This window comes from Anaeromassilibacillus sp. D41t1_190614_C2, from assembly GCF_015558525.1.
GTDB lineage: Bacteria > Bacillota > Clostridia > Oscillospirales > Acutalibacteraceae > Anaeromassilibacillus > Anaeromassilibacillus stercoravium.
In genome coordinates, this window is sequence record NZ_JADMOD010000001.1 from 436,203 (window position 1) to 493,873 (window position 57,671).

General features: G+C 49.5%; 42 protein-coding genes, 4 tRNA genes and 2 rRNA genes. 28 read left to right on the forward strand and 20 right to left on the reverse strand.

All coding sequences use genetic code 11. From position 1 onward, the window contains the following. The first annotated feature begins 11 nt into the window (after window positions 1-11). The 6 genes from I2G69_RS01875 to I2G69_RS01900 all read left to right on the forward strand — a co-directional run bounded on the left by I2G69_RS01875 (window position 12) and on the right by I2G69_RS01900 (window position 3,713). Window positions 12-88 (forward strand) — tRNA-Ile (locus I2G69_RS01875). Between the two features lie 212 nt (window positions 89-300). Next, window positions 301-3,133 (forward strand): 23S ribosomal RNA (locus I2G69_RS01880). A gap of 122 nt (window positions 3,134-3,255) precedes the next feature. Then, window positions 3,256-3,331 (forward strand) — tRNA-Lys (locus tag I2G69_RS01885). A gap of 50 nt (window positions 3,332-3,381) precedes the next feature. Continuing rightward, a tRNA-Glu gene (locus tag I2G69_RS01890) sits at window positions 3,382-3,456 on the forward strand. A 57-nt stretch (window positions 3,457-3,513) separates the two neighbouring features. Beyond that, window positions 3,514-3,630 (forward strand): 5S ribosomal RNA (gene rrf, locus I2G69_RS01895). Window positions 3,631-3,637: 7 nt separating this feature from the next. Next, window positions 3,638-3,713, forward strand: a tRNA-Asn gene (locus tag I2G69_RS01900). A 161-nt stretch (window positions 3,714-3,874) separates the two neighbouring features. On the opposite strand, the gene I2G69_RS01905 is transcribed toward I2G69_RS01900, so the two are convergent. Then, on the reverse strand, window positions 3,875-4,747 hold the full coding sequence (locus I2G69_RS01905) for a LysR family transcriptional regulator (RefSeq protein WP_195560103.1): 873 nt from the start codon (window positions 4,745-4,747) through the stop codon (window positions 3,875-3,877). A gap of 1,194 nt (window positions 4,748-5,941) precedes the next feature. Here I2G69_RS01905 and I2G69_RS01910 point away from each other — a divergent pair. Then, window positions 5,942-14,575 carry a discoidin domain-containing protein gene (locus tag I2G69_RS01910; protein WP_195560104.1) on the forward strand — a complete coding sequence of 2,878 codons (8,634 nt, stop codon included), beginning with the start codon at window positions 5,942-5,944 and terminating at the stop codon, window positions 14,573-14,575. A gap of 841 nt (window positions 14,576-15,416) precedes the next feature. On the opposite strand, the gene I2G69_RS01915 is transcribed toward I2G69_RS01910, so the two are convergent. After that, window positions 15,417-16,460: an N-acetylmuramoyl-L-alanine amidase gene (locus I2G69_RS01915; RefSeq protein ID WP_087234019.1), complete on the reverse strand. Its 1,044-nt coding sequence runs from the start codon at window positions 16,458-16,460 to the stop codon at window positions 15,417-15,419. A gap of 208 nt (window positions 16,461-16,668) precedes the next feature. Between I2G69_RS01915 and I2G69_RS01920 the strand changes: the two genes are divergently transcribed. Further along, on the forward strand, window positions 16,669-17,373 hold the full coding sequence (locus I2G69_RS01920; protein WP_243254745.1) for a 5'-methylthioadenosine/adenosylhomocysteine nucleosidase: 705 nt from the start codon (window positions 16,669-16,671) through the stop codon (window positions 17,371-17,373). A 110-nt stretch (window positions 17,374-17,483) separates the two neighbouring features. Then, window positions 17,484-18,077 (forward strand): cyclase family protein, encoded by a 594-nt coding sequence (locus tag I2G69_RS01925; protein ID WP_191441312.1) that lies wholly within the window; start codon window positions 17,484-17,486, stop codon window positions 18,075-18,077. A 71-nt stretch (window positions 18,078-18,148) separates the two neighbouring features. On the opposite strand, the gene lexA is transcribed toward I2G69_RS01925, so the two are convergent. Further along, entirely contained in the window at window positions 18,149-18,733 is a 585-nt protein-coding gene (lexA, locus tag I2G69_RS01930; RefSeq protein ID WP_087234025.1) for a transcriptional repressor LexA, read from the reverse strand. Between the two features lie 541 nt (window positions 18,734-19,274). Between lexA and I2G69_RS01935 the strand changes: the two genes are divergently transcribed. From I2G69_RS01935 to I2G69_RS01955, 5 genes are all read left to right on the forward strand, one after another. Continuing rightward, window positions 19,275-20,018: a M23 family metallopeptidase gene (locus I2G69_RS01935; protein ID WP_195560105.1), complete on the forward strand. Its 744-nt coding sequence runs from the start codon at window positions 19,275-19,277 to the stop codon at window positions 20,016-20,018. A gap of 408 nt (window positions 20,019-20,426) precedes the next feature. Further along, complete coding sequence (locus tag I2G69_RS01940; RefSeq protein WP_087234029.1) at window positions 20,427-20,861, forward strand: hypothetical protein; 435 nt, start codon at window positions 20,427-20,429, stop codon at window positions 20,859-20,861. A gap of 182 nt (window positions 20,862-21,043) precedes the next feature. Then, entirely contained in the window at window positions 21,044-22,438 is a 1,395-nt protein-coding gene (locus I2G69_RS01945; protein ID WP_191363145.1) for an undecaprenyl-phosphate glucose phosphotransferase, read from the forward strand. Window positions 22,439-22,588: 150 nt separating this feature from the next. Further along, a complete protein-coding gene (locus I2G69_RS01950) occupies window positions 22,589-23,767 on the forward strand; it encodes an EpsG family protein (RefSeq protein WP_195560106.1) in 1,179 nt (392 codons plus the stop codon). A gap of 56 nt (window positions 23,768-23,823) precedes the next feature. Beyond that, window positions 23,824-25,032, forward strand: a complete 1,209-nt coding sequence (locus I2G69_RS01955) for an EpsG family protein (RefSeq protein ID WP_195560107.1) — start codon at window positions 23,824-23,826, stop codon at window positions 25,030-25,032. Between the two features lie 53 nt (window positions 25,033-25,085). Here I2G69_RS01955 and I2G69_RS01960 read toward each other — a convergent pair whose 3' ends face one another. Continuing rightward, window positions 25,086-25,883 carry a ZIP family metal transporter gene (locus tag I2G69_RS01960; RefSeq protein WP_087234037.1) on the reverse strand — a complete coding sequence of 266 codons (798 nt, stop codon included), beginning with the start codon at window positions 25,881-25,883 and terminating at the stop codon, window positions 25,086-25,088. A gap of 143 nt (window positions 25,884-26,026) precedes the next feature. Continuing rightward, window positions 26,027-26,305, reverse strand: coding sequence for a sporulation transcriptional regulator SpoIIID (gene spoIIID / locus I2G69_RS01965; RefSeq protein WP_087234039.1), 279 nt, complete (start codon window positions 26,303-26,305; stop codon window positions 26,027-26,029). A 209-nt stretch (window positions 26,306-26,514) separates the two neighbouring features. Between spoIIID and I2G69_RS01970 the strand changes: the two genes are divergently transcribed. From I2G69_RS01970 to I2G69_RS02025, 12 genes are all read left to right on the forward strand, one after another. Beyond that, window positions 26,515-27,582 carry a glycosyltransferase family 2 protein gene (locus tag I2G69_RS01970; protein WP_191363047.1) on the forward strand — a complete coding sequence of 356 codons (1,068 nt, stop codon included), beginning with the start codon at window positions 26,515-26,517 and terminating at the stop codon, window positions 27,580-27,582. Window positions 27,583-27,703: 121 nt separating this feature from the next. Continuing rightward, a complete protein-coding gene (locus I2G69_RS01975; RefSeq protein WP_195560108.1) occupies window positions 27,704-29,089 on the forward strand; it encodes a glycosyltransferase in 1,386 nt (461 codons plus the stop codon). A 15-nt stretch (window positions 29,090-29,104) separates the two neighbouring features. Further along, complete coding sequence (locus tag I2G69_RS01980) at window positions 29,105-30,067, forward strand: hypothetical protein (protein WP_191448561.1); 963 nt, start codon at window positions 29,105-29,107, stop codon at window positions 30,065-30,067. A gap of 31 nt (window positions 30,068-30,098) precedes the next feature. Beyond that, window positions 30,099-32,174 (forward strand): glycosyltransferase, encoded by a 2,076-nt coding sequence (locus I2G69_RS01985; RefSeq protein WP_195560109.1) that lies wholly within the window; start codon window positions 30,099-30,101, stop codon window positions 32,172-32,174. 13 nt (window positions 32,175-32,187) lie between these two features. Then, window positions 32,188-33,321: a glycosyltransferase family 2 protein gene (locus I2G69_RS01990; RefSeq protein WP_087234045.1), complete on the forward strand. Its 1,134-nt coding sequence runs from the start codon at window positions 32,188-32,190 to the stop codon at window positions 33,319-33,321. Between the two features lie 6 nt (window positions 33,322-33,327). Then, complete coding sequence (locus I2G69_RS01995; protein ID WP_087234047.1) at window positions 33,328-34,095, forward strand: ABC transporter permease; 768 nt, start codon at window positions 33,328-33,330, stop codon at window positions 34,093-34,095. 12 nt (window positions 34,096-34,107) lie between these two features. After that, window positions 34,108-34,845, forward strand: a complete 738-nt coding sequence (locus I2G69_RS02000; protein WP_087234048.1) for an ABC transporter ATP-binding protein — start codon at window positions 34,108-34,110, stop codon at window positions 34,843-34,845. A gap of 169 nt (window positions 34,846-35,014) precedes the next feature. Beyond that, a complete protein-coding gene (locus I2G69_RS02005) occupies window positions 35,015-35,914 on the forward strand; it encodes an amino acid ABC transporter substrate-binding protein (protein ID WP_237966203.1) in 900 nt (299 codons plus the stop codon). A 44-nt stretch (window positions 35,915-35,958) separates the two neighbouring features. Beyond that, window positions 35,959-36,600 carry an amino acid ABC transporter permease gene (locus I2G69_RS02010; protein WP_087234050.1) on the forward strand — a complete coding sequence of 214 codons (642 nt, stop codon included), beginning with the start codon at window positions 35,959-35,961 and terminating at the stop codon, window positions 36,598-36,600. Between the two features lie 13 nt (window positions 36,601-36,613). After that, on the forward strand, window positions 36,614-37,378 hold the full coding sequence (locus I2G69_RS02015) for an amino acid ABC transporter ATP-binding protein (RefSeq protein ID WP_330610101.1): 765 nt from the start codon (window positions 36,614-36,616) through the stop codon (window positions 37,376-37,378). Window positions 37,379-37,796: 418 nt separating this feature from the next. Beyond that, window positions 37,797-38,300, forward strand: coding sequence for a C39 family peptidase (locus I2G69_RS02020; RefSeq protein WP_195560110.1), 504 nt, complete (start codon window positions 37,797-37,799; stop codon window positions 38,298-38,300). 159 nt (window positions 38,301-38,459) lie between these two features. Continuing rightward, window positions 38,460-39,026 (forward strand): hypothetical protein, encoded by a 567-nt coding sequence (locus I2G69_RS02025; RefSeq protein ID WP_140400364.1) that lies wholly within the window; start codon window positions 38,460-38,462, stop codon window positions 39,024-39,026. Between the two features lie 143 nt (window positions 39,027-39,169). Here the strand turns inward: I2G69_RS02025 and I2G69_RS02030 are convergent, their stop codons facing one another. The 13 genes from I2G69_RS02030 to I2G69_RS02090 all read right to left on the reverse strand — a co-directional run bounded on the left by I2G69_RS02030 (window position 39,170) and on the right by I2G69_RS02090 (window position 50,713). Further along, window positions 39,170-39,835: an HAD family hydrolase gene (locus tag I2G69_RS02030; RefSeq protein ID WP_195560111.1), complete on the reverse strand. Its 666-nt coding sequence runs from the start codon at window positions 39,833-39,835 to the stop codon at window positions 39,170-39,172. Between the two features lie 276 nt (window positions 39,836-40,111). Next, window positions 40,112-40,696: a thiamine phosphate synthase gene (locus I2G69_RS02035; RefSeq protein ID WP_195560112.1), complete on the reverse strand. Its 585-nt coding sequence runs from the start codon at window positions 40,694-40,696 to the stop codon at window positions 40,112-40,114. Then, window positions 40,683-41,843, reverse strand: a complete 1,161-nt coding sequence (gene thiH / locus I2G69_RS02040) for a 2-iminoacetate synthase ThiH (RefSeq protein WP_442858879.1) — start codon at window positions 41,841-41,843, stop codon at window positions 40,683-40,685. The genes I2G69_RS02035 and thiH overlap by 14 nt, the downstream gene beginning before the upstream one ends. Window positions 41,844-41,915: 72 nt before the next feature. After that, window positions 41,916-42,692: a thiazole synthase gene (locus I2G69_RS02045; protein WP_191448556.1), complete on the reverse strand. Its 777-nt coding sequence runs from the start codon at window positions 42,690-42,692 to the stop codon at window positions 41,916-41,918. After that, entirely contained in the window at window positions 42,689-43,342 is a 654-nt protein-coding gene (gene thiF, locus I2G69_RS02050) for a sulfur carrier protein ThiS adenylyltransferase ThiF (protein ID WP_191405655.1), read from the reverse strand. The genes I2G69_RS02045 and thiF overlap by 4 nt, the downstream gene beginning before the upstream one ends. Window position 43,343: 1 nt before the next feature. Continuing rightward, complete coding sequence (gene thiS, locus I2G69_RS02055; RefSeq protein WP_191363050.1) at window positions 43,344-43,541, reverse strand: sulfur carrier protein ThiS; 198 nt, start codon at window positions 43,539-43,541, stop codon at window positions 43,344-43,346. Window positions 43,542-43,999: 458 nt separating this feature from the next. Then, window positions 44,000-44,935, reverse strand: a complete 936-nt coding sequence (locus I2G69_RS02060; RefSeq protein WP_195560114.1) for a DUF1848 domain-containing protein — start codon at window positions 44,933-44,935, stop codon at window positions 44,000-44,002. A gap of 299 nt (window positions 44,936-45,234) precedes the next feature. Further along, window positions 45,235-46,926, reverse strand: coding sequence for a recombinase family protein (locus I2G69_RS02065; RefSeq protein ID WP_195560115.1), 1,692 nt, complete (start codon window positions 46,924-46,926; stop codon window positions 45,235-45,237). A 105-nt stretch (window positions 46,927-47,031) separates the two neighbouring features. Further along, on the reverse strand, window positions 47,032-47,208 hold the full coding sequence (locus I2G69_RS02070; RefSeq protein WP_178863241.1) for a hypothetical protein: 177 nt from the start codon (window positions 47,206-47,208) through the stop codon (window positions 47,032-47,034). Further along, the gene (gene mobV / locus I2G69_RS02075) at window positions 47,198-48,178 is read right to left on the reverse strand and encodes a MobV family relaxase (protein WP_195560116.1); all 981 of its coding nucleotides are present in this window, start codon (window positions 48,176-48,178) and stop codon (window positions 47,198-47,200) included. Before mobV ends, I2G69_RS02070 begins: the two co-directional genes overlap by 11 nt. Beyond that, on the reverse strand, window positions 48,175-48,393 hold the full coding sequence (locus I2G69_RS02080) for an LLM class flavin-dependent oxidoreductase (protein WP_195560117.1): 219 nt from the start codon (window positions 48,391-48,393) through the stop codon (window positions 48,175-48,177). Before I2G69_RS02080 ends, mobV begins: the two co-directional genes overlap by 4 nt. Window positions 48,394-48,756: 363 nt before the next feature. Further along, a complete protein-coding gene (locus I2G69_RS02085) occupies window positions 48,757-50,115 on the reverse strand; it encodes a DNA primase family protein (protein WP_195560118.1) in 1,359 nt (452 codons plus the stop codon). Then, on the reverse strand, window positions 50,093-50,713 hold the full coding sequence (locus tag I2G69_RS02090) for a CHC2 zinc finger domain-containing protein (RefSeq protein ID WP_195560119.1): 621 nt from the start codon (window positions 50,711-50,713) through the stop codon (window positions 50,093-50,095). Before I2G69_RS02090 ends, I2G69_RS02085 begins: the two co-directional genes overlap by 23 nt. A 218-nt stretch (window positions 50,714-50,931) precedes the next feature. Between I2G69_RS02090 and I2G69_RS02095 the strand changes: the two genes are divergently transcribed. Both I2G69_RS02095 and I2G69_RS02100 read left to right on the forward strand, forming a co-directional pair. Continuing rightward, on the forward strand, window positions 50,932-51,783 hold the full coding sequence (locus I2G69_RS02095) for a sigma-70 family RNA polymerase sigma factor (RefSeq protein WP_195560120.1): 852 nt from the start codon (window positions 50,932-50,934) through the stop codon (window positions 51,781-51,783). Window positions 51,784-51,814: 31 nt separating this feature from the next. Continuing rightward, window positions 51,815-52,726 (forward strand): hypothetical protein, encoded by a 912-nt coding sequence (locus I2G69_RS02100; RefSeq protein ID WP_195560121.1) that lies wholly within the window; start codon window positions 51,815-51,817, stop codon window positions 52,724-52,726. Window positions 52,727-53,243: 517 nt separating this feature from the next. Here I2G69_RS02100 and I2G69_RS02105 read toward each other — a convergent pair. Continuing rightward, on the reverse strand, window positions 53,244-56,621 hold the full coding sequence (locus I2G69_RS02105; RefSeq protein WP_195560122.1) for a DEAD/DEAH box helicase family protein: 3,378 nt from the start codon (window positions 56,619-56,621) through the stop codon (window positions 53,244-53,246). Window positions 56,622-56,625: 4 nt separating this feature from the next. Beyond that, window positions 56,626-57,612, reverse strand: a complete 987-nt coding sequence (locus I2G69_RS02110) for a DUF4238 domain-containing protein (protein WP_195560123.1) — start codon at window positions 57,610-57,612, stop codon at window positions 56,626-56,628. Between the last annotated feature and the right edge of the window lie 59 nt (window positions 57,613-57,671).

Consider the following 57,671-nt stretch of genomic DNA (forward strand, 5'->3'; position numbering starts at 1 on the left):
GCCGGAAATATGGGCTTATAGCTCAGCCGGTTAGAGCGCACGCCTGATAAGCGTGAGGTCGGTGGTTCGAGTCCACTTAAGCCCACCAGCAGGGAAACCTGCGAAAAGAAAATAGGAAGTTTCGCGAAGGGCTTGGAAACGAGCTGAGCAAGATTTCGAGAGAAATCGCAGCGAGCGAAACGGACTATGTCCGTACATTGAAAACTGAATAAAGAAGCAGATAGAACGAGAAAAAGAACTTTGTAAAGTTTCGATTTTAAGTGAAATCTACAATTTCAAGAAGAACCAAGAGAAACACATGGTCAAGCTACAAAGAGCGCAAGGGGAATGCCTTGGCACTGAGAGCCGAAGAAGGACGCGACTAACTGCGATAAGCCACGGGGAGCCGTAAGTGGGCGCTATATCCGTGGATTTCCGAATGGAGCAATCCGGCTGGAGTCATGTCCAGTCATCGTGCACTGAATCCATAGGTGTACGAGGGGAACCGCCTGAACTGAAACATCTAAGTAGGGCGAGGAAGAGAAATCAACCGAGATTCCGCTAGTAGTGGCGAGCGAACGCGGAAGAGGCCAAACCAGAGGTAGCAATACCTCTGGGGTTCGGACAGTAATATGTACGCAGCGATCTAGCAGAATGGTTTGGGAAAGCCAACGAAACAGTGTGAGAGTCACGTATGCGAAAGGTCAAAGCGGCTAGCTGTATCCAGAGTACCGCCGGACACGTGAAACCCGGTGGGAAGACGGGGGGACCACCCTCCAAGCCTAAATACTACTCAGTGACCGATAGTGTAGAGTACTGTGAAGGAAAGGTGAAAAGGACCCCGGAAGGGGAGTGAAAAAGAACCTGAAACCTTGTGCTTACAAGCACCGAGAGCTCGTCAAAGAGTGATCGGGTACCTTTTGTAGAATGGTCCGGCGAGTGTGTGTAACTGGCAAGGTTAAGGACTTCAGGTCCGGAGCCGCAGCGAGAGCGAGTCTGAATAGGGCGTATGAAGTCAGTTGTACACGACCCGAAACCGGGTGACCTACCCATGTCCAGGTTGAAGTGGAGGTAAAACTCCATGGAGGACCGAACCGACTCCCGTTGAAATGGTAGCGGATGAGGTGTGGGTAGCGGAGAAATTCCAATCGAACCCGGAGATAGCTGGTTCTCTCCGAAATAGCTTTAGGGCTAGCCTCGTATTAGATTACCGGAGGTAAAGCACTGAATGGTCTAGGGGCCGAGAGGCTACCGAAACCTATCAAACTCAGAATGCCGGATAATTGATGTACGGGAGTCAGACAGTGTGAGATAAGTTTCATTGTCAAAAGGGAAACAGCCCAGACCCACAGCTAAGGTCCCAAAATATTGTTAAGTGGAAAAGGATGTGGGGTTGCCCAGACAACCAGGATGTTGGCTTAGAAGCAGCCACTCATTAAAAGAGTGCGTAATAGCTCACTGGTCGAGTGACCCTGCGCCGAAAATTTAACGGGGCTAAACAGTATACCGAAGCTTGGGATTCCGTAAGGGATGGTAGGAGAGCGTCGAATGAGGGGTGAAGTCATAGCGGAAGCGGTGGTGGACTTCATTCGAGTGAGAATGCCGGAATGAGTAGCGCGAAATGTGTGAGAATCATATTGGCCGAAAGTCTAAGGTTTTTGGAGGAAGGTTCGTCCGCTCCAAGTAAGCCGGGAGCTAAGGCGAGGCCGAAAGGCGTAGTCGATGCACATACGGTGGACATTCCGTAGCCGCCGAAAGATTTAAGATAAGTGACACCCTGGAAAGGCATGACCCGGGCGATGGTTGCCCCGGGCGTAAGGGACCGAAATTAGAGTAGGGAAGCATGTTGGACCGGGGGCGAGAAAAGCTTATTGTATATTTTAGGCGCCCGTACCGCAAACCGACACAGGTAGATGGGAAGAGAATTCTAAGGCCAACGGGAGAAGGGTAGTTAAGGAACTCGGCAAATTGGTCCCGTAACTTAGGGAAAAGGGACGCCACGGAGACGTGGCCGCAGTGAATAGGCCCAGGCGACTGTTTAGCAAAAACACAGGTCTCTGCTAAATCGAAAGATGAAGTATAGGGGCTGACACCTGCCCGGTGCTGGAAGGTTAAGAGGAGATGTGCAAGCATTGAATTGAAGCCCCAGTAAACGGCGGCCGTAACTATAACGGTCCTAAGGTAGCGAAATTCCTTGTCGGGTAAGTTCCGACCCGCACGAATGGTGTAACGATCTGGGCACTGTCTCAATTACCCGCCCGGCGAAATTGTAGTACCGGTGAAGATGCCGGTTACCCGCGACAAGACGGAAAGACCCCATGGAGCTTTACTGCAGTTTAATATTGGGTTTCGGTAATTTATGTACAGGATAGGTGGGAGACTTGGAAACTAGCACGCCAGTGTTAGCGGAGTCACCCTTGGGATACCACCCTTAAGTTGCTGGAATTCTAACCTGCGGCCGTGAATCCGGCCGGGGGACATTGTTAGACGGGCAGTTTGACTGGGGCGGTCGCCTCCAAAAAGGTAACGGAGGCGCTCAAAGGTTGGCTCAGCACGGACGGAAACCGTGCCTTAGAGTGTAAACGCGTAAGCCAGCCTAACTGCGAGGGTGACGGCCCGAGCAGTAACGAAAGTTGGAGTTAGTGATCCGGCGGTATGAGAGTGGAATTGCCGTCGCTCAACGGATAAAAGCTACCCTGGGGATAACAGGCTGATCTCCCCCAAGAGTCCACATCGACGGGGAGGTTTGGCACCTCGATGTCGGCTCATCACATCCTGGGGCTGTATTCGGTCCCAAGGGTTCGGCTGTTCGCCGATTAAAGTGGTACGCGAGCTGGGTTCAGAACGTCGTGAGACAGTTCGGTCCCTATCTGTCGTGGGCGTAGGATATTTGAGGAGAGCTGTCCTTAGTACGAGAGGACCGGGATGGACGCACCTCTGGCGCACCAGTTGTTCCGCCAGGAGCACAGCTGGGCAACTATGTGCGGATCGGATAAACGCTGAAAGCATCTAAGCGTGAAGCCGACTCCAAGATAAGATATCCCATAGCATAAGCTAGTAAGGCCCCTTGAAGACTACAAGGTTGATAGGCTGCGTGTGTAAGCATGGTAACATGTTCAGCTTGGCAGTACTAATAGGCCGAGGGCTTGACCATAGTTCCTTGGTTCAAAGCTTTTTCCAATAGCTTCTATCTCAATTCTTTATTCAGTTTTCAGTGTACTGGCAAAAGGTATACTGGCGAATGGTAAGTCGCGGAAGCGGCGAGGCCACAGGTCTGCACCATTAGCTCAGTTGGTAGAGCACCTGACTCTTAATCAGGGTGTCCCGGGTTCGAGTCCCTGATGGTGCACCAAAGAAGGTCAGAGAGGGGCCGGAACCCTCCGGCTCCTGAGCTGACGATATGGCCCGTTGGTCAAGCGGTTAAGACAGCGGCCTCTCACGCCGTTAACGTGGGTTCGATTCCCGCACGGGTCACCAAAAGCAAACAAGGAAAAATGAATATAGAGCTATTTACACAGGAATGTGATAAATAGAGTTGGTGTTGATGACGATGAGGGTCCACCCGTTCCCATCCCGAACACGGAAGTTAAGCTCATTAGTGCCGAAGATACTTGGCTGGTGACGGCCCGGGACAATAGGAAGACGCCAACACAAACATTCCTCCTTAGCTCAGCCGGTAGAGCATGCGGCTGTTAACCGCAGGGTCGTTGGTTCGAGTCCAACAGGGGGAGCCATTTGATGAAGGAACTACTTTTTGTAGTTCCTTTTTCGTTTATTTAGTAATACGAAAACTTAGATGCGATAAAAAAGAAGCGTTCGATGAGAAAACTCTCGGACGCTTCTTTTTTATACGATTGAGGAAGATGAAGCGGCCATTCGCTCCAATTATCCGGCCTTATTCCTCTTTGTTAACACAATCATATAGATGTTGATAGAGCTGATCAGACACCAGGCCCTTGATGTTGTTTGACCTAGCGACAAAAAAGAATTCTAAAGACATCTCTGGATCGTGGGGATACAGTACATTTGTATTCGGAAAATGCAGCAACGAAAGTGCATGTTCCCCCAAAAAGCAGACACCGATATCCTGTGCGCATTGGTGCATTGCCGTGAAGGGAGAAAAGGTTCGGATTACTTTTGAGAAGGGCAATCCCTTTTTTGCCATACGTTTCAAAAATTTATCATATGTATTGAATAGGCGTTCGCTTATTATAATAGTTTGCCCTTTTAGGAGTGTCAGGTCAGGAGGGTTACTTTTGGTAATCGGGTGTTGTGCGCTGACGATCAATGCAAGATATTCCCTATAAAAAGGACGAACATACCATTTCCCAGAATTGACCAAATCGCTCACGATCGCGGCGTCGTAACTCCCTTTTTCCAAACCAGAAATCCATTCCTCTTCATCAACTTCTGTGTAGGAAATCGGCCGTCCGGCAAATTGATTCGGCAACCGGTTTGTGAAGATCGCACTTGCGCCATTTGGAACAGAGATTTGAATATCTTGAGATTCGGAATACTGTTTCAAATGATTTTGAGTTGTATCGATCAAATCAAGAATCTGATGTCCCTGTTGCAGAAGATATGTCCCCGCATCCGTCAATGTAACGCCTGAGTGTGAGCGTATAAATAATGTACACTGCAATTCATTTTCCAGGCTATTTATGGCTTTGCTAAGTCCCTGCTGAGAGATAAATAGCCTAGAGGCCGTTTTTGACATATTCATATCTTTACAGATTTCAAGAAAATAATAAAGCCATTTAAGTGTCAAAATTAGATCCTCCCCCATAAAGATATATATAAGTTTACAGTATTTGTATCGTATCACAAAATAATTGCCTGTGTCAAATGCAAGCCGCTATGACCATTGGCAATAATAGACAAAATGACACTGCTATTTTTCTGTATAAAACAAGACTTTGCATGGATCAAGGTATAGAATGAAGGATATGTAAAGATTTATCAACATGCATCCCATTGAAGGCCAGCCGGGGGATTTTTCAGGAAATTTGGAAACCGGAAATGGAATTTTAGGTGTATCAAAGAGTATATGTATTATTTAAAAGCGCGACAATATTATCAGAGTGAAATTACTTTTCAAATATTGGGGATAAATTATTTTTAAGAAAAAATATTCGCGAGATAGTGAGAGAAGCATGTGGCTCTCAGAAAGGAAGAAAAAATACATAGAAAGACTTAGCGAAAATGTCCTATTCCCAATACATTCCATATTTTTATTAGTCCAATTGAAAAACATAACATTATAGAAGAAATTGTACAAATCTTTACGATAGCGGAATAGGAGCATGAAAAGGCAAGGAATCGTTTGAAAGATTCATAATGAAGAAAGAACTTCGATGGAACAAGGGGGATTTTTTTGACTTCCAAGTTGTTAGAGAATATAAAGATAAGATTTATACAATTTATACAATATCATTGTTTGAATAATCTTGTCATTTTTGTTACCAAGTGGAAGTTGTAATTAAAATTCCTATTTGCAATAAATTCAGAAACAAGTTCAAGAGCTTTTAAAAGAAAATTCCTAGTTGAAATAAACCATAAGGATATGATTGCTATAAAACAGATGAAATTGTACTATAGAAATCACATGTTTTATATAATATAGATAAAAAGAAACTGCTTGTTTTATATTCCACAATTTTATGTCCAGAAGCAACAAATAACAATTGTTTTACAAATTTTTGGAATACTTCTATAATGAAAGAAACTTTGTAACGACAAACACCGAGGCCGCTCAGTTGTGTGAATTTTTAACTGCGGTTTGTTGAGATCAAAACAAGAATCAGTCATTAGGCAGGCTTTATGATGCTGTTTAGGTGTCAAAAGCTTTTGTCTAGTGATGTTTTGTTTTGATCTAATTTCACACATCGGGTGAGATGGGAAAGGAGGAAATGGATTCAGAGAGTATGCGTTTGTTCCAAAGTGACATAAGGAGGTAAATTTTTTGAAAAGAGAAGGAATGTTTTGGAAGCGCATCATGGGCGGCGTATTGAGCCTGACCATGACGCTTTCCATGGTAACAAGTACCATGGGGACAGCATTCGCGGCTGAAAAGAGTGAAGAAGACGGCTACCAAATCTATCCGCAGGTGCATTACGCGGGTTACGGTACGGATACCCTGTCGCTCTTGGATGGCGTCAATGTGGTCTTGGAGGATGACTTGGATCCTTATACGGTGTCCAAGGCGGAAACCGTATTGGAGGAGCACGGCATAGATGCAACCTTCTCCGATGTGGCTTCCGAGGATCAGGTAAATCTCTTCGTGGGCGTACATAACGACGAAGGTGAAGACGATGCCTATCTGGATGGAAAATACGATGCCAGCAATTCGGTTGACCAGATTGACGGCTATGTATTGTCTGTCAATAGTGCAGACCAGACCATCGCCATCACGGGTGCGACGAGCGACGCCGCATTCTATGGCCTGGTAACGTTGGGCCAAATTTTGGATCAGGCGGACGGCGAAGTCCGCGATCTGTTGATTGAAGACTACGCAAGCATTGAATTCCGCGGCTTCATTGAAGGTTTTTATGGCACATGGAGCCATGAAAACCGCAAGAGCATCATGGAGTACTGCGGGCAGTTCAAAATGAACTCCTATCTCTACGGCCCGAAGAATGATCCGTATCACAATGGGCAGTGGAGAGATCCCTATCCAGATGACAAACTGGCGGAGATCAAAGAACTGGTCGAGCTGGGCCGTGAGACCAAGGTGCAGTTCGTCTGGGCAGCCCATCCGGGCGGGAGCATTGACCTGGGATCGGAAGAAGACCTTCAGGCGTTGCTTGACAAATTTGACCAGCTGTATAGCATCGGCGTTCGTCAGTTCGGCTTGTTCTTCGACGATGCTTCCACTGATTTCACGCATTTGGACACATTTGCAGCTGGAATCCAGGATTATATTGAATCGAAGGGCGATGTGCGGCCTTTGATCTTCTGCCCGCAGGTCTACCGGAAAGACGACGGGACGACCGGCACGCAGAATCATCTGAAGATGCTGGACGAAGCGCTTCCTGAGGATGTACAGATTATGTGGACGGGCGACTGGGTCGTTTCGCAGGTTGACCAGGGTATGATCGACTGGTTCTGTGAATATGCCAACCGCCCGGTGTATGTCTGGTGGAACTATCCCGTCAACGATTTGGGCCGCGCTGGCTATGCGCACATGGGGCCGTCCAATGGCCTGTATCCGGATGTGGAAAACATCTCCGGTTTGGTTTCTAACCCGATGAACCAGGCGCAAATTTCCAAGGTTTCCCTGTTTAGCGTAGCGGACTATACCTGGAATACCCATGATTACGATTCCGACGCCAGCTGGCAGGCATCCTTTGATTGGGTGATCCCGGATGATCCGGAAGCGGCAGAGGCGCTGCGGATCTTCTCCCAGAATTCCACTTACGGCTGGAATCCGTTTAATGCACCGGAATCGGCCTATATCCTGGAGGATATGGAAGCATTTGAGCAGGCGTATGCGAACGGCGAGGATTGCACGGAATCCGGTGGAATCCTTGTGGATCGCTTCCAGGAGCTTGCCGATGCTGTTGAGACACTCAAGGCTTACGAGGGGACAAACGGGATTTCGGAAGAACTCAGCCCCTGGCTGGACAAGATGGGCAATATCGCAGTAGCTGCACGGGATACCGTACAGGGCCTGATGGATCTAGACCTGGTTTCTCTGGACGACCCGGAATCCCTTGCGATGGCGCAGCAGGCATTGACGGATCTGCGCGCACAATACCAAAGCGCAACCGGAACAAACGATAAGGTTGTTGCATCAAAAGAAGTACAACCGTTTATCGAGAACATCCAGTATCTGCTGGAATGCAGAATTCAGTTGGCCCAGGGTGAGGAACCTGTGCCGCGCGGATTCGGCAGTTTCTCCATCAATTATGCGCCCATGCTCGACGGCAGCCTTTCTACGGCAACGGGCACGGATAAATTCAGCCCAGCGGCAAAGGGCTCGTATTTTGGCGTCAACTTGGGGCAGATGACGGACATTACGGACGTCGTCATTACGATGGATGGCACGCATTATTTCAAGAAGGGCCTGTTGGAATGGTCTACCGATGGCAAAACTTGGAATGAAATTGGCGAATACGACACGAATATTGTCTCGGTTGAAGGATTGGAGATCCAGGCGCAGTATCTGCGCTATACCGCTACGGACGAGTTTGTGGACGAATTTACCGGTTCGCCCAACCGCTGGATCAATATCAAGGAATTTGCGATCAATAAGTTGAGCGAACAGCCTGACACCAGTAAAAACCTTGCGCTGCATAAGCCGGTGACCGTTTCAACCGAGAAACCGGACACGACTCCGGCCGCAGCGATGACCGACGGCGACATGAGCACCCGTTGGGGCGCCTCCACAGGCGACTACAACCATGTGGAATACGCCATCGTCGACCTGGGTGAAGTACACGATATCGCAAGATTTACGTCCTATTTCTATGGCGAAACCACCCGCGCGTATCTGTATAAGATCTACACAAGCATCGATGGCCAATCCTATGAGCTTTGTGTGGATCGGAGCAATAACACTACGCGCGGAAAGGTGGACGATGAAGCGCCCGAAGGGACGCAGGCGCGCTATGTCAAGATCGAAGTCAGCCAGTCGAACCCGCCGCAGTACAATGCTTCCCTCTATGAGTTTGAGGTGTATGCGCCGGAGGATAAGACGGTCAACTTGGCTCTGAACTGCAACGCGTCTGCTTCGGCCGACAACTATGGCAACACGCCGGAGAAGGCGTTCGATGGGAGAGTCGCCAAGGATTCCCGCTGGGCGCATGAAAATGGCGGCGTCGGCGATTGGCTCCAGGCGGATCTCGGAAAGGTCTGCAAGATCGATTCGGTAAAGATCTTCTGGGAAGGCATCAACAACTATCAGGTGGGCTATAAGGTGCAGTTGTCAAATGACGCCAGCGAATGGACCGACGTAGCGACTGTCCCGATCGCTGAGCACGAAGAGACAAAGGAACTGGTATTCGACCAGCAGCAGGAAGCACGCTATGTGCGTGTGCTGTGCACCGAGCACACCGGTTATCCCTCCGTCTCGATCTATGAACTGGAAGTTTATGGACCGGACCCGGATGAGGAGCCGGTAGATGAGGACGTCAACCTGGCGCTCGGACGTTTTGCAACAGCTTCTAACGACAACTATGGCAATACGCCGGATAAGGCGGTCGACGGAAAGGTTGGCAAGAGTAACCGCTGGGCCGTTGAAGGCGGCGGCGTTGGCGATTGGCTCCAGGTGGATCTCCGGCAGGTCTGCAAGATTAATTCCGTGAAGATCTTCTGGGAGGGCTTTGGCTCGATTAAGATTGGTTATAAGGTACAGTTGTCAAACGACGGTAAACAATGGACCGACGCGGCAACGGTCCCGATCGCCGAGCACGAGGAGACCAAGACAATCACATTTGAGGAACAGCAGGAAGCGCGCTATGTGCGCGTGCTATGCACCGAGCACAGCGGATATCCCTCGATTTCGATTTATGAGCTTGAGGTTTATGGACCGAAACCAGAACCGTTGCCCGGCGATCTCGATCTGGACCCGGCCAACTATGCGCTTGGCAAGACGGTGGAAGTATCCAGCGAAGAAAGCAACAAAGGCAACGTAGCAACGTACATCACGGATGGCAATCTGGAAACGCGTTGGGCAGCAAATGGCGGAAGCTTCCCGCAGACGGTTACGATTGACCTCGGAAAAGAAGAGGAAATCTCCCAGATTGATACGCTGTTCTACGGCGTAGAGCCGAGAGCGTATCAGTACACGATTTCTACCAGCACGGACGGCGTCACCTTTACCCCGTGCATCGACCGCAGCAACAACACCGAAAGCCAGTGGGTAAAAGATGTGGTTCCGGAAGGGACAACAGCCCGGTATCTCCGGTATGACTTCTCCGGCCTGACGGGCGTCAGCAGTGGCAACGCATCCATCTACGAAGTCCGCATTTGGGCGAAGGATGTCTCCAACATCAATAAGGCGGAGAATCGTTTTGCCGAGGCATCCCAGACCACGCCGGAAAGCAGTGCCGACTATGCGTTGGACGGCGACCTCTCCACCTATTGGGCGAGCGGAAACATTGAGAATACCGCTTCCCTGGAGGTTACGCTTCCCGCAGCAGTTCCGTTCAACCGTCTGAAGCTTCAGTGGAACAACACGGACGCACGTGTGGATTTCCATATCGAGCTTTCCGACAATGGCACGGATTGGAAGTCGATCTATTCTGTAGGCGAACGTGAGATGCAAGCGGAAGAGGAGTTCATCCTGGACGAACAGTATACGTCCAAGTATGTCAAATTGGTGATTGACGCTGTAGAAGGCGGAAATGGCGTAGAACTCTGCGAGTTTGGGCTGTATCAGGATCTGGATTTCGTCGGCAAGATTGACCAGGCGAAGAACCTTCTGAGCTCCATCAAATTGACGGACGAGGATACCAAGCTGGAGATCCCGGAGATGCCGGAAGGCGTTGAAGTGACCTATGGCGGTACCGATTATGAGCAAGTTATCGATGCGAACCGCAACATCCTCAAGCCGTTGGTGGATACCGACGTGATGGTTGAGTACAAACTCGTCAGCGCAACCAACCCGGATGAAACCATTCTGTATGAAGTACCTATGACGGTCCCCGGCCAGTACGACGCGGCCCTTTCGCAGAATGCAAAGCCGAAGGTGCTGCCGGAGCTGCAGCAGTGGTTTGGCCATACGGGGAACTTTGAAATCACCGAAAACAGCCGCATCCTGCTCGATCCTGCATTGGATGAATCGTACAAGGATATGGCGGACCGCTTTGCGGAGGACTATCTGGATATCACCGGCAACCCCATCCAGGTGGAAATCGGCCAAGATTCAGCCGCCGGTGATTTCTACTTCAAGCCGAGCGATATCGAGCTGGAAAAAGAGACCTATGACATGGAGATCGGCGATGCCGTCACCATCCGTATGAGCACGGAGACAGCGGCCTTCTGGTCGACACGTTCCATTCTTCAGATCCTCAAGCAGACTGGCACAACGATCCCGAAGGGCCTGGTGCGCGATTATCCGAAGTACAAGGTCCGTGGGTTCATGTTCGACGTGGCCCGTAAGCCTGTCTCGATGGATTACCTGGAGATGTGGGTCAAGCAGATGTCCTGGTACAAGATGAACGACCTGAACCTGCATCTGTCGGACAACTCGTTTGACTGCACGTATGCCGGATTCCGTCTGGAATCGGATGTGCCGAATCTGACCAGCAAAGACCTCTATTACAAGAAGGATGACTTCCGGAACTTCCTGTTGGATTCCAAGGCGCAGGGCGTGAATATTGTGCCGGAATTTGACACTCCCGGACATTCCCTGGCGTTTGTTTGGGCGCGCCCGGATCTGGGACGCGACGGAAACCCGAACACCAGTTACCTGGATGTCACCAATCCAGAAACCGTAGAATTTATCAAGTCCGTATGGGCGGAGTACATGCAAGAGGACGATCCGGTGTTCCTCGAGGATACTGTGGTCAACATCGGCACGGACGAGTACAAGGGTTCTAATCAGGAAGGCAAGGAAGCGTTCCGGAAATATCAGGACGACCTGTTGCGCTTCATTCGCGACGAAATGAACCATACGCCGCGGCTCTGGGGCTCTCAGACGGAGAACGACGGCGTGACGCCGATCACGGCGGAGAACGTACAGATGTACATGTGGTACGTCGGCTACGCGGATGCCCAGGAGATGTACGACAAGGGCTATCAGATGATCAACATCAACGATGGCGATGTCTATATCGTACCTGGCGCGGGCTATTATTGGGACTATCTGTCTAAGAGCCATATCCTCAATACGTACGACCCGACCAAGATCTATGGCGGCAAACTGGTCGTTCCGGCGGGCGATCCGCAGATGCTCGGCGGTTCCTATGCACTCTGGAACGACAGGACCGGCAAAGGTGAGATCAGCGAAGGCGTGCCGAGAGACAATGGTACCACGGACGTCGAACTGTTTGACCGCATGTTTGACATCCTCCCCACCTTCGGCGAGAAGCTTTGGAGCAGCTGTAAGGACTATGATGTGGCAGCAATTGACGCTTTGACGGAAGAGGTCCTGTATGCGCCAAACACCAACCCGACTTACGAAGTCGACAGCAATACGCAGACGGTCCTGCGCTATGACTTCGAAGATAGCGTAGAAACGCGCGATTCTTCTGCAAATGCAAACAACCTGCTGGGCGAAGGCGTGAACGTATCCTATACGGACGGCCGCGACGGCAAAGCACTGACGTTGGCAGGCGGCGAGAGCTATGTAGAGACGCCGGTTTCGGATGCGCGTATCAATACTACGCTGGATTTCTGGGTCAAGCGCGATGCCGATAGCGACGGCAGCGAGCAGATCTTGTTCGAGTCCTCGATCGGTGCGATCAAGGCCGTACAGAAAGAGACAGGAAAGTTTGGTTTCTCGCGCGACTTCCGTGACTATTCGTTTGACTACACATTGCCCAAGGGCGAGTGGGTACATATTACGATGGTCATGGAATTCACAAAAACCACCCTGTATGTCAATGGAGAAAAGGTTCATACCTTGGAGAATACGGCGACCGGCGGAAACCAGTGGGCGTCTTTGATCACCCCGCTGAACCGGATTGGCAGCACGACGGCAGCCTTTAAGGGCCAGATTGACGATGTGGCATTCTACACCTATGCATCAGCTGCTGATCAGCTGAATGCACTGCCGGTCGACCTGCTGGATGCAGAAACGGGTGTCACCGTCCATGGCGATAGCGGCGTTTTGCCGGCAGACAGCGAACTGTTTGTCGAAGACTTGTCCTCCGGGGCAGCCGTGGACGCACTGAAGAATTCCCTCGCAGGAACGCAGGAGCGATTCAAGGCATATACCGTGGATGTACAGTCCGGCGGCGCAACAGTAACACCCAATGGCGTCGCAACGATTTCCGCACCGGTTCCGGCCCAGCTGAATCCGGATACCCTGCGTGTTGTCGAAGTATCCAATGACGGCGTGATCCGGAATGTGGATTGCACCGTGAAGAACGGCGTTGTTGTATGGCAGAGCGACCACTTCAATGCAGACAGCGCCTTTGTAGTGGTGGGAACCGTGGCATCTAGTTCCGTGGTAATCACCTATAACAGCAAAGACGTCACACTGAAAGTGAACGGCGAGCCGCAGAAGATTGCCGACCTGCTCGGAAAATACGTCATAGAAGACATGACGGATGATATGCAGGTAGAGTTGACGTTTGAACCGCGCAGAGAGGGCGAGCAGTTCCGTGCTGTGACGGTCAACGGCAAGACCGAAAATATCACCGGAAGCTCCTACACGTACACTGTGACGGCAAAAGACGTGGGAACCGAAAGCGATTTCCTGTTTGATGTCACAAACAAGACGATTCTGGAGCAGCTTTATGCATACGCCAAGACTTATGTCGATGATGGCACAGTGGATAAGCTGATCCCGAGCGTAAAAGAAGCGTTCATGAAGGCTTACGATGCTGCTGGAAAGGTTATCGAAGACCCGGCGGCAACGCAGGCAGAGATCGACCAGGCGTGGAGCGACTTGCTGGATGTCATCCATTATTTGGACTTCCAGCCGGGCGATAAGAGCGCCTTGCAAGACCTGTACGATATTTTGAAGAACTTGTCCGAGAGCGATTATACCAGCACAAGCTGGGCGCCGTTCGCGGAAGCCCTGCAACAAGCAGCGGATGTCCTGGCGGACAACGAAGCGCTGGAAAACGACATCACCGCGGCATATGATGCCCTGCTGAATGCGGCTCAGGCCCTGGTAAAAGTTGCGGACCGCACTTCCTTGGATGCTGCGCTTGCAAAAGCAGAGACCGTGGCAAAAGATATCGAGGCTGGAAAGTACTTGCCGGATGGCCAGGAAGAATTCCAAACCGCTTATGCAGCGGCAAAAGCTTTGGATCAGAATGCCACGCAGTCTGCGATTGACGAAGCAGCCCAGGCATTGGTGAAAGCCATGCTGAACCTGCGGAAGATCCCGTCGAGAGAAGAATTGAAAGCATATATTGCAGAAATGGAACGCGTAGACCTGGACGCTTATACAGCGAGCAGTGCCGCAACGTTCCGGAGTGCGCTGGCTGCGGCAAAGGCGGTAGCAGCGGACGAAGAAGCGGATGGACAGATGCTGGCGACAGCGTTCTATCAGCTGCAAGATGCTGAACAGGGCCTGGAAAAGGCGGAGACACCCGCTCCGAATCCTGGAAACGGATCGAAGGGTAGCACTTCCCAGAATTCCTCCAACGCATACGGCGCGGCAGGCGTAGTCTCTGCAGGCCAGAGCGTTGCAGCAGCCGGCGCATATGTGCGCAGCGATACGACCGTAAACTTTACGATGAAGCGTGGGCAGGCATACTGCTTTAAGATGACAGTTTGCAACGGTGATAACACCATGGTCCCGAGCTTTACCGTGGGAGACGGCAGCGTGTTTAAGACGCAGTTCGTTGCACGGATTGGAAACGATTTCTACTATCGCATTTGGGCGGTGGGCGAGAGTGGCCAGTCCTCTGGCATCTATACCACCCTGCCGAATGGCGCACCGCAGAAGCACTGTGTGGTGACCATCGGAGCGTAAGCAATTTTCCTTAGATGCGGAATCAGGCAACAGCCTGGCCGCTACTAGGCAACTATTTGTGTTCCTTTTCTAAATCGTCGCCGTTCGGGCAACCTCACCCCGGATGGCGGACGGGAATCCATAAGCGTTTTTTCTTCTTCCTTCCAAAATATAAAAGGAGCCCGGCTTGTGCCGGGCTCCTTCCTTATATTTAAAGAAAACCACGTGATAGTCGCGTGGTTCAAAAGAAGGCTCGTGCCGATGATATAGAAAGAAAAACTCCTTCTGAATAAGTTTACGGTCTGGAAACTGTAAGAAACAACAGAAGGAGGACATTCAAAAATAAATGACAAGCCGAGTTTCGCACATACAACATGGAATTGCAACCATCACATCGGATTGTCTATCGTAATTTAAACAAATCAGGCCCATGGATTTATCAAAACGGGAAAATCATGTTTCATATGAGCTTGCCTCATGGTGAAGTGTGTGATCTGATCGCCATGGCATCCGCGTTGAAGGATAGGAGGAACGTATTCTACAAAGAAAAAAGCGAGAAGTCAGATGGACTCCCTTGGGATTAAAAGGAGGCAACCGTTCGAAAACCCTTTGCAGAACAGGGGAAGTACGGCATGGCATAAGGCCAATGAAAGGGAAAGGAATATGAACACCTTTGGAAGGGCAGCCGGTAATGGAAATCCCTCTTCAAAGGCTGCAAAAAATAACGGCAAATAAGTCCTCCCCGCCTGGACATAGCTACCGGCCAGCGCCGTAAGGCGCTGGCCGGTAGCTATGGGCTTTTAGCCCTGTGTAAACCACACATTCGACAGGTGGTTTTGATGGTCTATCATAAATATGGATTTCAAGCGGTTGGAGTGATCGGTCCTGTTTCCTCAGTGGAATCCCCTATGTACTCTCCCTCAGCGGAAGCCACCGGGCCGCCGCCAATCTGCATGGTGGGCCCTGTCACGGTGACGGTGCAGCTCACAGATTGGCCCGTTGGAGTAGTAGCCGAAATTACTGTATCGCCAGCACTCATACCCAATACGAAGCCGCCTTGGTCAACGGATGCAACCGCCGGGTTGCTGGAGCGCCAAGTCAAGGTTGGAACTGCCTGGCCGGTTGTAGAAGAGACATTTAAAATAATGGCAGTACCTGTGGAAAGGTTTGCAAAAATACGGTTCATAGAAAGGCCCGCAGCGACCGAAGTACCGGAGCTCCCCTGCGCATATGCGTTCACCGCGTCCGCTAAACTTTTAGCCATGGTGTTGATATTGCTCTTAATCCATGTGACGTCCTGCGCGTTATCGTGGAAAGCAGTTTCAATCAATGCATGGGGCATCGTAGGCAGGTACATCTCCATCAGCGCGTCGTTGTAGGCGAGCTTGATGTTGGATTTGTCTGGATAATTAAAATTCGATTGCAAAACTTTTGCAAAACGTAGGCTTTCCGAGCTCTTTGTATAATAGTAAATACGCGTGCCGCGGGTATTGCCGTTGGCGGCGTTGGAGTGGATCGCCAAATAGAGGTCGCATCCGGTATTTTTGGCTTCGTTCGCACGGTTGGTCAGGAAAGCTTTTTGGGTGGAAGAGGACCCCGTTTGCGCACCTGGCAGGACGTAGTCAATGCCGTAACTCTGCAAGTAGGGGATCATAGCGGTGGCAACCTGCCGCATATAGTATTCCTCGCTGCCGCTGCCGTCGCAATAGGGATTCCAAGGCTGGGCAGACGGGCTTAGGTAGACCTTAAAGCGGCCGTTGGGACCATCGTATTGCTGGGTTGCGATGGTACGCTCCTGTGTAGGCTCTGCTGCCGCGGCCGCAGCGCTGCACAAAGATGCGGAAAACAGGCAGACGGTCAGGCCCAGGGCAACTGCGGAAACAAGTTTTTTCAGTATTCGGTTCATCTTTCTTTCGCTCCATCCTCTCTTTAACACATCGGGTTGTTGAACAGTTCCAATTATATTACAAAAATTCTTTCAATACAACAGAAATTTTGTGATTATGTAAAGCAATTGCATTTCCAACGCCAATCAGGTATACTGTAAAAAAATGGATTTTCAGACGGTTTTTTCCGAAGAAAACCGGTCTGTATTTTTGAGAATGGTGGGATGAATGATGATCGGTATTATTGGTGCAATGGCGATTGAAGTAGAAGAAATTCTTGCAAAACTGGAACATCCACAGACGGAAACCATCAGTGGAATGGACTTTGTGCGCGGCGCCATCCAAGGGGTAGAGTGCGTTGTAGCGCGCTGTAATGTTGGGAAGGTCAATGCGGCGATCTGTGCGCAGACGATGATCCTGCGCTATGCGCCCAGCCGGATTATCAACAGCGGCGTTGCCGGCGGAATCGGCGCGGATGTCAAGATCGGGGACCTGGTCCTAGCGGACGGTGCCATTCAGCACGATGTGGATACCACCCAGATCGGCGACCAGATTGGCATGGTATCCGGAATCAACTTGGTTGTCATCCCCACCTCCTCTGAAATGAATCGGGTGCTTGCCGAGGCTACGAGACGCTGCGCGTACCAGGGAAACGTCCACATTGGGCGGATCGCCTCCGGGGACCAATTTATCAGCAGTGCAGAAAAACTTCATTGGATCGCCTCCACCTTTGGGGCGGTTGCCTGTGAGATGGAGAGCGGAAGTATTGCGCAGGTGTGCTATATCAATGGAACCAAATACACAGCGGTGCGCTGTATTTCCGACAATGCGGATAGCAACGCGGGCGTGGACTATGAGCAATTTTCCACCTTTGCCGCGCATCAGACAACCGAATTGCTTTGCACGGCGCTGCCAATGTTGGAAAATATATAGGAATCGAGCAAGCAGAAATCCCCTACCCATAAAACAAAAGAAACGGACCAGATCTTTCAAAAGATTTCAAAAGATTACAAAAAGTGACAGGGAAAAGGAGGCGGCAGGATATGAAGGTCATCGACATTTCGCGGGAGCTATTTTCTACACCGGTTTATCCGGGGGACCCAGAGCCTCGCCGTGAACTGGTGCGGCGCATGGAGCTGGGGGATTCATACAATCTCTCCGGGTTCTATACCGGGTGCCATTCTGCCACCCACGTGGATGCCCCCCGCCATTTTATCGACGACGGAAAGACGGTGGACGAGCTGGACCTGTCCCGGTTCATGGGGCGCTGCACAGTTGTGTCAGCACACGGGATTGTCACGGGGGCCGACATCGACCGTATCATGCCCTATTGCGAAAAGATCCTATTGTTCAAGGGTGGAGGGGAGGCTTACCTCTCCACAAGCGCTGCATTTGCCTTAGCTGCCGCCGGCGTGACGTTGGTTGGGACGGATGCCTGGAGCATCGGCGCGCCGCATGAGGAGGCGGGGCCGCATGTTGAACTCCTGGGTGCAGATATTCCCATTTTGGAGGGGTTGTGCCTGTCCCATGTGAAGGAGGGTACCTATACATTGGTGGCGTTCCCACTCTACTTGAAGGGGGCGGAAGCCTCCCCTCTCCGGGCAGTGTTGTTGGCGGAAGACGGCGAAGCGGATTAAATTTTGAAAATCAAACGGCGCGGCTCTGCTAAAAGCAGAGCCGCGCCGGTCTGTTTATAGGGGATGTTTGCTCATTTATAATAGCGGATGCTTGCGACGACTTTTCCGATCACGGTGACGTCGGTCGCATAGATGGGTTCATACTCCGGGTTATCGGGCTGCAAGCGGATGCGGTCCGGCTCCCGATACAGATATTTGACCGTCGCCTCATCCTCGATCAGGGCGACGACCATTTCCCCGTCCTCTGCTGTGGATACTTTGCGGGCGATCACAAGGTCCCCGTCCAGGATGCCGGCGCATTTCATGCTTTCCCCGCGCACGCGCAGTGCAAAGTAGTCGTCGGCATTTTGGTTGGGCGGGCAGAAGGGGACATAGCCCTCCACCTCTTCCACTGCGAGGATGGGCTGCCCCGCAGCCACACGGCCAACGACCGGCACCTGTACAGTGGGCTGCTCCCCCACAAGATGGATGGCGCGGTTGAGGCCGGCGTCGCGGCTGATATATCCCTCGCGTTCCAGTGTCTTCAGGTGCGCGTGGACGCTGGACGTGGATTTCAGGCCGGTCGCTTTGCAGATTTCCCGAACGGTCGGAGGAAGGCCGCCCTGTGCCCGGCTTTTTAAATAGTCGTATACTTTCTTTTGGCTTTCTGTCAACATATCGCATCCTCACTTTCCTGGTGGTGGTTTTCGATCCATTTCCGGAGCCATTCGGAAGAGCATGTTAGAAAAATAGATGGGCGCCTGCGAAGGCTTCTATCCATTGCCCCTTTATTATAGAGAAAGGCGGTACACATCTATGAGAATGGTTATTTTAATAGTTCCATTATAACACAGGCGGTCAAAAAATGTAAACGTTTGTTTGTGAAACTTTCGAGGGATTTCTTCCCAAAGCGTCCCTTTTTGGCAATTTCTACGGAAATTCGTTCAAAAAATCTACTGAAATAGTTTAAAGAATATTCATAGCATCGTAACAACTCAAATCGGTAAAGTGGGTATAATAAGAACCGTAATCAAGCAATGGAGCCGCACCAGAACTTGATACATGTTCTACCCTCCTCAATATACCCCTCAAGCTAAGAAGAAAGACCGAATCCGTAAGGGTTCGGTCTTTTTTCATTTGTTGTGTACGGTTCCTATTTTTGCAGCTGCCGCATATTCCCCGAAATAGGTGGCAAAAATAGACTCGGAGGTGCAACGAATGACTAACAACCACTATCAGAAGAACCATTCATCCGGAGGGGCTTCCAAAGGCTTTTACATTGCTCTGGGCGTCTGTTTAATTGCAATCAGTGTGGCCGCCTGGACGACGTATGATAGCGTTATCAACTATGCGACGCCGGAGGAGGAACCATCCAGCAGCCAAACAACGGCCTATCCAGCGAATGAAGCGGTGAGCGGCGTGTTGGAGGTCCCCGGAAGCAGCTCGCCGGGCACGACATCTTCCACACCATCCGCACCGCCGAGCACATCCCCCAGCAGCCAGGCGCCGCAATCCAAAGCGCCGGTTTCCTCGGAAGAGCCCGCCGTAAAGACCACGACGGTTCCATTGTCTTTTTCGTATCCGGTCGATGGAACGGTTGTGCAAAAATTTAGCATCGACAATCTAATCTATTCTAAAACGATGAAAGACTGGCGCGCGCATGCGGGGGTGGATTTCGCTGCGGAATTGGGCACGGAAGTGAAAGCGATCGCCGATGGGACCGTGAAAAACGCCTACCACGACGACCTATTTGGGAATGTCGTATATATCGAGCACGGCGAGACCGGCGGATGCTACTGTGGCCTGGAAACGATGGACGTGAAAGCCGGCGATACGGTCAAGGCCGGTCAAAAAATCGGGACGGTTGGGACAACCCCTTGTGAGAGCGCTGACGACCCACATCTACATTTTGCGGTTAAGAAGTCCGGCAAGTGGATTGACCCCCTCACAATCTTTGAATAGGCGCCCTCGGCAACGTTTAGGGGCATAAAAAGCAGAGTCAAGAGAGGAATCTTTTGACTCTGCTTTTTTGATCTCTGCCTGTAAAGTTTAGAATATATTCATAAAAATTACAAGAATGTTGCTGGAAATATTATTAATTTCGTGGTACACTATATACGAAATGAAAAGGCCCCTTCTTTTCGGTGAAGTGCGTTTCAATTGATGTAACGGGGTGGAGATTAAATTGGATGCGAGTTGTCCGTTCGGGTGAATCCTTAACAGTTTATTCATGAAATAGACACCGAACGTTACCATACCCAGCGGAAATTTTACTATACTTAAATAGACGGGGAAAGAGAACAGACAGGTTTGTATAGCCCGGTTCCCCACGGGCATACGGAATGAGACTGGTAGAAAGGAGGTACATTCGTGAACAGCAGAGGAGCGGTTCTGGTTTGTGTTACAGGCCAGCGCGATTGTGACAGATTGATTAAAGCAGGGAAGCGGATTGCAGAAGAGCGGTCGGTTCCACTGCATGTATTGTGTGTACAGCCGACTTCGGCGGGGTTCGATGCCGACTGTGAGGAGTTGGAGTATCTGCGGCAGACATCGCGCGACGTGCAGGCAGAAATGTCCGTCTATTTTCATGATGACGCAGCGTTGTTGGCAGTCGGGTTTGTAAAACAAATAGGAGCGACTCATATTGTGACGGGAATGGCGGAAGCCCCCGTTAATGGATTTGTGGAAGTCCTTCATAAGCTTTTGCCCCAAATCCCCATTTCCATGGTGGCAAAAGACGGCATCATATATAATATCTGCCCGACAAACAGAAAGGCAGTGCCCGCCAGAATGATGAATGCATAAGCTGGCGGCTGTTCCAGGGGTCCTGGCCTTGTGCCAGGACCCCTTTTTGCTCCCTCTAGATGGCAATTTACATCTCTTAAATTAGCAAGATGGAATTTTGCTTGTCTGCTTGCCATTTCATGGCCAATGCCGTACAATAGACACATCCCTGTGAAATCCGAAGAAAGGAGGGGGATACACAGATGCTCAAAGAAAACCAACGGATTTTTAATGTGACCATGGTGGTGCTGGATGCATGCATCTGCCTGATTTCTATGGTCCTGGCCTTTGTGATCCGTTTTAACGTGTTGGATGGTGGCCATGACCGCATTGGAATCGTCTACTATTTGAGGCTGATGGTCCTGGTAATCCCGTTTTATTTTTTATTGTATCAATATTTTGGCCTGCACGATTCCTTCCGAAGCAAAGCGCTTGTGTCGGAGATCGGAAAAATTGTTCAGGCGAATATGGTTGGTTCGATCTTTATCTTTGTGTTGGTCTTCTTTTTGAAGGAGGTCAACGTTTCCCGAATGGTCGTTGTGCTGTTCGCGGGGATGAATACCCTGTTCGGCTCCATCGAACGAGTGGCGATCCGGAAAATCCTGCGGCGCTTGCGCGAAAAGGGATATAACCTGAAGCAGCTCCTGATCGTCGGCTGGAACCAGGCGTCCGGAGAATTTTACGATAAGATCATGCTGAACCGCAGTCTGGGATACGACGTCTGCGGCTATCTGAGCGGGCAACCGGAAAATGTGGGGAAACGCAACCTTCCCTATCGGGGGACGTTCCAGGACCTTTCCAACCTTTTGGAAAATAAGGAGATCGACGAGGTGGTTATCTCGCTCGATTACGATGAATTCCCGGAGTTGGAGGAGATCATCGATACCTGCGAAAGGGAAGGGGTCAAATCCAGCCTGCTCCCCTTCTATACGAAATTCTTGCCCACCAGGCCGTATATCGACGTGGTGGAAGGCATGCCGCTCATCAACTTGCGCCGCGTGCCATTGGACAATTTGGTAAACGGCTTTTTAAAGCGGAGCTTTGATATTGTGGCTTCACTTTTGGGCCTGGTCCTTCTGTCCCCCGTCTTTTTGGGGGTGGCGATCGGCGTGAAATGTTCGTCCCCCGGTCCGGTGATCTACCGCCAGACACGCATCGGCCGCCGCAAGAGGGAATTTACTATGTATAAGTTCCGTTCCATGAGTACGGAGAACAATGCGGATATGACCACATGGGGAACCCGCAACGACGGACGCCGGACCGGGTTTGGGGCCTTTTTGCGCAAGTACAGCCTGGACGAGCTGCCGCAGCTCTGGAATGTGCTAAAAGGGGATATGAGCCTAGTAGGGCCGAGGCCCGAACGCCCGTATTTTGTAGAAAAGTTCCGGGAGGAGATCCCCCTGTATATGATGAAGCACCTTGTCCGCCCCGGGATTACGGGATGGGCCCAGGTCAATGGCTGGCGTGGGGATACCTCCATTGAAGAACGGATCAAATGTGACATTTATTACATTGAAAACTGGACCTTCCTTTTGGATATCAAGATCTTGTTCCTAACCATATTTAAAGGAATTGTGAACAAAAGCGAAGATCTCTGAAAAGGAAGGGATTCTGTGCTATAATGATTCCATAAATGCCTGTGAAAACGAAGATTTCCGCGTGGATAGAGCGTTGCGGCTACCCCAAAGCAGAGGGGACTGCCGTATTGCCGTTTGGCGGAAGGGTGTGGAAATAGGGAGGAGACAGCTTTGCTGCCGTATGTTTTGCTGTTGCTGTTTCTTGTTGTGTCTGGATTCCTCTTATGCGAACGGAATCCAAGCAGGAGGAAAGACGCGATTTACTTGGGGATCGCTTCCTTGGGGTTGATTCTCTTTGCTGCATTCCGCGGGGAGACGGTTGGCATTGACTATCCGATGTATCAGACATACTTTGAACAGATGCATCGGGAGGGATGGCAATTTTTGACCGGGCCACAGAATGAATACCGCATGGAGTTCGGCTTTAGCTTTCTCAACTTTGCGATTTCCCGGTTTACCGGGGATGTCCACGTCTTTATGGCGGTTGCGGCAACGATCCTGGTGCTATTGGCGGCCATTGCCATCTATCGGGATTGTTCCATTCCCTGGGTGGGGATGTTTATCTTTGTAAGTTTCCATTTTTTCGGCAATTCCATGAGTTTTATCCGGCAGTCCTTCGCCATTGGGATTTTCTTATTCGCCATTCGCTATCTCAAGGAAAAGCGTTTTGTGCCATATCTGTTGATCGTATTGCTGGCGGCGACGTTCCACAAGTCCATCCTGCTGCTGATTCCCTTCTATTTTTTGGCGCAGGTTCCCATTTGTTGGAAAACCCTTGCGGTGTATGGGACAGGGACGATTCTAATTATGGCCTTCTTCTGGCCGATTTTCGAATTTATCACCCAATTTGTTTACCAGTTCTATGCAACGGAGGAAGGGCTTTATTTCCTGCGTGGGCGCGATTGGCAGACCGCGTTTATCCCCGTATCCTTGGCGGTTGTGGCCCTTTTGTTGAAAGGCCACCTACTGCGGCAGAACCCACAGAATGGGGCGCTGGTCCATCTGGCGGTATGCACGGGTTTGCTCTTTATTTTAACTTGCCAACATTATATTTTTCAGCGGATTGGAAATATTTTCTTTGCCGGCGCGATTTTTTTGCTCCCCGAGCTCCTTAAAGGGATCCGGATCGAACCCGCTGCGGACGAGGACTTGGAGCAGCGGAGGTTCCAGATGCGGTCCGAACGGAAGCAGCAGATGCGGGAGCGCCGGAAGAGGAAGAGTGTGGAGAACTGGCACCGGCAATATTATTATTACAGCCTCGGCGTTACGCTCTTTTTTGGCACCCTATATTATATCTGGTTCCTGCTGCAGAACCGCATCAATCTGATTCCCTATGTGACCTTTTTTTAAAGAGGATATTTGTGCTTAGAGGCGCAATATAAAACGATAAGAAAGAGGGCGACTATATGTGGGCATATGCCATCATTGTATTTAGCATCTTAATTCTTGGCCTGCTTTTGGGGGAATGGAAACCGAGCCGGAAAAAGGAGATTTTATACCTTTGTATTTCCTCGGTGATCCTAATTGTTTTTTCTTCTATCCGGGCGACCAACGTGGGGATTGATTATTTCCAGTTTTATGTGCCGTTTTTTGAGAATGTCCACAGCGGCGGTTGGGGGTATTTAATCAGCGATGCGAACACCTACCGGTCTGAATTTGGGTTCAGCCTGTTGACATATCTGATTTCCTTTGTTACGGGAAACCCCTTTGTTTATGCGGCGGTGATCGCTGTTTTTATGGTCGGCCTGACCGCGCTAGTGCTCTATCGGGACTGCCCGAAACCGTGGGTTGGGATGTTCATTTTTGTCGCCTTCAACTTCTTTGGGAACACGCTGAGCTATCTCCGCCAGTCTTTGGCAATCGCTATTTTCCTATTTGCCATTCGCTATATCAAGGAAAAGCGGATCGTCCCATACATGTTGCTGGTTTTGTTGGCGGCGAGCTTTCACAATTCCCTGCTGCTGGTGATCCCCATCTATTTCCTGGCGCAGATTCCGGTCAACCGGGTTTCTATGGGCGTCTATGCGGGCGTTACGGTTCTGGTACTGATCTTTTCCTGGCAGCTCTTTGACCTGGTCACGCAGTTTGTCTATCAATATTATGCGACTGAGCAGAACCTCTACTTTATGAATGGCCGCGACTTCATGACGGGATTTGTGCCAGTTTTGGCCATGGTGATGATCATCGGCTTCAAAAAACTGTTGCTCAAACAAAATCCAAGGAATGTGGTTTTGGTCAATCTTGCCATGTATGCAGGGATCTTTTTCATCTTGACCTGGAAGCATTTCCTGTTCCAGCGGATTGGCAATATCTTCTTTACCGCTGCGATTTTGTATATCCCGGAGCTGTTGGCTGCCTTGCAATCCACCGCCACCGAAGAAGAGAAAGAAAAACGCTTTCTGGCGGGCAAAGGTAGCTGGCGCAATTATGGTTATTACTATGGTTTGGCGGCTGTCATGGCCTTTGGGTTGATCTATTACTTCTGGTTCATCGAGCAAAACCGCATCAACCTCTTGCCGTTCTATACCGTCTTCCAGGAGATCCAGGTGAGCGCTCTGCGCGTACAGGCGATTACGACGACCATCCTGAATACTTTGGTGCAAACCTTTGGATAATAAGAAGGAGACGCTCTTTTTACAGAACGTCTCCCGTTTCTTCTATGGACTTCTCAACCGAGCGCTACGTCTAAAATCATCATCACCAGGAAACCAAGCATGACGCCCGCCGTCCCTGGGTGGGAATGTTCGCCGAGGTGTGCTTCCGGAATAAGTTCCTCCACCACAACATAGATCATCGCGCCTGCGGCAAAGGAAAGGAACCAGGGCATCAATGGCGTCACCGAACCAGCGATTAAAACCGCCAATAGGCCGCCAATCGGTTCGACAATCCCGGAGAGCGCCCCGTATGCGAACGACCGGGTGGCCGACAAGCCTTCTTGCCGCAAGGGAAGGGAAATTGCTGCGCCCTCTGGAAAATTTTGAAGGCCCATTCCGAGGGCCAATGCCATTGCAGCCGCCAACGTCACCGGCGCGCCTTCCTGTGCGACAAGCGCAAAGGACAGGCCGACTGCCATGCCTTCGGGGATATTGTGCAGCGTCACGGCAAACACCAACATGGTCGTACGCTTTAGTGAGGAAGAAATCCCCTCCGGTTGGTCGCTGCCCGGGTGCAGATGGGGAAGGAGCCGGTCGAGCAGCATTAAAAACAGGCCCCCCAAGACAAAACCACCCGCTGCGGGAATCCATCCGATTTGCCCCTGCTCCTCTGCCATTTCAATCGAAGGGATCAGCAGGGACCATACGGAAGCGGCAATCATGACGCCGGCGGCAAATCCTAAGAAAATGCGCTGTAGATTTGCCTTTACCCCTTTGCGGAATAAAAAAACCATAGCTGCGCCCATAGCGGTACAGAGGAAGGTGAATCCCGTCCCGATCAAGGCCAGCCATGCGGGATGCAATCCTTGCATGGACGTCCTCCTTTTCCGACTCCCGATATATGGATTATAATCACGAGAATCGTTATTATGATTATAGAGGAGGAACGTTTGAAATGCAATGGAATTTTTCGCAGGCCCTCCCATCTGGTTCCATCGGAGGGAGGTTTCTACTTTTACCGGTTGGAATTGGGCACAGCGGCCAAGGAACCCTTTTTGTATTTCATCCTGGTGGCCATGCCGCCGCGGATATGCCGCTGCGCTTTGTTTACCTCTAGCACATTTTTTACTTCCCGATAGAGCTGTGGATCGACATATTTTAAACGCTGGGCGACATCTTTATGTACCGTGCTTTTGCTGACGCCAAACTTTTTGGCTGCTTTTCGGACTGTGGCCTTGTTTTCGATGATATATTCGCCGAGCTCGACAGCGCGCTCTTCAACGATGCCTTTCATGGTACGCCCCCCTGTTCTAGTTAGGGCATGTTCAGATTGCAAGCTCAAGACATGGAAAACGGTGCGGTTTTCGCTTGAACGCGCCCTATGCTACCAAATATATGTGGGGGGACCCGAGAATATGAAGGGGCCGTCCTCTGGCGGTTGTTCTGGGGTGCGGCCTATGATATAATTCTAAAGAATGAGCTTTACTGTTGGAGGGACAAAGAATGGATGCCCCAAAGGTCAGTGTGATTGTACCGGTTTACAACTGTGAGGACTATATTGCAAGGTGCATACAGTCCCTATTGGCGCAGACATTACGCGAAATAGAAATTATCGCGATCGACGATGGGTCAACGGACAAATCGGGTGCGATATTGGATCGATATGCTGAAAAAGACCAACGCCTTCGCGTATTTCATCAGAAAAACGGCGGGGTGTCCGCAGCACGGAATAAGGGGCTTCAATACGCGCAAGGAACCTATATCGGTTTTGTGGATGGGGACGACTATGTAGAACCTGATATGTACCAAGAGCTCTTGGCCGCTGTCGATCATCGGGCAGAAGTCGCGATATGTGGTTACGACCTGCAATTTGTTGGACATCGGGAAACTCGGCCATGTCAAGGGGCGCCCCTGATCCGAATCACATCTCCATCGGATTTTTATATGCAATATTTTTGGAAGTCTCCAAATCTGTGGGATAAAATTTATTGCAGGCAGATGATCGAGCAAAGGCGGGTATCTTTTTCCGGTGATGTTGGAGAGGATCTTTTGTTTAACCTGGAACTGCTCCCCCATTTAAAGACCGCAGCGATTGTACAAAAGGTTTTATATCACTATGTACAGAGAAAAAACTCTATTATTCACAGAGGTAATTGGAAAATCCTGCGGCAAGGAGATCTTTTCGAAAACTATCTTGTGAAGTTCTGTGGGAAAGCATCTATGGAAGAGGAGCAGAGCCCTCTACTTTATATTTCTTTCTTCTCGGTGTTAACGGGTTATTTGTGCTCTGCGAAGACAGCTTCGAGGCCATTTGGCTCTCTAAAACATCATATTTATAAATTGACTTGGGACACACAATTATGTGCGATTTGCGAAAAAGCCATGCAGAGTGGGGAGTTGTATAAACTGAGAAAGAAATGTTTGATCACGCCAGCGTTTTACCAGATCGAAAAGTGGCTTTGTTTTTTGCTGAAGCACCGGATGGTCCGTGCTTCTTCAGCGGTTATTTGGATGATAAGCCGGTTGTATGTAAAAAGTCACTTGGAGGATGAAACAATACTTTTCGCATAGTGATCAAAAGGACTCGGTTGACGGCAAAGACCGATTTACCTCAAGCGTATGCTTCATTTCGGAATGGCAAAATTGATAGGGATTGGTAAATTGTGGGTGTGAAAGGAAGTGGCTATTCGCAGTGAAAACGTTATTATCTATTTGCAGATATTATGGTTTAAAGGGAACAGCCGCAAAAGTTTGGGAAAAATATGTTGTTGACCGAAAGCGTTTTCACACAGACGGGAAGACGGAAGTACCCACTTTTCCACCTTGTCCAGAGAGAGAACTTCCGGTTATAAAAGAGAGGGTTCAACCGTTCTGTATCTATTATTTGGTCCATTATTTTTATCCGAACCGGCAGGGCGGGACGGAGCGCTTTGTATTCAATATGGCGCGGGCCCAACAGGAAAAAGGGCACCGGGTAAAAGTTTTTACTCTGGGTACGGCAGATTGTAACGAGTACCCATTTTCAGTAGGAGATATCCTGTATCGGACCTTCCTCTTTGAAGGGCTTGAAGTGGTAGAGTTTCGCTATCGCAAGACACCTTATGGGTTGTTTTATAAACGCATCGATCCGAATGATCGATCCATGCATCGTTTTGCCATGTATTTTCTGAAGCAGGATTGTCCGGACATGGTGCATTGTGCCTATCCGCAGCCGATGGCGGCGTTTTTGCAGGCGTGTACAGAGCGTGAGATTCCCTATGTTGTGACATTGACGGACTTCAATATTTTCTGCCACTATGCTACAATGGTAGACCGGCAGGGACATTTTTGCCCCGGCTGTAAACAGGGACGGCGATGCGCAGCGGTATGCAAAACGAATACGGTTCCGGACTTTTCCCAGCGTTATAGATATGCAGCTCAACTTTTGCAAAAGGCTGCTGCTGTTTCCGTACCCTCCGAATTTGTGGCGTCCGTGGTTCATCAGGAATTTCCGGAGGTTGTGCCATATGTGATCCCGCATGGGATTGCACCCGAATTTTCTTTTTCCCGTGGGCCGGTCAATCGAGTCAAGGCTTTTGCGTATGTAGGCACCTTTTCGGAATTGAAAGGAATCCATATGCTCATTGCTGCTTTCCGACGCCTGTCTGGAGCTTATACATTGGAGCTGTATGGGACAGGAACGGATGCCTATGAACGGCAATTAAAGCAGCTAGCAGGAAACGATCAAAGGGTTCACTTTCGTGGGCCGGTTGCGTTTAAGCGCATGCCGGAGATTTACCGAACACACGATTGTATTGTTGTCCCCTCCCTGTGGTATGAGACGTATAATTTCGTGGTTCGTGAGGCAATCGCTACAGGATGCTTGGTGGTGGCTTCCCAGATGGGGGCAATGCCGGAAGCGATACAAGAGGGGAAGAATGGCTTTCTTTTTAAAGCAGGGGATGAAGACGCACTGCTGAATGCCTTGGAATGCGCCGCTCATTTCTCCGGCGATGGTTTCCCGTCGAGGCAACCGTCTACGATAGAGGAAGCAAGCAAGTATGAAGCGATCTACAGGCAATATGTTCCTATAAAATAATGTATGAGAGATTTGGTGACGATCATGAAGCAGTTTTTAAAAAAGATTCTTCCTCCACCGACTGCTTCCTTCAATCGGGAAGTAGAGCATATCCTTACGGCAATGCAGTCGAATCATCAGGACTTATCCAAAATACATGAAGAAAATGTTAGACTTCAGAGGGAAATTGCTGCGTTAAAGCAAGAAGTATCGGACTTGAAAGGATCGAAAGCACGGCTTACGGAAGAAATACGGTTGCAGACAAATCAAACGAACCGAATGCTTGCAGAGCGCAAAACGGCAGAGGACACGTTGCTGAAGGACCTAAAAGGCAGGCAATCGGAAGTATTGTGGGGCGAAATTTTTCGGGATACCATTGTAAATAGCATTTGGCTGAAAGATAAGAGCTTTTCGCCAGGCCGTTGGGCGGCAGGTTATCCATTTTTATATGCGCTTTATCGTGTTTTGGACGAGGCGCGACCAAAGCGGATTTTGGAACTTGGATTGGGCCAGACGACTCGGATGATCGGCCAATATGCGTCGGCATTTGAAGATGTACAGCATATCGTTATTGAACACGATCCGGAATGGATTGCATTTTTCAAGAGAAGCTTTTCGTTTGGAGAACGTACAACTCTCTTACAATTGCCTCTGGAGGAAAGCGCGTATTTGGAAGATAACAAGGTCCTATCTTATAAGGGGTTTACAGATGCCTTAGAGGGAAAATCATTTGATCTAATTTCGATTGATGGCCCTTTTGGAGGGAATGCAAAAATATACTCGCGTGTGGATGTCTTGCGATTATTCCCGAACTGCCTGATGGACTCTTTTGCTGTGTTGTTGGATGATTTCGATCGTCTGGGAGAACGGCGGACTATGGCGAAAATGGAGCTGAATTTAAAGGATCATGGGATTGCCTATCATGTGGGTAGGTTCGTCGGACAGAAAGAGACGCGGATATTGACCTCAGAAAATTGGAAATTTTTGTGTTCGATGTAAATCGTACAATGATCATTAAGGAGATTTTTTCATGAAACAGAGTTGGGTTAATGTAGCGTTTATCTGTGATAGTGGTTATGTAATTCCTACAGTTGTGGCAATGCATTCGCTGATCCTTAATAAAAATATCAATACGAATTATCACATACATCTAATTGAAACGGATCTAGATCAATCAGCCATTACATTGTTTAAAGAACTGGAATGTGATGATGTGCGTATTCATATCGTTCATGCTTCTGTGGATTCATTAAAAAAGTTGCATACATTTGATAGCCATTCGCATTGTGTAGCTACGGTAGCAGCGTTACTAAAATTCTATCTCCCTACCTTATTGCCAGAATGTGAAAAGGTTTTGTATTTGGATGGAGATATCCTTGTATTAAAAGATTTATTCGACTTATATTCATATGATTTTTCTTTGAATCATGAATTAGCATGCGCTGTTATAGATAGTGGCAGTATATATTATAAGCATAAATATGTGCAGCAAGTTCAACACTATTTTAATTCAGGAGTAATGTTGCTGAACTTGGCGAGAATGAGAAACGAAAGTATCTCGGAAGTATTGGTTCAAAAAAAGCAGGAATTAAATGATTCATCATTAATGGATCAGAATGTGTTTAATTTGGTTTTTGATGGGCAAGTGCACTTGTTATCCATACAATATAATGTCTTATTAGTAAATCTTATACGAGCGAAAAAGAAGTATAAATTAGAGGATATCAATGTTACGTACGGAAGTAATTACTCTAGTTTAGGAGAAATCATAGAATTTGCATCTATTGTTCATTTTTCTTCGAAAGACAAGCCATGGAAATATCAGGATGTTCCATGGGCGGACGAATGGTACCATTATTTTCAAGGGTCACCGGTTGGAGATAAAGTTCTAGAAAGAAAATGCTTAGAAGATGAAAATCTACAAAATGAAGTAGCTGGGGAATATGGAACTTCTCGATTAAAAGGGCATACACCAAAAGTGTCAATTGTGATGCCTGTATATAATGTGGAAAGTTATTTGGAAGAGAGTTTACAAAGCATATTAAGCCAAACTTTCCAAGATATCGAAATTATTTGTGTAAACGACGGGTCCACAGATCGTTCAGAAGCGATACTGAAATCTATAGCCAAAAAAGATCTACGAGTTATCGTTATTAATCAGAGTAATCAAGGCCAATCTGCGGCAAGAAATGTGGGTGTTAAAACAGCACATGGAAAGTACATTTATTTTATGGATAGTGACGATAAGCTAGAGGAGAACGCTATAGAGATTTTATATCGAGAAGCGGAAAAGGAGGAGTTGGACTTATTGCTTTTCGATGGGACATCGTTTTATGAAACATCGGAACTTGAAAAACAATTTCCACAATATAAAACGTATTATAAGAGGACTTATAAGTATAAAAAGGTACGATTAGGTTGCGATCTATACGTTGAGATGGTTAGAAATGGTGATTTTAAAGTCTCTCCATGCCTTCAGTTCTTCAATAGGGATTTTTTGTTGAGAAACAATATATGCTATAAAAATGGAATTATTCATGAGGATAATTTATTTGCGTTTATAAGTATCTTACAAGCAAACCGAGCAGCGCATATACCGGATGTTTTATTTATTAGGAGAGTACACGAAAGCTCTACCATGACTACGGAAGTGGGATTTAAAAATTTTAAAGGATATTTTATATGTGCTATCTTGATGATGCAATTTTTAAGCAATCGATCGTTTAAAAGCGCTGTCGTTTTAGCAGCATCTCAACAGATAAGTTCTTATATAAAAACTGCACGTAATATTTATATGCAATTAACTAGGAAAGAACGGGCAGAAATACATGATTTATCTGAAGTAGAAAAGTTGTATTTTCAAAAACTGGTCCAAGACGCTATTAACCCAACAGCTTATGTTGAAAGGAATAGTGGAAATACAGAAGCTATTTATCAAGAACTTCAATTCTATAAAAAAGAGCTGGAAAATGTAAAAAAATCGTTTTCTTTTAGAATTGGACGTTTTATTACTTTTATCCCCAGGAAGATTCGAGGGACAATCCGGTGTTATCGGGAACATGGACTTATGTATACGCTCCATTGTATTTTTTATGGTTCACCGTAATGGGGGTTAGACGATGGATACACCAAAGATATCGGTTATCATTCCTGTCTATAATGCGGAGAAATATTTAGAAAAGTGTTTGGATAGTATTTTGCAGCAAACCTTTAGGGAGATAGAAGTGATCTGTGTAGATGATGGTTCTCAGGATGCTTCAAAACAAATACTTCGGAGATATGCTTCCCAAGATGCACGTGTAATTGTTGTTGAGCAGAAAAATATGTATGCAGGAGTAGCTCGGAACCGAGGGATGGAGCTTGCAAAGGGAAAATATTTGATCTTTTTGGATGCGGACGATTTCTTTCACCCAGATATGTTGAGGAGGGCTTACGCATGCAGTGAACAATACAGGGCAGATATTACGATATTTAATGTAAAATGTTTTTCCGACCAAACAAAGATTACTTTTAAAGGAAAGTGGTTATATAATAAAGATTTAATACCGCAAAAGCAGCCTTTTTCAATGCATGATATATATTCTCAAATTTTTCAAATCACAACAGCGGCGCCGTGGAACAAATTGTTTAATAGGGAATTCATACAAAGGGAACAAATCCTTTTTCAGGGGACACGTAGTACAAACGACGTATATTTTGTAAATTTGGCGTTGGCACTTGCAGAGCGGATTGTCACAATTGACCGCTCTTTATTGTATTACCGCGTAGATACAAAAAATAATTTGCAAAACACACAAGAACAATCCCCCCTTGACTTTTATACAGCATGTAGAGCTTTAAAGAAGTCTTTAGAGCAGAGAAAGGCCTTTCAGAATGTAGAGCAAAGCTTTGTAAATTTTGCTTTAAGCTGTACAATGAATGCTCTACGAAAGGTAAAGAACGAAGAGAGCTTTCGGGATATATGCGAATGTTTTCGGAGAGAGATTGCTATGGAATTAGGCATCCATTCTCATATAGAGGATCGTGATTATTTTTACAACGATGAAGATTATAGAATTTTGATCCATTTATGTAACGCATCCATTCCTAGCAATAAGGATTCTATTTTTAATTTAACAGGGTCTAACAACCTTGATAAGAAGCCGTTACCCGGATTACGGAAGTGGCGAGGAATTCTTTTGTGTTTCTATCATCACGGATTGTTCTATACTTTAAATGAAGTATTAAAAACGTTAAAAAATAGATTAGGGTGAACGAACATGTTACAAAAAATGCGGAAATACCAGTTCCTCTTTGAGGAGCTGGTAAAAAGAGATTTTAAGAAAAAGTACAAACGCACCGTATTGGGGATGTTTTGGAGCGTCCTATCCCCTTTGCTGATGTTGTTGGTCATGAGTTTGGTTTTTACGCAGTTCTTTGGGCGGTCTACGCCCCATTATACGATTTATCTTTTTAGTGGACAGCTGGTATTTTCCTATTTTACCGATGCGACAAATAGTGGTATGTCCTCGTTGATGGACAATTCCACAATATTTTCAAAAATTAATGTACCCAAATACATGTTTTTATTGTCGAAAAACGTCTCGTCCTTCATCAATTTTTGTTTGACATTAGTCGTGTTCCTTCTCTTTGTGGCGATCGATGGGATTCCATTCCGTTGGACCTTCCTTTTGCTGCTCTACCCAATCGGATGCCTGGTTGTGTTCAATATCGGCATGGGACTTATCCTATCTGCGCTGTATATGGTTTTCAAAGATGTCAAATATCTCTATACGGTGGTTACACAGGTCATTATGTATTTTTCTGCAATCTTCTATAACATAGAAGCGTTTTCTCTGCACATCCGCTATCTGTTCTATCTAAATCCTATTTTTGTTTATATCCGCTATTTCCGCAAGATTGTAATTGAAAACGATATCCCGGAGCCGAGTTTCCATCTATTGTGCGCCTTTTACGCGTTGGTTGTCTTATTGATCGGTGCATTCATCTATAAGAAATACAATTATAAGTTCCTGTATTATGTGTAAGGAGGCATTACGATGATCATAGAAGCGAAGGATGTCTCCATCCGCTATATCCTAGGGGACTTTAAAGACATCGGGATCAAGGAGTATGTGCTCCGCAAAATCAAGCGGAATTACCACGTACGGGAATTCTGGGCCGTGGACGGCGTATCGTTCACATTGGAACGCGGGGACATGCTTGGGATCATTGGCAGCAATGGCGCGGGAAAATCCACGCTCCTAAAGGCTGTCACCGGCATTATGGTGCCAACAAAGGGCTGGGTCAAGGTCAACGGTTCCATTGCCGCGTTGCTGGAATTGGCCAGTGGCTTTGACGGGGATTTGACCGTGCGCGAAAATACGTATCTGCGCGGGGCGATGCTCGGCTATACCCGCAAATTTATGAACGAAAAGTATGAGGAGATCATCGACTTTTCGGGCTTGCAAGAGTTTCAGGACCGTCCCTTCAAGCAGCTCTCCTCCGGTATGAAATCCCGGCTGGCATTTTCCATTGCCTGCTTGGTACGGCCGGATGTCTTGATTCTGGATGAGGTCCTCTCCGTAGGCGACGGCGCGTTCCGGAAAAAGAGCGAAGAAAAAATGATGGAGATCATCAATGGCGGCGCAACCACAATCTTAGTTTCCCATCTGTTGGAGCAGGTGCGAAGTATGTGCAACAAAGCCCTTTGGCTGGAGCGTGGGAAGCAGATTGCCTTTGGTGACGCCAACGAGCTCTGCGACCGCTATGAAGAATTCTTAAGCCAAAAAAAATAGGCGAATTTTTGGAAAAGTGGCATTAAGAGGCGCATTAGCCTCTTTACTTTATCTCGCTAATCTAGTATTATATTGGTATATCACCCCTCCACACTCCCGGCAGCGGTCCGGCGCGGCAGCGGAGGGGCTTTATCTGACTTTTGAGAGATTTAAGAAGGAGAGAGTACGCATGAAAAAACTGTGGGGAATTTTTCTGGCGGCGCTGATGGTCATCGGCTGCGTGGGATGTGGCAACGGAGCAACAGGGAATGGAGACGACGCTGCGGGATTGGCCACGAATGGCGATATGGCGTCGGAAACCGGAGGAGAGGCGGCTGACGAATCTTGGACAAAGGTCGAAAGCGCGGGCCAGCTCATACTGGGCTTGGACGATGCATTCCCGCCGATGGGCTTTGTCGATACGCAGACCGGCGAATTGGTTGGGTTTGACATCGATGTAGCAACCGAGGTGTGCAGCCGGCTGGGGATTGAGCTGGTCACACAGCCCATCGATTGGGATAGCAAATCCGCAGAGCTCAGCAATGGGAATGTCGACTGCCTCTGGAACGGCTTCAGTGAAACGCCGGAGCGCGCAGAGGAATTTAATCTCAGTATCCCTTATATGAAGAACGACCAGATCATCTTAGTGAAATCCGATTCCACCTATCAGGGTTTGAACGATCTGGCGGGAAAGATTGTCGGGGTGCAAGCGGATTCTTCTGCTGAGGTTGCGCTGAATGAGAACCCTGACTTCAAGGATACGCTTCAAGAAGTCGTACAGATCGACGACTATTCCAAGGCTGTTATGGAAATCCAGAATGGAACCATTGATGCGATTGCCATCGACGAAGTGGTGGCGCGCTACTATTTGCAGAACAACCCCGGCGCCTATACCATCTTGCAGGATGAAAACGGCGACGACGCTTCCCTGGCAGAGGAAAACTATGTCATCGGTTTCCGCAAGGGCGACGACGCTTTGAAGGAAAAAGTAGAGGGCGCTTTGAAAGAGATGTCGGCAGACGGCACGTTGGCGGAAATCTCCAACAAGTGGTTCGGGGAAGACGTCACAACGATTCCGGCGGAGGAATAAGAAGCAATTTCCATGAAAAGGGCTGAAAAGGAGGTGGTTGCAGCGTGAATTACCAGGTATTGCTGTCCCAGATGTTGGAAGGGACGCTGATGTCGCTGCGCATCTTTTTTTCCACGCTGCTTTTTTCCTTGCCACTGGGATTGTTGGTGGCGCTGGGACGTATGTCCAAAAATCCGATCATTAATTTGCCTGTGCGGTTCTACATACTGGTGATGCGCGGTACGCCGCTGATGCTGCAATTGCTGTTTATCTTTTATGGCTTAAAGCCCATTTTTGGTATTCAGCTCGACCGCGTGATTTCCGCGCAGGTGGCATTTGCCTTAAATTATGCCGCCTATTTTGCAGAGATTTTCCGTGGAGGAATCGAAGGAATCCCGCAGGGACAGCATGAGGCGGCAAAGGTGTTGGGCTTTACCAAGAAACAAACCTTCTTCCGAATTGTTTTGCCGCAGGTGGTCAAGCGGATCATCCCGCCGATGGGCAACGAGTTCATCACATTGGTCAAGGATACATCGCTGGCCCAGGCGATCGGCGTGGTCGAATTGCTGCGTATTACGGAAAATTGGGTATCTTCGGCGGTCGACATGACCCCATTCCTGATCGCGGGTATTTTCTATCTGGTGATGAATGGCATCGTGACGCGCTGCTTTACCGTGGCAGAAAAGCGCCTCAGCTATTACCGTTAGGAGGGGAAGGACCGTGGAGATATTACAGGCAGAACAAATTCGAAAGAGCTTTGATGGAAACGAAGTGCTGAAAGGGATTTCTATCTCTGTGAATAAGGGCGAAGTACTGGCGATCATCGGCCCTTCCGGTTCCGGGAAGAGCACCTTTCTGCGCTGCGTCACCCAGTTGGAGACGGTCGATTCCGGCGCCATCACCCTGTGTGGGGAGACGTTGGTCAAAAACGGGCCGGATGGGAAGGCGGTCTATGCGGATAAAGCGACATGCAGCCGCATTGGTCTGCGCATTGGCCTGGTGTTTCAGAATTTTAACCTGTTCCCGCATTTTTCTGTGCTGCGCAATATTACGGAAGCTCCGGTCCGTGTGCTGGGAAAGAAGCGGGAGGAGGCGGAGGCAACCGCGCGCGAGCTATTGAAAAAAATGAACCTGGCGGACAAGGCGGACGCCTATCCCTATCAGCTTTCCGGAGGACAGCAGCAGCGGGTTTCCATTGCGCGCGCGTTGGCCATGGAACCGGAAATCCTGTTTTTTGACGAGCCAACTTCCGCGCTGGACCCTGAGTTGACTGGGGAGATCCTCAAGGTAATCCGGGAGCTTGCCGCAGAGCATATGACCATGGTGGTCGTTACCCATGAGATGAAGTTTGCCCACGATGTGGCCGACTATGTGGTGTTTATGGATGACGGCACGATTGTCGAACAGGGAAAACCGGAACAGCTCTTTGACAGCTCCACCAATGAACGCACCCGCGCGTTTTTGGCGCGGTATCACGATATGTAAAAAAGACTCTACAATCACTATCCTAAGCTGTAGAATAGCGATTGTAGAGGATTATTTTTATGTACACATATGGCATCTAAAGTAAGCGATGACTTCTTTAGATGCCATTTTATTATTAAATGATATTAATTAAAAAATATTGACTAATAGTAAAAAATATAGTAAATTTATATCAGAAAGGGTGATTTCAATGAGAAAGATTGATTTATAAATTGTACATAGACAATACAAGGAGGTAATATTATGAAAAAGAGTATATTTACTTTATTGACGATCGCTTTGCTGTTTTGTAATAAATACGCAGACAGTATTTGCAATTCCGCAACCTTTTATTAGAAAATTCTCTATAGAGTCGTTGCAGGGAATCTGTCCAAGTGAATATGTCAGTGCGAATGCCGCATCACTTGCAAAGGGGAAGATGTTGCTTCGTTCAAAAGGCAGAGGGGAAATATCCATAAAACGTTGGCAACAAAGCGGACAATCTTACAGCAATGACTTAATGCAGGTACAAAATGTTGATATAGGAACATATGGTTGTATGCTTACAAGTTTTACAATGGTTGCAGATTATCTGAGAAATTTAGATTATGATCCTGGACGGGTCAATAAGATTATTACAACGGCCGCTTGTCCTTTTCAATCTGTCGTCGCAGGTCAACGTTGTAGCTTATCAGTAGATGTGAATGAATTTAAAAACGTATCTGTAGCCGATACAGCGGCTTATGTCGCGGATGGAATCAGTCAAGGCTTGCCAGTGATTATTGGAATGGAAAACAGCTATACAACGCATTTTGTAGTCGCATATGCTTATAGCAGCGAATTAGTTTATATTAAGGATCCAGCATCCGACAATAAAGCAACTTTACAGGACTATACGAATAATGGATATTGGGTGAATCGAATTTTAAGGTATAGCTATTAATCATGCAAAAAGGAGCTTGTTATGAAGTGGACTTTCTTCTTTGGAGCGGTGGTTTTCTTATGCTTTGCGTTGCTTGCTTGCACAACGGCCCCAGGGCCCTCGGATGATCGTTTTGATAAGGGGAGTCCCCTTTCTTCTGCTGGGCCGTCGGAAATCCCTGTGGGAACATCAACGCCGGCAGAGCCGGACGCCATTCAGGAAATCCAAGGATACTCCCTGAAAGATGCCGGATTGACGATCACAGCGGATCAGGTTTTTTCCGACCCCAATACAGATCAAAAGCGCATTATATGGGACACATGGCACATGGAGGATGCGACACAGGAATGGTTTTCTGTAAAACGCGCAGATTATGGAGGAAATCTCACCTTTGTGACGGTTGAAACCACAGAAAGTGGAATCGATTATACCTCCCACGTGATGTTCCTTTTACAATGCTACCGCGGCGAAGATTTGGCAGATGGAAACACCATACAGATTCAAGGGGAACAAGTCCCAGTAGAGGAACTCCGCGAAAAAGAGGTCTGCGAAGTTGATGGGTGGATGGTGTGTGACCTGACCAGCTATGTACTGCCGGAAGGGTTTCCAGCGACTATGGAGAAATGGGAGCAGGAGAATCCAGGAGACTACGATTACCAATGGACATTCGAAGTCTATGATGCGTTTAAACAAAATCTTTCGAATTGGATACAAGTGGGCACCGCATCGGAACCGGCTATGACTTGATCTTTTGTCCGGCAATGTTTTAAGACCCTTCTAACGCTTTTTTCACTGGATACTACGGACATCAAACAGAAAAGCCATGGTGTCTAAAGTGTTTTATCGCTTTAGACACCATGGCTTTCCGTTTCTATAGAATGTTTCGCCGATCAACGGCCGTTGATCGCATCGATGATCGAGATGACATCATCCAAGCTGTCCACCTTGCGCAGACAAAGCTGCAAAACGTCCGGTTCCAATTTGCAGAGGTCGGGAATCAGGATGGAACGGAACCCTCCGTTGTGCGCAGCGCGGATTCCGGCGTTGGAGTCCTCCAAGACCAGGACATTTGCGGGCGGTTCCCCCAACTGTTCTGCCGTCAGCAGGAAAATTTCGGGATTCGGTTTGCTGGCGTGGACCTGGTGCCCGCTGACCACACAATCGAAACGGTGCTCCAAGCCGTGCTGTTTCAGCAGGAAATCGATCTTCTTGGGCTGGGACGAGGAGGCGACGGCTTTTTTTAAGCCGCGCTGTTCCAGCGCATCCAACAGGGGAAACAGCCCTTTTTTCGCGGGGATCTGTTCCGTCTGCAACGCCTCAAAGAAGAGCGGCGTCTGGCGGTCGATAACCTTCTGCACAGGGAAATCCGGCCCATAGACGTCCAGCAAGATCTGTGCGGAATCGGCCTTGCTGCGGCCCATAATCAGGCTGTGAATTTTGCGTGTAAAAACCTTTCCCTGTTCCGATACCGCCTGGCCCCATGTGCGTTCATAGAGTTGTTCGGTGTCAAACATCAGACCGTCCATATCAAAAATAACCGCTGTAATCCGTTCCATGGTGATTCTCCTTCCGCTTTGGGGCAATGCACAACTTCAGATGCTTTGCCGGTGCAATATCTCATGGCTGCCCTAAAGGTCCCGCACGATCGTGCGCTGTTTTTATGCCGGTGGGTCGGCTTTTCCGTATGTATTATACCAACCTGGGGCGTAAACCGCAACTGTGTTGGACGGCAAGACCTTTGCAAGGATGCTTGATCGAAAGGGCACTTGACCAAAAAGGATACAGACCGGTCTCCCGCGAAATCCAGGCCGGAGAAAGCGTTCCGGCAGGATTTACAGGCGCATCATCCCGGACATAATACACACGCCTGCCGCGCCGCAGGAAAGAACGCTTTGCATTTGCTCGGAATCAAGGGAGATGCCGCCGATCGCATAGACGGGCACGGACGCTGCGTGGCAGACCTCCCGCAGGAACGCCAACCCCCTGGGGGGAATCCCCGGCTTGCAGCCCGTTGCGAAGATATGGCCCGCGATGAGATACGAAGCCCCGAGTTGTCCGGCGCGGCGTGCGTCCTCCACGGAATGCACCGATGCGCCGATACGGGAAAAGCTGTCCAACGGCCGGTTGGCGTCCGCGGCGGCCTCTTCCAGCTTCCACAGGGGGAGCTGGATTTGTTTTACACCGAGACGCTTTGCCACATCGAGGAAGCTGTGAAGGACACAGGGAACCCGGTGGCGGTTACAGATCGCCAGGACATCCGCCGCGAGCGCTTCATAGGCGCTTTCGTCCAGGTCCTTTTCGCGCAGGATCAGGGCGGCGGGCTGGAAGGCGCAGACCCGCTCCACCTGCTCGAGAAAGGGCCTGGTGCAAAGCGATCGATTGGTAACCGCGACGACGGAGCGATTATACGTAGACATAGTCGTTCATCACCGGCTGGAGGCCGAGCTTTTGGAGGTCGTGGAATACTTCGTCCACGCTCCGCCCGTCGGAAATCTCGAACTGGTCGTCCCCCTTTGCTTCGATCTCGTCCGAGTGTTCGCCAATCCCCGTGCTGACACCTGCGGAGATTTTCGTCGCGGCGATCGAGACCAGATTGTCCCGCACGCGCGCGCATTCCCGCGTGGAGATGGTGATGCTGGCAAACGGCATCAGAAGCCGGTAGGCCATCACCACCTGCAAAAGCTGCGGTTCGTGGACGTCCATGGGATTGATCTTGTCGTTGTTGATGATCGGGCGGAGACGGGGGCAGGAGAAGGCGATTTCCGCGTGCGGGTATTTGCGCTGGAGCAGCCAGGCATGGCAGCCGGTGGCGAAGGCGTCCTTGCGGAAGTCGTCCAGCCCCAGCAGCGCGCCGAACCCAACGCCGCGCATACCGCCCTTTAGAGCGCGCTCCTGCGCGTTCAGCCGGTATGGGAAAATCCGCTTATGGCCCTGTAGGTGGAGCGTCTCATATTTGTCGCTGTTGTACGTTTCCTGGAAGACCGTAACGTAGTCGGCGCCGCACTGGTGAAGATAGGCGTATTCGTCGGAATTCATCGGATACACCTCCAGGCCGATCACCTTGAAATACTTGCGCGCAATTTTGCAGGCCTCGCCAATGTATGCAACGGTGGATTTGGAGCGGCTTTCCCCGGTCAGGATGAGAATCTCCTGTAGGCCGGTGGCGGCAATCGCCTCCATCTCCTTTTCGATCTGCTCGGCGTTCAGCTGCGCACGGTGAATTTTATTGTGGCAGTTGAAGCCGCAGTAGATGCAGTAGTTTTCACAGTAATTGGCGATGTAGAGCGGCGTAAACATGCAGACCGAATTGCCGAAATGCTTGCGGGTTTCCTGCTGGGCTACCTGTGCAATCTCCTCCAAAAACGGAAGGGCGGCGGGGGAGAGCAGCGCGCCGAAATCCTCCAGGGTGCGGTTTTCATGCCGGAGGGCGCGGCGGACGTCATCCGCGGTATAACGGTTGTAATCGTAGGCGGCAGTGCGGTCCAAAACCTGCTGGCCGATGCCGGAATCCAAAACCTCCATGCCCGGCAGGTATGTCATGTGGTCGATGCGTTCTTTTTTCATATCCTGCCGCACTTCGTCGCTCAGGATGCTTTCATTGATATGTTCATTCTGTGCCATGGCGCGTTTCCCTCCTTATTCTCTCAAAAAGCCGGTCAACGGGGAGGAGGCGCTTGCGCCCTTTTCCAGCGTGCGGCCAAGGCCGGAAAGGTAAGCTTTGCGGCCCGCCTCAATCGCCTGCCGGAACGCTTCCGCCATGACGGGGATGTCGCCAGCGGTCGCGATGGCGGTGTTGGCCATTACAGCGGCAGCGCCCATCTCCATCGCCTCACACGCCTGCGAAGGACGGCCGATGCCGGCGTCCACGATGATCGGGAGGTCGATTTCATCGATCAAAATCTGGATGAACTCCTTGGTGCAAAGGCCCTTGTTCGTGCCGATCGGCGCGCCAAGCGGCATGATGCAGGCCGCGCCCGCGTTGGCCAGGTCCCTGGCGGCGTTCAGGTCGGGGTACATATAGGGCATGACGACATAGCCCTCTTTTGCCAGGACCTCCGTCGCCTTGATGGTCTCGTAGTTGTCCGGCAGCAGGTACTTGGAGTCGTGGATCACTTCGATTTTGATAAAGTCGCCGCAGCCCAGCTCCCGCGCGAGATGGGCAATGCGGACCGCTTCGTCGGCATTGCGCGCGCCGGAGGTGTTGGGAAGCAGGGTGACGGTTTTGGGGATATAGTCGAGGATGTTGGCCAGCCCGCCCTCGTTCGCGCGGCGCAGCGCCAGCGTGACAATCTGCGCGCCCGCCTTTTCAATGGCAGCCTGGATGAGCTCCAGCGAATATTTGCCGGAACCAAGGATGAATCGGGAGGTAAAGGTATGCCCTCCAATGCTCAAAAGATCCTGTTGTGTATTCATGGTTCTTCTCCTTTTGTTGTACAGATGTATTGTGCGATGCAATTGGCCTCATGCGCTGCGCAGAGCGCCACACGGGGAGCCATCAGGCCGTAGCCGGGCCCCGTCTGAGCTATCCCATCGCCGCAGAGGTAAAAATGGTCGGTGATTTTGCGCGTCTGGATGCGGTTGCTGTCGCTGTATCCAGCCATTCCGGAGGCGGAGACCAGGAAGGCCTGCGGGAAATGCTCCAAGATGCCGTTCACCAGCATCGCCTTTGCCTCCGGGGAATCAAAGGCTTCGCAGACGATCGGGTCCTCTGCAAAGAGCTCCGGAAGATTGCCTTCCGTCACACGGACACAATCGGTCCGGATGTCCAGATAGGGGTTGATCTGCAGCAGTTCCTCCTTTAGGGCGTCGGTTTTGTACATGCCCAAATGCCGGAGGAAATACTGCTGGCGGTTTAAATTGGCGAGGTCCACGCGGTCAAAGTCGATCAGGTGCAGGTGCCCGACGCCGATGCGGGCCAGAGCAAACGCGACGTTGGAACCCAAACCGCCGAGCCCTGCGACAGCCACCCGCGCGTGGTCCAGCTTTTCCTGCACGCCTGCGGAATGGCGCTCCCGCAGCGCGCATTGAATCTGTTCTTTGGTGATAGGGTTGCGCGGTTCCAAATCAGCCACCTCCTACAAAATGGACGATTTCCACTTGGTCGCCGTCCGCGAGGACGGTGGAAGGGTACGCAGCCTTCGGGACAATCGCGCCGTTCCGCTCAACGGCGACGCGGGCAGGGTTGTACTGATTTTGGTCGAGGTAGCCCTGTAGGGTCGTCCCCTCCGCAAGTTCGACGGCGGTGCCATTGATCTGAATCATCATGCAGCTCCTTTCTGGAATCCAGCTGTAAGCAAAGAAAAAAGAGTTCACGAAAAAATACACCCGCGGTGGTGTACCCCTTCGTGAACTCTCGTTCACTCTCAACCGTTCCGATTCAATTGTCTTCTCCTGTTGGAGAACCTGTAAAATGTGCGCAGACGGGATGCATACAAAAACGGGAAATGCCAAGCATTTCCCGTAGGGTTCGTTTCTTTCCCTACGTTGGCATTATCCAAGTCAGGTTATGGGTCGAAGTTCGCAACTTCCTCTCAGCCTATGTATAAGCTCCCCTGTTCCATTTACGGGTCTACTATACACGATCCACCGGAATTTGTCAAGTTTTGGATAGTGAGTTTCTTGCATGGAAGTGTGGGCAGGGGCTTTGAACAGGGGCATTGGCTGCCGCCCGTGCCGTGCGCCGGCCAGGAGAAAATCCCGGTTTCTCAGAAGATGGCCGCCTACTCCAAACGGAGCTGCATGTCTTTGAGGGAACGGACAGGCCGTTCCGTAATTTGATCCTGTGGCCCAACCGTTCCGCACAAAAGGGGCGCATGTTCCGCATAGAGCCGGACGGTGTCGGCGACTTTTTCCGGGCTGAAATTGGCGTAGCAATAGTTGCATCCGTTCCGGCAGGTGTGATAAGCGCCGATGTCGATGCTCTCGACACACCCGCACGCTGCGCGTTGGTTGCGGTCTTTGCCAGCGCGGAGAGGACAGCCGATGATCCGCTCGATCAGGTGAGGGTCGATGCAGCTTCCGTGTTGGACACCCACCGCCTGTAGGTCGCAGGACTCCGCGCAGCTCTCGATGGCCATGCCGTTCTCAGCGGCGATCTGGGCCATCTGTCCGGTCATATAGAACAGTGTATCCCCCTCCGGCGGAGACAGAAAAAGCCCTGCCGTATTGCGTTTTGTTTTTGCATAGAGGTCGATGAAGCTGATGACCACCCTTTCCGTATACCCACGCAGACGCCTGGCAATTTCCGAAAAGGCGGCCAAATGGTAGGAAACGGTGTACCGGCGGTTGAGAAAGATCGGATCGTACCGCCAGACGACCCGCTCTTTGCCGATTTTGGAAGAGAGGGCCTGAAAGGTGGGGATTAGGCGGTCCTTTTTGTCGGGCAGATTGGGTTCGATATCCCGGCCATAGCTGGTCAATGTAAATTGGACATAATAGGGATATGCCGCCAGCTCTCTCAGATGGGGGAGCATGTTCTCCGGGTTTTTCGTCCAAAAGACGATGCAATCCACCACCGAAGGCGATAAAGAGATGCGGCTGATTTGATGTGGATTTATCGGGTTGCGGACATACACAAAACCCTCTTGGACGCGGTGCAGGAACCAATCTATATAGTAGTTGGGAATGTCCGTCCGGCGGCTGGCGCTGAGAATCATCGCTTCACATCCTTTTAGAAAGCGGTAAAACGGCGCTTCCTATTCGAGAAGTTGTATTTGGCTGTCTGGTAATAGGATTCAATCGTACGCTGCTAACAAGAATTATTTCCGATATTTATTGCTCCTGAGCATGCTCAAGAAAGCTTGGCGGTTTGTACAGTGGTGTAGCCAATCGTGCTTTTTGGCCTCGTTTCTTGCATTGTCAATGAGATCTAAATGATTATGTAGATTGTTTATGGAAACCGTTTTTCCTATCCATTGCATTGCGGATAGAAATATATTTGCAGGGTGAGAATCCTTCATAAGATGTTGCCTGACTTTCTTTTGAATAAGGTAACACATTCAACATAATGTTCATTGTCCAAACTAATATTCATATCTTCCTCTATGATAGGCAGCCGGAACTTGATGGATTTCAGCCACTGACCATTGGGTTGACGCTCCGGGTAAATCTGAATTTCAGAAATCAGTTCCTCAATCAGCTGCCGTTTCTCTCTGTCGTTCATCTTTCCATAGAGTTGATCGAAGTAGATCAGAACCTTGTAGATATTATCGCCGGTCAGCTTTTCTGCCTCAATAGCCTGTTTCTTGGCTCTGGCTGCAATCAGCAGAGATTCCAATTCTTCAATCTTATCATACATCCCATAGAGCCGATCATCAAGGTCTGATTTCCGCCTGCTGTAATGCCGGTCATCCGGGTCAAGAGAGTCGATTTCTTCAATTAGCTTGGATTTGGTGGAATAAGCCTGACGAAGCTGCTTTTCATAGCTGCTGATTTCTTGCTCAATCGCCGTGGTGTCGACTTTCATGTTGATCTTTTCCTGCATCATCGCCGCAAATTTGGGATTGCTGACCAGCTTGCAGATTACCTCCGCCACAGCATCGTCCAGCAGCTCTTTCCGGATTTGCTTCTTGTAATCACATTTATGCCCACGGGTCATAGAGCGATGTTTGCAGCCATAGTAGTAGAAATCCTTGTATTTGCTACCGTCCGCTTTCCGTTTTACGCACTTATTACCATACATTCCAACACCGCATACGGGACATTTTACAATGCCGGACAACAGGTGCGTGCATTCGTTTTTCCCTTTGTTGACGTGTTCATACCGTTTGGCTTGAGCAGCCAACTTGACCTGTGCTGCCTGCCATACATCCTCCGGGATAATGGCCTCATGCAGACCATCCACCAACAAAAAGTTTTCTTGTTCTACCAAACGGTACTCGTTTCTGGTTCCATGCACCTTTTCGGTTTTTCGCCTGCCATAGGCAATCTTGCCGCAGTAAACCGGATTTTTCAGAATCATGCGGATCAGACGAGCGTCAAAAAGAGGATTTTTCCCGTTCTGGCGCTGGACTTTGCTGATTCCATGATTTTCAAGATATTTTGCGATCCCATTTGCGCCAGAATCGGTTGTAACATACTGCTCATAGATGGTGCGAATCGCCGGAGCTTCCTCTTCGTTGATTTCCAGCTTGCCATCCACCAGTTTATAGCCGTAGGGGGCAAAGCCGCCGTTCCACTTGCCCTCTCTGGCCTTTTGGATACGACCTTCCATGGTTTGGACACGGATGTTTTCACGCTCAATTTCCGCCACTGCCGATAGGACGGAAATCATCAGCTTTCCCGCATCTTTGGAGGAATCAATACCATCCTCCACGCAGATCAGGTTGACACCGAAATCCTGCATGACCTGTAAGGTGGAAAGGACATCTGCCGCATTTCTGCCAAAGCGGGATAGCTTGAATACCAGAACAAAGGAAACGCCATCCTTGCCGGTTTTGATGTCCTCCATCATCTGGTTAAATTGCGTACGGCCTTCAATTGATTTACCCGATTTTCCCGCATCCTCATATTCGTGAGCAATCTCATAATCATTGAATTCCGCAAAAGCTTTCATGCGGGATTTCTGGGCATCCAGCGAGTAGCCGTCAATCTGCATGGCGGTAGACACTCGTGTATAGGTATAAACTTTTATCTTTTCTTTTGCCATGGCTCTTCCTCGCTTATACTGCTCAACAATTTCTTATGTATTTTCCAAGGGAAGCATTTTTTCCCTTGGAAAATTAGTTTGGACACATTTCTCACGATTATTGTATCATGCTGCTTTTGGCGTTTCAATATTTTCTTTGTAAACATTTTTATTTGTGTCGTGGTTTGTGATTTTATCCTCGGGGAACACCGGATCAGGAAAAGCATCCAAGTCCAGCTCCCCAGCATATTTTTCAATCATATCTGCCAGTAAAACGGCAAGGCCGTTCCACTCATCTATCATAGGCATTTATCCTCCGTCTGTCCGGTTTGTGCATGTACTCCGCCAGCACTTCTTTCGGAATACGATCCAGTACAGCCACAGCATCCTCATAATCCCGTTGTAGTTTGGCATCGGCCAGCTGCTTCAAAGTGCTTTCTTGGGTTGCTTTCTCTAGGGATTGCTCCAGCTGGGCGTTCTCCTGTTTCAGCTTTTTGTTCTCCACGGTGGTTTCCGTAAATGCCACCTGATACTTCTTCAGGGTGCTGTGCATTTGTTCCACAGCCGGAATATACTTATCCAGCAGAGCCGCAATCTCGGCAGCTCTGCTTTTTGCGTTAAAGGCTCCAATACCAGCTAGCAATTCCTCCAGTTTGGCTTTTTGCTTGGTCAGACGGGTCATCTCTTTGAACACTCTGGGCGGGATGTGGTCACGTCCGGTCTGGCTGGCACTTTCACCACGTTCCAGGTCCGGGTATTTGAGCACCATGTGTTCCCAGAACTTGTCCTGCCACTGGGTTAGCTTTTTCTTATTTCCTACGATTTCTTTGGCGCTGAGTCTTCCATCCGCAGTCAGCGGGACAAAAGAAAGGTGCATATGGGGCGTTTTCTCGTCCATATGCACCACAGCGGATATGATTGTTTTGGGGTCTTGGTTTTGCTGGAGAAAGTTCAGCGCCTCTTGAAAATAGGCTCTGATCTCAGATTTCTTCTTTCCCTGAAAGAACTCTGGTGTGGCAGTTACCAGGGCTTCCACGACTCGAACACTATCTGACCTGGTACGGCAACCGGCTTCTTTGATTTGCCGCTCTGCCTCCGCACGATATTTTCGTTTCGGCTCAATCAGATGGAAATTATATTTGCTCCTGCTGATGTCCACATCGGGATTGCTGGCGTATTTCTCTTTGGTGCGCTCGTTGTGGGCCTCAATGTTCCCGATCTCTGGCCCTTTGTACTTGGCAAAGCGGAGAATGGCATACTGCGGCTTGCTCATACTCTGTCCCTCCGTTTCTGCCAGATCAGGTCATAGCCCAGCACGTCGGCCAGCTCCACGACCTCCTTGTAGCGAATAGATTCCCGCTGGAGCTTGGCCGACAGGTTGGAAACACTGTCCGACCAGTCGTATTCCTCATGGAGCAGGTCAACTACCTCTTGCATGGTGTATCCCGCCCGGACGATCTGCGCCTTAATCTCGTTGCGTACCGTCATAATCAAAAATCCTCCTAAATTTACTTAATAAAAAAGCGAAGCCGGTACGCCCTCAGGCATAGCCGCTTCGCCGTGTCGTGAAAAATTCTCTTGTTACCAAATCCGTTCAGAATTGCCGGTGCGATGTCCTGTCCATTATCTGCACCTTCCGACTTTCCCGTTCCGTGTAACTTGGTTCGAAACCGTGCATTTTCCCATAATTCCATGCACCCAGTTCGCTGGTTCGAGAAGCATGGTTTCGTAAAATAATTTCTGCCAATTGTCAAATACTTTCCTATTCTCACTTGCCTTGATTTACCCCTCCAATTTTGCCGGTAATTTTGAGCCATAACCGCCGAATTGCTATAAAAGGGCGAACAGCGGTCAATCACTGCGTACGTACGTACACATCGAATCACCAGAAAACACCGACATATTGTTTCTCACCAGCACCTCAATTCCCAGAAAGCCACGCACTCGCCGTCCGGCAGCATTGGTCACATTGTTGCAGTATTCCAGATTGTAGCGGCTCTGACAGGCAATCAGGGCTTCGCTGAAACTGCGGGGTTTCAGGGCGGGCAGATTGTTTTCGGCGCAGTAAATCTGGTATGCCTCATACAGCTCTTTGGAGCTGGCAGACATATCGGCTTTCCGGCGAATATACCCGTCAGAATCCAGAAAATCATATACATTGTTGTTGTCCCGTTTGACTGCCTCCCGGTTTTCTCTGGTGCGGTCACTTTCGGTGAACTTGAAGTTGTTGGCGGCCAGCCGCTGCAATCCCTCAAAAGCCCATAGCAAAATGCCCTCCACCTCGGCCTTCATCTTTTCGGCCAGGTCGGGATCATCCACACGGCCAGCTGGTTTTTCTTTCGTGGTCAGCACCAGCTGACGGCGGTAAAATCCGTCGCTCCGGTCAAACAGCGCCTGTAAATCTCCGTTGGAGAAGGCCAGCAGCCGGGCACACATCCATCCCTGATAGCTCTGCTTGCCCTTGCGCTCCAAATCCATCTTGCCCTGGGCGGTGACGATGGACTTTACATAGTTGGTCTGGCGCAGGGCTTCCATCCGCATATCATCATCCACGCACAGGAGGATATGCTCCAAATCCGCACGGGCAAACCGGTTCTCGGATATTTTCCCGATGCTGCCATCCTTCATGTTGGAGCCGAACAAAACTCCCAGCACAGCGCCGATCTGCGACTTTCCCTCGCCGCCATTGCCCTTGATGACCATCATCCGCTGGCCCTTATTGCTGGGAATCAGACAGTAGCCGATGTATTCCTGCAAGGTGGGAATGTCCTCAGGGTAGAGCAGGCCATCCAGAAATTTCAGCCAGAGGACGGGCTTCGGGGCGTTGGGGTTATAGGCCATAGGGAAGCGGTTGCGGACGATTTCAGGTTTTCCCTCCGCAAAGGTTCCATCCAGAAAAAGCGTCCCATTGGAGAGATGAATCCGGTCCGCCTGCGGGGGAAAATCCTCCACCAGCGCCGCCAGCTTCATCAGCTCCACAATGTTGCTGATTTTGCGGGGAATATTGCTGACCGCACAGCATTTCAGCTCCTCAAAAATTTCTCCCCGCAGGGGCAGTTCATCGGTCACGCGGCCTTCGGGTGTGAAAAAAGCCCCGTTTGTGAAGATGATCTTGTGCGTCTGCAAGAACTCATCACAAAACAGGGCTTCGTTGATGTTTTTTCCATCGAACCAGACGGGCATCCCGTCAGGCTGCTTGTTTTTCTTCATGGGTAACTTCCTCCTTTTTCAATCTCTCCAATCGTTCCTCCAAACCGGCGATCAGGCCATCTTTGTTCAGCATTTCTACGATTTTTACCCGCTGTTCCAGCTCGGCGGCAATGAGCAAATCTGCCAGATACTCCACATAGTCCAGCATCTGGCAGGCTTCCACAAACCGGTCATCCAGAACATCTTCCGGTGTCTTGGGTGTGTACTGCACCTTCCAGCTTTCCAGAAGATGCAGATAATCGCACAATACCCGCAGGCAGCGCACTTCATCCTGACGGTATGCTCTCAGCAGGGGGCGTTCCGGTTTGGGCAGGGCGATTGCCGCTGGTGGCTTGTCCGGGTCAATCCCGAAGTCATGAGCCAGCTTTTTAGCCGCCTCGTAGCTGCTCAGACCAAACAACATCGCCACAAGGTCGATCACGTCGCCGGTAGCTCCGCAGCCGAAACAGTAAAAGTACCGCTCGTTCAGCTTCATGCTGGGGTGCCGGTCATCGTGGAAGGGACAACAGGCCATGCCGTTTCGGCTGACGTGCAGCCCATAATAAGCCGCTGTTTCTGGAACACGGACAACTTGTTTTATCAGCTCAAACCATGTCATTACTGCTCACTCCCTTCCGAAAGAAAATCCTGGGTGCCGTTTTTTACCATAGAACCTCTCTTTCTTGCGCTTCCGGCGCAGTCGCTGTATAATATTGATATAGTTCCGAAAAAAGTAATCTGATTTTAAATTACTCTTTCACTAATAGGAGAAATCCGGGGTGTAAAACGGAACCATTTTTTGAAAATCACAAAATATTTTTTGAAAGAGGTGAGGTCATGGCGTATCTGTTTGATGACGAGCTTCTGGATACCGAGGGTGGCTTCACCGTATGGGACGATAAAATAGGCGCTGGATCGGCGGAAGAAACGCTGGAACAGGCGCTTGCGGAAGAACGTCTGGCAGAGCTGGAAAGCGAGCTGGAGCAGGACGAGCATCCCGTCGATTATGATGCCGAACTGGAAACCGAGGAAGAAGAAGCCGCCCCGGTCAGCGCAAAGCGGCTGAAACGGGAGATTCGGGCGGAAGCTGTGCGGCGGCTGGAGGAAGCGGCCCGCACCGAAAAGGACTTCCAGGTTGTCGTAGGGGAATGGGACAAGCTAGATCGGAACCGGGAGCGCAGGGAGCGGGACCACGAAAATCTCCGTGGAGATGTGCCTCTGGAATATCAGACAGTGCCTGAGCCGAAACTCATTCCCCGCTGGATGAACACCCCCGCATACCGACAGCTGATGGCCGGGAACTTTCTGGACATCCTGTTTGACTGTCCCTATGAGATGCACAACCTGACCGCCGACGACTTTATTTCCCGCATGGTGGAGGAACTGAGCGAGGAACACAAGGAAGTTTTGTATTTCCTCTCTTTGCGGATGTACAGTACCACCCGGCTTGCCGCTATCCGTGGGCAGTCTGACCGCAACATCCGCAAGCTGCGAAAGACCATCCACAAGAAATTGCAGCGCCAGATGTATGACCATCTGTGTGGCAAGCAGGAGCATGTCGGCAGCTTGACCTTGCGGGAACTCCAGTTTTTGGAGGAATACTCGAAAATTGCAAGGAAACAGGGCAAGGACGCCGTGATCCGGCGGGAGAACAAGACCAAGCGCAGAAAAAAGAAAAACCGCCCCTGATAATTGGGACGATTAAGGAGAAAGGGCGTGTATGATGAAAAATTTATTTGAACAGTCCCGTTCCCATTGGGTGCGGTACGATCACTACGAGCTGAAAACAGCGGAAGATGGAAAGCGGTACATCACCCCCGGCAAGAGCGCAAAGCCGGATGTCTACAATCCGCTGAAAGAGGTCCCGAACATTGTGCTGGATGCGCTGAATGTGGGGATGCTGATGATGGGGCGCAAGCCGGAAGCAGAGGTGGAAAAGGCGGTGATGGAGTTTGTCACCCGGTATGGCCTGCTGGGGCTGATGACCGCTCTGCCCACTACACCGTCCTTTATGGACTATGAGGCGGTGTACCTGCCAAAAAACCACTTCATCAAAGAAGAATCCATGGCGACAGACAAATATCTGTCCCTGTTTTACCCCTTTGACCAGCTAGACCTGGTGAAGAAGGGCATAGAATCCACATGGAATGTGTCCGGTGATCGGACGATGGTTGCCCTGACCATGACTTTCATGGACGAGCCGATGGCAAAGAACATGAGCTTCCAGCGAGAGTATGCAGAACCCTACGACTGGGTTGCCCAACAGTTCAAGGACTGGGCATTCACCCTGTCTACGTCCATCCTGTACTACAATGACTATGATTCCATCGATGAGGACGCACGGGGACTGTACCGCAAGGCCATGGCCGCATTTGGCGGGATCGCCCCTAGCTACCACATCGAGCTGCTGGATAAGCCCACCATTTACTGGGATTTTCACTCCCTGCTGCTGGGCATCCAGATGATGTTCAGCTTCATGCTGGTGGACGGTGACCAGCCCCTGCGCCTGTGCAAGCATTGTCAGAAGGTGTTCCTGGGCAGCCGGTCCAACGCCGCCTTTTGCAGCCCACGGTGCAAGAACCAGTATAATGTTTACAAAAGCCGTGAGAAATCCAAAGGGGACGCAGACTAACGAAGGCGCTGTCGCTGCGGCGGGACAGGAGTTGATATACCTTTGCTTCCTTTTCCGGCCAGGCAGATTTTGCCCTCTGTGCAAATCTCGATTCCGTCCGTATCCGTACAAAATCCGCCTGTCCTACTGTCGCCAAAAAGTGTCTGTCAACCGCTATCTGCTCGCACAGCAGATGGCGAAGCCAGCCCCTTTCCAGCGTCAGCCGGAAGCAAAGGTATAACACACTAGACTTTCCGAGGGGAAAGTCGTGTGCCAAGGAAGGCACTGCCCTCCTTTGGAAACTTCCCGCCAAGGGGAACGCTGTTCCCCTCTGGACTCCCTTTGCCAACAGGGATGCTACTCGCCCCTATTGGATGACCTAGAGCCAAAGGGGCTTTGCCCCTCTGGACACCTCGCCTGTCCGTGCAGTGGCTATCCATCCTGCTCCTGCACAATGATGCCCCCATACCCGAACAGAAAAGACCAGGCACGAAAATCCACCCAGAATAAGGGTGAATTTCCGTGCCTGGTTCATTATTTATGACGCTGTAATTTGAACCGCGTTTTCTCGAACCTGATTGATGGTCTCCATCAAAGCGGTTCTGGTTTTTGCATCAAACAATTTGATAAAACTGATTGGCTTGTCAAACGGTGGCTTGGTCAGCTCTGCGACATTTTCCATATATCCGTTCAGCTCAATATGATTGATGATTTTGTTTACAAAAGCAATCTGCTTTTGATTCAGAGATTGGTCATTGATAAAAGCGGAAAACGCCTGCATAGCCGCTTCATGATCTAGCTTAGCGATCTTGCGAATGAGCAAGCCAAAGGGTGTGTCGCCAAACTCTCGGGCATAATCTTCTTTGCTGCCCAATTCGCTAGTTAGCACCCGCTCCAGTTCCTGATAATCGCCCATAGCCAGCGGAATATTATGGGTCAGCTTATATATGGCCAGCGTATTCCCATGCTCGTTCACATAGCGGTTGACCTTGGCACGGTAGTCTTCAAAGTCATAGGCAGCCTCCAGCTGGACGCCCTCCTGACTGTCAATAATCGGGTCAGTCAGCTTGGTGACAATCTGCCTCTGTGCTCCGCCACCTTCATCTAAAAATCGAATCAGCTCCCGCAGCTCCTTCCGAACCTGCTCAAACAGCAAAATATCATTCGCGTCCCAAAATGCATCGGTGTGAATCTCCTGAAGCATGGGCAACTTTGCCTTGATCTGCGGAATGCTGGCCTTACGCTCCAGTAGGGAAGCGGTGTCGCACAGTTGCTTTTTTGCATACTGGAAAGCGGGCATCTGCTCGATGTGTGCCAGAATTAGGCCATACATGAAATTATCAAACCGCTTTGCAAACTCGTCAGCCTCGTCTGAGCGTACCAGAGGTGCAATCTGTGTGAGCAACTCGCCCTTGTCACCTTCGCTTATGGACACGAAGGCTTCCGGCTTTTTATATTTCTCCACATACTGCATCCGCAATTTTACGGCAATCAGGTCTGAGTTGAGCGCCATCACCTGCTTGTGGCAGGCATTGACGATCTCGCTGCGCCACATCTGATAGTCCTCACCGGCAAAGGCACTTTCCTGCAAAGCCATTGCAATTTTGATCTGTTTGCCGAAGATGTTTTCCGACAGTGTTTTGGTTTCTCTGGTTTCGTAGCCTTCTTTATGTTCCCGGAAGTACTCAAAGTTGCCGCAGTAGTCAAAAATCAGGAACCGCCGCTTGTCGGTGTATGTTCCGTCAATCTGATCCAAACAGGCCAGTCCTTTGCACAGCCGAGTGCCGCGGCCAATCATCTGCCAGAACTTTGCCTTTGACCGGACCTTTTTGAAAAACACCAGATTGACGCATTCCGGCACGTCGATGCCGGTGTCCATCATGTCTACAGATACCGCAATGTGCGGTTCTTTCTCCGGCTGCTTGAAATCATCGATCACCGTCTGGGCATAGGCATCATCGCAAATTACCCGCTGAGCAAATGTGCCGCGATACTGTGGGTACAGCTTATTGAATCGTTCCAGAATAAACTCCGCGTGGCGCTTGTTTTGGGCAAAGAGAATGGTTTTTCCCAGACGGTCGCCGCCCGCCACCTTGATACCCCGGGCCATCAGGTCTTGCAGTACGATGTCCACGGTGGTTTCGTTGAACACAAATTTATTGAGGGCAGCAGAGGGGATAAAGTCTGGCAGCTGACCGTCTTCGATGAAATCATCCTCATATCGCTCTTTGTCCTCTTCGGACAAATCATCATAGGAGATGCCTTCCTCCAGAAAACGGGTCTTGACCTCGTAGTTGTAATAGGGAACCAGCACATGGTCCTGTTGCACCGCCGTTTCATAATCATAGGCATAGGTGGGCACGCCGTGTTCCATCTCGAAAAAGTCGTAGGTGTTCCGATCCACATCGGTCTTCGGCGTGGCGGTCAGACCCACCATGAAGGCGTCAAAATATTCAAAGATGGCCCGGTACTTTTTGAAGATGCTCCGGTGGCTTTCGTCAATGATAATCAGGTCGAAGTGCGCCGGAGTAAACAGCTGCCGCCCGTCCTTGGACTTGGTGTCATCAATGGCGTTGAGGATGGTCGGATAGGTGGAGAACACAATGCGGGCGTTCCGGTCGTCCTTGTTGGAGCAGAGGTTGCACAGGGACATATCCGGCAGATAGTTCTTGAAATCGTCCTTTGCCTGCTTCACCAGCGCGGTGCGGTCGGCCAGAAATAGGATGTTTGTAATCCATTTGCCACGGCTGAGCACATCGGTCAAGCTGGACGCAGTTCTGGTTTTGCCGGTGCCGGTGGCCATCACCAGCAGATGCTTGCGGAACCCCTGCGTAATCTGCTCACATACCGCCCGGATGGCTTCTTTCTGGTAATACCGGTCTGTGATTTTGTCATCAATGGGAATATCCATCAAATCCATCCGCTCGGTGCGCCGGTTCATCAGCTTTTGCAGGTCATCCTTGCTGAAAATGCCACTGACCTTCCGTTGCGGGGCGGTCTGGTCATCCCAGAAGTAGGTTTCAAAGCCATTGGTGGTGAACATCATGGGGCGGCGGCCAAACTTCCGTTCCAGACAATCCGCATACAAAACCGCTTGTTTGCGTCCAATGTTGGGGTCCTTGCTGGTGCGCTTGGCTTCCACCACCGCCAGGGGCAGGCCGTCCTTTCCAAACAGCACATAGTCGCAGAAGCCAGGCTGACCTGGCATCCCGGCCATATCCTCCACACGATACTCCTCCTGTACATCAGCATCTGGGCCGGTGAACTTCCAGCCCATCAGTTTGAGGTCCACGTCGATGTAGATTTTGCGGGTCTTGAATTCCGAGAGGTCCTCCGGCTGGAAGGTGCGTTCCTTCTGATGCTGCTCCTTTTCGGCGGTGTATCGGGTGGACATCTGCTCGATTTGCTTGCGCAGCGCCTCGATCTCGGCATCTTTCTGGTCCAGCAGACTTTCTTGTTCCTTGATTTTCCGGGTGTCCACCGCCACCTTTTCGGTGGGGACAAGATTCTCGTCGAAGGTGCGCTCCTGATAGTCCGCGCCATAGCAATAGTCGATCCACTGCACAAACTCAAACAGACCGCGCAGAGAAGCAAGCGCATCACTTGGCTGAACACTGCGCTCGGTATGTACCGCCAGATTGCCCAACTTGATGATAAAAGGCATCTTGCCCCAAGTGTCGGAGTCCACAGCGAAGCGGAAAGTTGGCTCGTGAATGAGGGATTGCAGATTGTCCTTGTAAGGCATTTTCATGGACTTGTCCGCTGCATATACCCATTTTACTGCCAGCTCCAATGCCTTACGGCAGCCTACTGCACACATAGCAGGAGCAGAAACATAAATTTTCTCAGCTTCCATGCAGGCGGGGGCGAAGAGAGCATATTCAGTTTTGGATTTGAGAAAGGAGAAGTTAGTCATCACATCATCTCCAGTATTTTATTTCTTTTGAACTCATCATGTCCTCATATTGCTTCAACGCGGTTTCCTTATCTGTATGAAGCAGTTGATAAAACTGTTCATCATCTTCTTTTTCGGCATCTATTGAAAAATCAATATACGATAATAAGTTTATACGGTTAGAAATTAACATCCCTTTATTTATCTGCTTGCTGTTCATGCGCTTTACACTGTTGTCATCAATTATCATTATTCTGGGAATGCGCGGAACAGTATCGACAAACGCCAAAAATAATTCTGGCGTAATTGGCATACCAAGCAAGTCATATTCTATACCATCTTTTTCACCGTAAATATTGACTACCGGCATATCGCTTGTAACAAATACGGAACCTTTGGCTTTAAAAGTACACAGTTGCGATTCCTTCATTGTCTCAGCCAAAGCCCGAGGAAACAAGCCAACATCCGGAGCAATGTTCATCTTCAAAAACTCGTTTGCCAGCATGGACAGGTAAACATTTTGCGGTACATCAGGAAAAATGTCCTTTACACGTTTAATATGCTGCGGATCGTTTTTGTATTGTGTATCAATAATATAATTTGACAGATGTACGAAAACAGGGTTTCTAAACAGTAGTGATGACATAAATTGTCTTAGTTTATCAATTTCCACCCGCGCCAACTCAAATTCATCTGAATCCCGTAAAGCATTTTTTATCTTTGAGATAATTGTTGCGTATTCGCCTTCCAGTTCGATAAAACTGTTCTCGATCTCATTTGGTGCTGCAAAAACATGAGTTTCGCTATCTGGATCAATTGCAATTTGATCATATAGGTAAGAACGACAGCAAATATTGTCGATTGAAACCATTTTTGCATTTTCATCATTAGCAAAAACAACATAAACTTGTTCTGATTTTTGATTACTCACAGAAAAGTTTTTTAAGTAAGCCTTGGGGACATAATGTTGTTTTCTCGTGATTTGCTTGTCTAAAACCTCTGTATATTCCATGACAATCTTGCTCCCACCAATATTTCCTATATTCAAATCTTCTCAGCACTAAAACTGAT

Excerpts from the sequence above, each read along its gene's own strand:
- I2G69_RS02085 (WP_195560118.1), bottom strand. The coding sequence starts at position 50,115 with ATGAAGAAAAACAAGCAGCCTGACGGGATGCCCGTCTGGTTCGATGGA.
- I2G69_RS02030 (WP_195560111.1), bottom strand. The coding sequence starts at position 39,835 with ATGGAACGGATTACAGCGGTTATTTTTGATATGGACGGTCTGATGTTT.
- I2G69_RS02060 (WP_195560114.1), bottom strand. The coding sequence starts at position 44,935 with ATGATTCTCAGCGCCAGCCGCCGGACGGACATTCCCAACTACTATATA.
- I2G69_RS02105 (WP_195560122.1), bottom strand. The coding sequence starts at position 56,621 with ATGACTAACTTCTCCTTTCTCAAATCCAAAACTGAATATGCTCTCTTC.
- thiS (WP_191363050.1), bottom strand. The coding sequence starts at position 43,541 with ATGATTCAGATCAATGGCACCGCCGTCGAACTTGCGGAGGGGACGACC.
- thiH (WP_442858879.1), bottom strand. The coding sequence starts at position 41,843 with ATGAAAAAAGAACGCATCGACCACATGACATACCTGCCGGGCATGGAG.
- I2G69_RS02110 (WP_195560123.1), bottom strand. The coding sequence starts at position 57,612 with ATGGAATATACAGAGGTTTTAGACAAGCAAATCACGAGAAAACAACAT.
- I2G69_RS01995 (WP_087234047.1), top strand. The coding sequence starts at position 33,328 with ATGTTACAAAAAATGCGGAAATACCAGTTCCTCTTTGAGGAGCTGGTA.
- I2G69_RS01935 (WP_195560105.1), top strand. The coding sequence starts at position 19,275 with ATGACTAACAACCACTATCAGAAGAACCATTCATCCGGAGGGGCTTCC.
- I2G69_RS01920 (WP_243254745.1), top strand. The coding sequence starts at position 16,669 with ATGATGATCGGTATTATTGGTGCAATGGCGATTGAAGTAGAAGAAATT.
- mobV (WP_195560116.1), bottom strand. The coding sequence starts at position 48,178 with ATGAGCAAGCCGCAGTATGCCATTCTCCGCTTTGCCAAGTACAAAGGG.
- I2G69_RS02080 (WP_195560117.1), bottom strand. The coding sequence starts at position 48,393 with ATGACGGTACGCAACGAGATTAAGGCGCAGATCGTCCGGGCGGGATAC.
- I2G69_RS01945 (WP_191363145.1), top strand. The coding sequence starts at position 21,044 with ATGCTCAAAGAAAACCAACGGATTTTTAATGTGACCATGGTGGTGCTG.
- I2G69_RS01970 (WP_191363047.1), top strand. The coding sequence starts at position 26,515 with ATGGATGCCCCAAAGGTCAGTGTGATTGTACCGGTTTACAACTGTGAG.
- I2G69_RS02065 (WP_195560115.1), bottom strand. The coding sequence starts at position 46,926 with ATGGCAAAAGAAAAGATAAAAGTTTATACCTATACACGAGTGTCTACC.
- I2G69_RS01955 (WP_195560107.1), top strand. The coding sequence starts at position 23,824 with ATGTGGGCATATGCCATCATTGTATTTAGCATCTTAATTCTTGGCCTG.
- I2G69_RS02090 (WP_195560119.1), bottom strand. The coding sequence starts at position 50,713 with ATGACATGGTTTGAGCTGATAAAACAAGTTGTCCGTGTTCCAGAAACA.
- I2G69_RS02100 (WP_195560121.1), top strand. The coding sequence starts at position 51,815 with ATGATGAAAAATTTATTTGAACAGTCCCGTTCCCATTGGGTGCGGTAC.
- I2G69_RS02070 (WP_178863241.1), bottom strand. The coding sequence starts at position 47,208 with ATGATAGATGAGTGGAACGGCCTTGCCGTTTTACTGGCAGATATGATT.
- I2G69_RS02045 (WP_191448556.1), bottom strand. The coding sequence starts at position 42,692 with ATGAATACACAACAGGATCTTTTGAGCATTGGAGGGCATACCTTTACC.
- I2G69_RS02020 (WP_195560110.1), top strand. The coding sequence starts at position 37,797 with ATGTTGCTTCGTTCAAAAGGCAGAGGGGAAATATCCATAAAACGTTGG.
- I2G69_RS02035 (WP_195560112.1), bottom strand. The coding sequence starts at position 40,696 with ATGTCTACGTATAATCGCTCCGTCGTCGCGGTTACCAATCGATCGCTT.
- lexA (WP_087234025.1), bottom strand. The coding sequence starts at position 18,733 with ATGTTGACAGAAAGCCAAAAGAAAGTATACGACTATTTAAAAAGCCGG.
- I2G69_RS01925 (WP_191441312.1), top strand. The coding sequence starts at position 17,484 with ATGAAGGTCATCGACATTTCGCGGGAGCTATTTTCTACACCGGTTTAT.
- I2G69_RS01985 (WP_195560109.1), top strand. The coding sequence starts at position 30,099 with ATGAAACAGAGTTGGGTTAATGTAGCGTTTATCTGTGATAGTGGTTAT.
- I2G69_RS01990 (WP_087234045.1), top strand. The coding sequence starts at position 32,188 with ATGGATACACCAAAGATATCGGTTATCATTCCTGTCTATAATGCGGAG.
- I2G69_RS02000 (WP_087234048.1), top strand. The coding sequence starts at position 34,108 with ATGATCATAGAAGCGAAGGATGTCTCCATCCGCTATATCCTAGGGGAC.
- I2G69_RS02005 (WP_237966203.1), top strand. The coding sequence starts at position 35,015 with ATGAAAAAACTGTGGGGAATTTTTCTGGCGGCGCTGATGGTCATCGGC.
- spoIIID (WP_087234039.1), bottom strand. The coding sequence starts at position 26,305 with ATGAAAGGCATCGTTGAAGAGCGCGCTGTCGAGCTCGGCGAATATATC.
- I2G69_RS01960 (WP_087234037.1), bottom strand. The coding sequence starts at position 25,883 with ATGCAAGGATTGCATCCCGCATGGCTGGCCTTGATCGGGACGGGATTC.
- I2G69_RS01915 (WP_087234019.1), bottom strand. The coding sequence starts at position 16,460 with ATGAACCGAATACTGAAAAAACTTGTTTCCGCAGTTGCCCTGGGCCTG.
- I2G69_RS02095 (WP_195560120.1), top strand. The coding sequence starts at position 50,932 with ATGGCGTATCTGTTTGATGACGAGCTTCTGGATACCGAGGGTGGCTTC.